45 protein-coding genes, 2 tRNA genes and 1 pseudogene (2 of these 48 cut by a window edge) are annotated in these 57,671 nt (G+C 43.3%); 23 read left to right on the top strand and 25 right to left on the bottom strand.

Going from position 1 to position 57,671, the window contains the following annotated elements:
- The 8 genes from FWE23_02405 to FWE23_02370 form a co-directional block, all read left to right on the top strand.
- A protein-coding gene (locus tag FWE23_02405) for an AAA family ATPase (GenBank protein ID MCL2844288.1) crosses the window boundary here: on the top strand, nt 1-664 show its 3' portion. 647 nt of this gene lie to the left of the window's left edge; only the last 664 of its 1,311 coding nucleotides appear in the window; its start codon lies off the left edge, out of view; the stop codon is at nt 662-664.
- A gap of 50 nt (nt 665-714) precedes the next feature.
- Nucleotides 715-1,833 (top strand): glutamate 5-kinase, encoded by a 1,119-nt coding sequence (proB, locus tag FWE23_02400; GenBank protein MCL2844287.1) that lies wholly within the window; start codon nt 715-717, stop codon nt 1,831-1,833.
- A gap of 14 nt (nt 1,834-1,847) precedes the next feature.
- Entirely contained in the window at nt 1,848-2,375 is a 528-nt protein-coding gene (locus FWE23_02395; GenBank protein ID MCL2844286.1) for a YqgE/AlgH family protein, read from the top strand.
- 76 nt (nt 2,376-2,451) lie between these two features.
- Nucleotides 2,452-4,443 carry a hypothetical protein gene (locus FWE23_02390; GenBank protein MCL2844285.1) on the top strand — a complete coding sequence of 664 codons (1,992 nt, stop codon included), beginning with the start codon at nt 2,452-2,454 and terminating at the stop codon, nt 4,441-4,443.
- Nucleotides 4,443-5,693 carry a hypothetical protein gene (locus tag FWE23_02385; protein MCL2844284.1) on the top strand — a complete coding sequence of 417 codons (1,251 nt, stop codon included), beginning with the start codon at nt 4,443-4,445 and terminating at the stop codon, nt 5,691-5,693. Before FWE23_02390 ends, FWE23_02385 begins: the two co-directional genes overlap by 1 nt.
- Nucleotides 5,694-5,719: 26 nt before the next feature.
- Nucleotides 5,720-6,100 carry a hypothetical protein gene (locus tag FWE23_02380; protein MCL2844283.1) on the top strand — a complete coding sequence of 127 codons (381 nt, stop codon included), beginning with the start codon at nt 5,720-5,722 and terminating at the stop codon, nt 6,098-6,100.
- Nucleotides 6,101-6,204: 104 nt separating this feature from the next.
- Nucleotides 6,205-6,813 carry a prepilin-type N-terminal cleavage/methylation domain-containing protein gene (locus FWE23_02375; GenBank protein MCL2844282.1) on the top strand — a complete coding sequence of 203 codons (609 nt, stop codon included), beginning with the start codon at nt 6,205-6,207 and terminating at the stop codon, nt 6,811-6,813.
- 20 nt (nt 6,814-6,833) lie between these two features.
- Nucleotides 6,834-7,817 carry a prepilin-type N-terminal cleavage/methylation domain-containing protein gene (locus FWE23_02370; protein MCL2844281.1) on the top strand — a complete coding sequence of 328 codons (984 nt, stop codon included), beginning with the start codon at nt 6,834-6,836 and terminating at the stop codon, nt 7,815-7,817.
- On the opposite strand, the gene thiC is transcribed toward FWE23_02370, so the two are convergent.
- The 9 genes from thiC to FWE23_02325 form a co-directional block, all read right to left on the bottom strand.
- Nucleotides 7,814-9,097 (bottom strand): phosphomethylpyrimidine synthase ThiC, encoded by a 1,284-nt coding sequence (gene thiC / locus FWE23_02365; GenBank protein MCL2844280.1) that lies wholly within the window; start codon nt 9,095-9,097, stop codon nt 7,814-7,816. The two genes, FWE23_02370 and thiC, sit on opposite strands and share 4 nt — an antisense overlap.
- Before the next feature lie 97 nt (nt 9,098-9,194).
- A complete protein-coding gene (locus FWE23_02360; protein ID MCL2844279.1) occupies nt 9,195-10,892 on the bottom strand; it encodes an ATP-binding protein in 1,698 nt (565 codons plus the stop codon).
- A 118-nt stretch (nt 10,893-11,010) separates the two neighbouring features.
- Nucleotides 11,011-11,673, bottom strand: coding sequence for a hypothetical protein (locus tag FWE23_02355; protein MCL2844278.1), 663 nt, complete (start codon nt 11,671-11,673; stop codon nt 11,011-11,013).
- Between the two features lie 143 nt (nt 11,674-11,816).
- Entirely contained in the window at nt 11,817-13,016 is a 1,200-nt protein-coding gene (locus FWE23_02350) for a reverse transcriptase domain-containing protein (protein MCL2844277.1), read from the bottom strand.
- Nucleotides 13,016-13,615, bottom strand: a complete 600-nt coding sequence (locus tag FWE23_02345) for an HRDC domain-containing protein (GenBank protein ID MCL2844276.1) — start codon at nt 13,613-13,615, stop codon at nt 13,016-13,018. Before FWE23_02345 ends, FWE23_02350 begins: the two co-directional genes overlap by 1 nt.
- 158 nt (nt 13,616-13,773) lie before the next feature.
- On the bottom strand, nt 13,774-16,110 hold the full coding sequence (locus FWE23_02340) for an InlB B-repeat-containing protein (GenBank protein MCL2844275.1): 2,337 nt from the start codon (nt 16,108-16,110) through the stop codon (nt 13,774-13,776).
- Nucleotides 16,111-16,124: 14 nt separating this feature from the next.
- The gene (locus tag FWE23_02335; protein MCL2844274.1) at nt 16,125-18,887 is read right to left on the bottom strand and encodes an InlB B-repeat-containing protein; all 2,763 of its coding nucleotides are present in this window, start codon (nt 18,885-18,887) and stop codon (nt 16,125-16,127) included.
- Between the two features lie 17 nt (nt 18,888-18,904).
- On the bottom strand, nt 18,905-19,363 hold the full coding sequence (locus FWE23_02330; protein MCL2844273.1) for a hypothetical protein: 459 nt from the start codon (nt 19,361-19,363) through the stop codon (nt 18,905-18,907).
- Nucleotides 19,364-19,374: 11 nt separating this feature from the next.
- Nucleotides 19,375-23,514, bottom strand: a complete 4,140-nt coding sequence (locus FWE23_02325; protein ID MCL2844272.1) for a hypothetical protein — start codon at nt 23,512-23,514, stop codon at nt 19,375-19,377.
- Between the two features lie 431 nt (nt 23,515-23,945).
- Between FWE23_02325 and FWE23_02320 the strand changes: the two genes are divergently transcribed.
- Nucleotides 23,946-24,326 (top strand): desulfoferrodoxin, encoded by a 381-nt coding sequence (locus tag FWE23_02320; GenBank protein MCL2844271.1) that lies wholly within the window; start codon nt 23,946-23,948, stop codon nt 24,324-24,326.
- A gap of 32 nt (nt 24,327-24,358) precedes the next feature.
- On the opposite strand, the gene adhE is transcribed toward FWE23_02320, so the two are convergent.
- The 5 genes from adhE to FWE23_02295 form a co-directional block, all read right to left on the bottom strand.
- On the bottom strand, nt 24,359-26,962 hold the full coding sequence (gene adhE, locus FWE23_02315; GenBank protein MCL2844270.1) for a bifunctional acetaldehyde-CoA/alcohol dehydrogenase: 2,604 nt from the start codon (nt 26,960-26,962) through the stop codon (nt 24,359-24,361).
- A 190-nt stretch (nt 26,963-27,152) separates the two neighbouring features.
- Nucleotides 27,153-27,989, bottom strand: coding sequence for a flagellin FliC (locus FWE23_02310; GenBank protein ID MCL2844269.1), 837 nt, complete (start codon nt 27,987-27,989; stop codon nt 27,153-27,155).
- 171 nt (nt 27,990-28,160) lie between these two features.
- Nucleotides 28,161-28,496, bottom strand: a complete 336-nt coding sequence (locus tag FWE23_02305) for a nucleotidyltransferase domain-containing protein (protein ID MCL2844268.1) — start codon at nt 28,494-28,496, stop codon at nt 28,161-28,163.
- 95 nt (nt 28,497-28,591) lie between these two features.
- On the bottom strand, nt 28,592-29,008 hold the full coding sequence (locus FWE23_02300) for a putative toxin-antitoxin system toxin component, PIN family (protein MCL2844267.1): 417 nt from the start codon (nt 29,006-29,008) through the stop codon (nt 28,592-28,594).
- Nucleotides 29,009-29,251 (bottom strand): ribbon-helix-helix domain-containing protein, encoded by a 243-nt coding sequence (locus FWE23_02295; GenBank protein ID MCL2844266.1) that lies wholly within the window; start codon nt 29,249-29,251, stop codon nt 29,009-29,011.
- 355 nt (nt 29,252-29,606) lie between these two features.
- Between FWE23_02295 and FWE23_02290 the strand changes: the two genes are divergently transcribed.
- Nucleotides 29,607-30,137: a nucleotide exchange factor GrpE gene (locus FWE23_02290; protein MCL2844265.1), complete on the top strand. Its 531-nt coding sequence runs from the start codon at nt 29,607-29,609 to the stop codon at nt 30,135-30,137.
- A 79-nt stretch (nt 30,138-30,216) separates the two neighbouring features.
- Complete coding sequence (gene dnaK, locus FWE23_02285; GenBank protein ID MCL2844264.1) at nt 30,217-32,196, top strand: molecular chaperone DnaK; 1,980 nt, start codon at nt 30,217-30,219, stop codon at nt 32,194-32,196.
- Between the two features lie 250 nt (nt 32,197-32,446).
- On the opposite strand, the gene FWE23_02280 is transcribed toward dnaK, so the two are convergent.
- From FWE23_02280 to FWE23_02260, 5 genes and pseudogenes are all read right to left on the bottom strand, one after another.
- Complete coding sequence (locus FWE23_02280) at nt 32,447-33,847, bottom strand: hypothetical protein (GenBank protein ID MCL2844263.1); 1,401 nt, start codon at nt 33,845-33,847, stop codon at nt 32,447-32,449.
- 14 nt (nt 33,848-33,861) lie between these two features.
- Nucleotides 33,862-34,875 (bottom strand): annotated as a pseudogene (gene pta / locus FWE23_02275) (phosphate acetyltransferase).
- A gap of 21 nt (nt 34,876-34,896) precedes the next feature.
- A complete protein-coding gene (locus tag FWE23_02270) occupies nt 34,897-35,121 on the bottom strand; it encodes a NifU family protein (protein MCL2844262.1) in 225 nt (74 codons plus the stop codon).
- A 205-nt stretch (nt 35,122-35,326) separates the two neighbouring features.
- Nucleotides 35,327-35,554 (bottom strand): hypothetical protein, encoded by a 228-nt coding sequence (locus FWE23_02265; GenBank protein MCL2844261.1) that lies wholly within the window; start codon nt 35,552-35,554, stop codon nt 35,327-35,329.
- A gap of 384 nt (nt 35,555-35,938) precedes the next feature.
- Nucleotides 35,939-38,230: a T9SS type A sorting domain-containing protein gene (locus FWE23_02260; GenBank protein ID MCL2844260.1), complete on the bottom strand. Its 2,292-nt coding sequence runs from the start codon at nt 38,228-38,230 to the stop codon at nt 35,939-35,941.
- A 143-nt stretch (nt 38,231-38,373) separates the two neighbouring features.
- On the opposite strand from FWE23_02260, the gene FWE23_02255 reads away from it, so the two are divergent.
- The gene (locus FWE23_02255) at nt 38,374-39,408 is read left to right on the top strand and encodes a hypothetical protein (protein ID MCL2844259.1); all 1,035 of its coding nucleotides are present in this window, start codon (nt 38,374-38,376) and stop codon (nt 39,406-39,408) included.
- Between the two features lie 36 nt (nt 39,409-39,444).
- On the opposite strand, the gene polA is transcribed toward FWE23_02255, so the two are convergent.
- Together polA and FWE23_02245 are read right to left on the bottom strand one after the other, a co-directional pair.
- Nucleotides 39,445-42,132 carry a DNA polymerase I gene (polA, locus tag FWE23_02250; GenBank protein MCL2844258.1) on the bottom strand — a complete coding sequence of 896 codons (2,688 nt, stop codon included), beginning with the start codon at nt 42,130-42,132 and terminating at the stop codon, nt 39,445-39,447.
- Entirely contained in the window at nt 42,129-43,085 is a 957-nt protein-coding gene (locus tag FWE23_02245) for an ACP S-malonyltransferase (protein ID MCL2844257.1), read from the bottom strand. Before FWE23_02245 ends, polA begins: the two co-directional genes overlap by 4 nt.
- Nucleotides 43,086-43,245: 160 nt before the next feature.
- On the opposite strand from FWE23_02245, the gene FWE23_02240 reads away from it, so the two are divergent.
- The 4 genes from FWE23_02240 to FWE23_02225 are packed head-to-tail and all read left to right on the top strand — an operon-like array spanning nt 43,246 to nt 47,295.
- Nucleotides 43,246-44,115: a uracil-DNA glycosylase gene (locus tag FWE23_02240; protein MCL2844256.1), complete on the top strand. Its 870-nt coding sequence runs from the start codon at nt 43,246-43,248 to the stop codon at nt 44,113-44,115.
- A complete protein-coding gene (gene dnaB / locus FWE23_02235) occupies nt 44,105-45,607 on the top strand; it encodes a replicative DNA helicase (GenBank protein ID MCL2844255.1) in 1,503 nt (500 codons plus the stop codon). Before FWE23_02240 ends, dnaB begins: the two co-directional genes overlap by 11 nt.
- Complete coding sequence (locus FWE23_02230) at nt 45,607-46,380, top strand: ABC transporter permease (protein ID MCL2844254.1); 774 nt, start codon at nt 45,607-45,609, stop codon at nt 46,378-46,380. Before dnaB ends, FWE23_02230 begins: the two co-directional genes overlap by 1 nt.
- 18 nt (nt 46,381-46,398) lie before the next feature.
- Nucleotides 46,399-47,295 carry an ABC transporter ATP-binding protein gene (locus FWE23_02225; GenBank protein MCL2844253.1) on the top strand — a complete coding sequence of 299 codons (897 nt, stop codon included), beginning with the start codon at nt 46,399-46,401 and terminating at the stop codon, nt 47,293-47,295.
- 48 nt (nt 47,296-47,343) lie between these two features.
- Here the strand turns inward: FWE23_02225 and FWE23_02220 are convergent, their stop codons facing one another.
- Nucleotides 47,344-47,808 (bottom strand): hypothetical protein, encoded by a 465-nt coding sequence (locus FWE23_02220; protein MCL2844252.1) that lies wholly within the window; start codon nt 47,806-47,808, stop codon nt 47,344-47,346.
- 101 nt (nt 47,809-47,909) lie between these two features.
- Here FWE23_02220 and FWE23_02215 point away from each other — a divergent pair.
- From FWE23_02215 to hydG, 3 genes are all read left to right on the top strand, one after another.
- Nucleotides 47,910-47,984 (top strand) — tRNA-Arg (locus FWE23_02215).
- Nucleotides 47,985-48,041: 57 nt separating this feature from the next.
- Complete coding sequence (locus tag FWE23_02210; protein MCL2844251.1) at nt 48,042-50,174, top strand: S1 RNA-binding domain-containing protein; 2,133 nt, start codon at nt 48,042-48,044, stop codon at nt 50,172-50,174.
- 9 nt (nt 50,175-50,183) lie between these two features.
- Nucleotides 50,184-51,683, top strand: a complete 1,500-nt coding sequence (gene hydG, locus FWE23_02205; protein ID MCL2844250.1) for a [FeFe] hydrogenase H-cluster radical SAM maturase HydG — start codon at nt 50,184-50,186, stop codon at nt 51,681-51,683.
- Nucleotides 51,684-51,724: 41 nt separating this feature from the next.
- Here hydG and FWE23_02200 read toward each other — a convergent pair whose 3' ends face one another.
- From FWE23_02200 to FWE23_02190, 3 genes are all read right to left on the bottom strand, one after another.
- The gene (locus tag FWE23_02200) at nt 51,725-52,939 is read right to left on the bottom strand and encodes a hypothetical protein (GenBank protein ID MCL2844249.1); all 1,215 of its coding nucleotides are present in this window, start codon (nt 52,937-52,939) and stop codon (nt 51,725-51,727) included.
- 1 nt (nt 52,940) lies between these two features.
- Nucleotides 52,941-54,608, bottom strand: a complete 1,668-nt coding sequence (locus FWE23_02195) for a tetratricopeptide repeat protein (protein MCL2844248.1) — start codon at nt 54,606-54,608, stop codon at nt 52,941-52,943.
- 189 nt (nt 54,609-54,797) lie between these two features.
- Nucleotides 54,798-55,349 carry an acyloxyacyl hydrolase gene (locus FWE23_02190; protein MCL2844247.1) on the bottom strand — a complete coding sequence of 184 codons (552 nt, stop codon included), beginning with the start codon at nt 55,347-55,349 and terminating at the stop codon, nt 54,798-54,800.
- Nucleotides 55,350-55,607: 258 nt separating this feature from the next.
- Between FWE23_02190 and FWE23_02185 the strand changes: the two genes are divergently transcribed.
- The 4 genes from FWE23_02185 to tig all read left to right on the top strand — a co-directional run.
- Nucleotides 55,608-56,627 carry a PDDEXK nuclease domain-containing protein gene (locus FWE23_02185; protein MCL2844246.1) on the top strand — a complete coding sequence of 340 codons (1,020 nt, stop codon included), beginning with the start codon at nt 55,608-55,610 and terminating at the stop codon, nt 56,625-56,627.
- Between the two features lie 18 nt (nt 56,628-56,645).
- Entirely contained in the window at nt 56,646-57,125 is a 480-nt protein-coding gene (gene coaD, locus FWE23_02180; GenBank protein MCL2844245.1) for a pantetheine-phosphate adenylyltransferase, read from the top strand.
- Between the two features lie 60 nt (nt 57,126-57,185).
- Nucleotides 57,186-57,267, top strand: a tRNA-Leu gene (locus FWE23_02175).
- Between the two features lie 45 nt (nt 57,268-57,312).
- On the top strand, nt 57,313-57,671 hold the 5' end (the start) of the coding sequence (tig, locus tag FWE23_02170; protein MCL2844244.1) for a trigger factor. Its footprint extends 916 nt past the window's final position; the window shows 359 of its 1,275 coding nt (coding positions 1-359); its start codon is at nt 57,313-57,315; the stop codon falls past the right edge of the window.

Raw genomic sequence — 57,671 nt, 5'->3', positions numbered from 1 at the left:
ACAAAAAATATTGGACAGCTATTTGGACGACATAGCAAAATACGCCTCTGCAAGTGAGCGTCCGAAAGCACGAAATTGTTATTTATCAATTCCAAAACAGTTGGCAAAAGAAAATAAGAAATTCCAGTTTTCGGTTGTAGAAAAAAAGGGAACTTCGAGAAAATACGAAAACACACTCGAATGGCTTCGAGACGCGGGGCTTATTAAATTCTGCACAAACGTATCGCTTCCGAAATTCCCTATAAACGCCTACGTCAGAGACGATTGGTATAAAATTTACTGCACGGACATAGGAATTTTAACTGCAATGTACGGCTTTGAAATGAAAAAAGCAGTTATAGAAAACACTCTTGCAGGACCCGTTAAAGGCGGTATTTACGAAAATCTTGTCGCAGATATGCTCTCAAAAAAGAAATTGGGACTTCATTATTACAAACCCGAAAATAACAGTCAAGAAATAGAGTTTTTACTGGTAAAAGAGAGCGACATAATTCCCGTGGAAGTAAAATCGGGGAATAATGCAACTGTTTCACTTAACGAATTTATAGAAAAATTTCAGCCCCCGTATGCCATAAAACTGATTTCGGGAAACATAGGAATTGCAGACAAGAAAATTTCCTACCCGCTATATATGACAATGTTTTTTGAGGAAAGGGTGGCATAGTTGTTGCCCATAACGTATTTTCTTCTCAAAACAACGGAGAAAATACACAAATGATAAACCGTAAAGAAATTAAAAAGCCAAAATTGGCGGTCATAAAAATCGGAAGCAAAATTCTTGCGCCACAAGACGGAAGCGGGCATATTGCACGCATTTCTGCAATCGTTAAAGCCGTGTCCGATTTGATTTCGGACGGAATTGACGTTATTTTAGTGAGTTCGGGAGCGGTGGCAAACGGACGTGCAGTGTTGAGACTAAAAGAAAAGCCCAAAAGCATTTCACTGAAGCAGGCGTGCGCGGGAGTGGGGCAAATCGAACTTATGAATTTATATCGCGCACAATTTGATAAATATTCTATGCCAATCGGACAAATTTTGCTTTCTTGGAGCGATTTTCGAGACAAAAAACGCTACCTTAACCTGCGAAACACGCTTTTTGCGATGCTTGAAAACGGCATTGTTCCAATAATTAACGAAAACGATTCGGTAAGCGTGGACGAAATAAAAATCGGCGACAATGACACTTTGGCGGCGCAAATTGCACTTCTTGCAGACGCCGATTTGTTTGTTGCTTTAAGCGACATAAACGGACTTTACACCGACAATCCCAAGAAAAATCCCGAAGCAAAACATATTCCCGTAATAGAAAAATTCGACGACGTTCTGCGTAAAGGCGCGAGTTCCGAGGGAACAGACGTGGGAACAGGCGGAATGGCGACAAAACTGCGCGCCGCAGAAATGGTGTGCAAAGCGGGAATTTTTGCAATTGTCGGCGACGGCTATAACAATGACCCTATAAGTGTAATAAACGAGCAAAAATTCGGGACGCTTTTTTATCCGCAGGGCGAAAAAATGAACTCGCGCGACCGATTTATTGCCTTTGCCGATGAAACCGAAGGAAAAATCTCGGTTGACGACGGAGCAAAGCGCGCACTTATCGCAGGAAAAAGTTTGCTTGCCGCAGGAATTTTGGCTGTAAGCGGAGAATTTGACGAAGGCGACGCGGTCGAAATCGAGAATGACGGTCGCGTATTTGCAAAGGGAATTGCAAGCTACTCAAGCGACGAAATTGAGAAAATCAAAGGAAAAAAGTCGGCTGAAATAGAAACACTTTGGGAATTTTATCACTGTGATTTTGTTATTCACAGCAACAATATGGTAATTTTACAGTAAAAAAGGAGGTAAATATGCGCATAAATACACAAGTGAAACAGGGCGATTTATTAGTCGCTTCCCCGGAAATGGATGACACATATTTTAAGAACACTATAATTTTAATTGCAGGAATAGACGAGCAAGCTGCCGCAGGTTTTATCTTAAATCGTCCGACAACAATGCCTGCAAGCGAACTTTTTGACGGTTTGGACGAATATTACAACAACTTGCGACGACGAATGTTTGTCGGCGGTCCGGTCGATGACAACACACTTCATCTTATCGCGCTCGGACACGAAGGCGGCAAAGAAATAGTCCCCGGGCTCAGAATGGGCGGACGTTGGGAAAGCGTAGAAGAAATGCTGTCCAGCGACGAATACGAAAACCGTATTTTTCTTGGATATTGCGGTTGGGGCGCAGAGCAACTCAGAAACGAAATCAGGAGCGGTTCGTGGCTTATTTTTCGGAGCAATTCTATGACAGACGTATTCAACGAAATAGATAACGGAAATATGCCGACAAGCCTCAGCGCCATAGCGATTTTAAATGAGTTTGCGTAAATTCAAGATTTTTTCGCAAGTTTATTTTGGCAAATAATATTTTCGTGGCGATTATTTATGTAAATTCGGAGAAAAAATGACAAAATCGGCAAATTGCTTTTTCTATATTTCGCTAATTTCGGCGCTATTACTGCTTTTTTCCTGCTCAACCGACGACACGAGCAGTTTGGGACGTTCCATCATAGAAAACAGGTCTCAAGACAGTCTACGAGCAGGAGAATTCAGAACGGATATGCTCAAAAGGGGTCGTTTCGGAAGTGTGGTGGACGCGTTTTCGGGAACGCATACTTACGACGACCATTTACGCAACAGAGGATTTTCGCCGTCAATGTGGGCAATCGGAAATTGGCAAAAAGATACGACGATACTCAGGCTCAGACATTTCAGCAACGTAGATTCTCTGAGAATAAGCCATTATTTGCAAAGGCTCGCAAGGGACACCAATATTGTAGAGCGTTCTATTCAGGCAGAACTTGTTTGGACAAATCTTACAGGACTTAATTCTTTCGATGACGCGAATGTCGAAATAGGCGTGATTTTCCCCGGAATTACCGGCGATACCACATCGCTGTTTTTCCCTGTTAACAATGTTCTCTCAAGACCGAAAAACACAAACGGGATTATTTCGTTAGACATTGATTCATACCTGCTTTACGAACGCGACTCAGTGCCGGCGACAGGAAAAATTGCCAGAGATTCGGCTTATATCACTCGTTTTAATGCAACTTTCACCGATTTTGTCGATACCATCAGAATTGATTCTGTTTACAGAAGAATTAACGGAATCTGGGAATATCAACGAAACGACCCCGAAAACAATACAGATACAACAAAACGCGCCGACCGCGACAGACGTATATACTTCACAAGCGACACCCTTGTCGGTTGGCGACATTTTGTCCCCGCAACGCTTTTTAACAGTGTTGATACAAGCGAGGCAAACGTTATTCGTCTTTCTCACGGCGATAGCTTACGAGTAATAATAAGAAGAGAATCCGATACTACTACCGAAGCAGGCGCCGTTTTTAACAATGTCAGAACTTGGGCGCAAAGCGGCGATACGCTGGTGTTTCAAAGAATTACCGACAGATTAATTTTTGAGTGGGCGGATACGGTTGTTTTTCGCAGTGCTTCGGGAGTACGTCCGACAGAATTAACCGAGGCTACTATGGAGACCGAACTAATCAGGTTTACTACGCGTTTTATGACTGCGATAGACAACGAACAACCGATAGGCAACAGAAAACCGATAGCGGACACGCTTGTACAAACAGGTAAAAAATACATAATCGGAGTTCACGAAACAAGAGTTTCTCGAAGCACCGACAGTACCAATTTCGGCGGTATGGATTTGTGGTATATGGTAAGAAACAGATTGCTCAGAGACACGCTTGATATGTACGTGCGAATAAACGAACGCAGTCGCGAGAGTGTTTTACATATTTCAAATCCGTTCCTAAGGGTTTCTTATATAACAGAAGGAGCAAGAGACAGCGCACGAACATTTGTAAACATTCCTTTCACCGAAATAAGCGTAATACCGAGAAGCGCAGATACTCTGCAAATCAGCACCCCCAAGCGCGACAGTATTCCTATTATCTCAGCCGCAATGCAGAGATTTGCGAAAATTGACTTGGATTTCAGTAAATTTTTCGACACAATAACCGACCAACGGTTTTTACACATCGGACTTGCGGATTTGCATTTACCCATAGACAGAGCAGGAACAGATTTCCCTGTTCAATACGGCGATTCCATTCCGATAAACGCGATAATTACCGAAGAGGAACTCACACCCGAGAAGATTTTTGCACTCTCGTCGAACGATAAACGACTGAGAAGAGTAAGCGTTGGGCGCGTTCATCGTGATTCTAATATGCTTAATATCCCAATTATTGAGACAATCAGTGATTTTGTGCGATACCACGAGATTTACAATAAACCTGCGCCGCAAAACGCATTCCTGTATTTGTGGCTTGACGGGCACAGAATGGGAAGAGTATTATTTGATAAAAGCAGACCCGTAAATTTCACTTATATTTTGCAAACAAGAAGGGATGGTGAATAATGAAAAAGATTATTGCAATATTATTGTTTTTGGTATCGGTTTCGTTTGCGCAATCGCTTTTGAGCCTTCGTTATCCTACGGGAACACAATTCCCGCTGACAACAACCGCCGCGCGAATGGGCGGAACAGGGGCGGGTCTCAGCGAGCCGTATATGATTTCTTCGCTCAACCCTGCAAACCTCGGCACAATAAGACAATCGGTATATAGTTTATCAATAAATTCCGACCGAAGACGTATTTTTGAGGGCGACGAGTCTGTATTACTAAGTTCGTTTTCGCCGTCGTTTATAGGTTTTGCGTTTCCTATGGGAAATGCGGGAACTTTTGCGGCAAGCTTCAAACAAAGCGGCGCAAATCGCTTTTCTTTTCAGGGCGATACGTTGACGTGGAGAAACGAGACAAATTCAAACGATACGATTCTGATGTTTCAGAAATTCGACAACCATATTGCGCTTTCCAACTGGGAATTGGGCTGGGGAAGGGAATTCTTCAGACGGGTTTCCGTGGGGCTCTCATATCAATTCGGGCAGTACAAAAACCATTTTGTGCGAAGCGATGTTATGCTCAGAACAGGCGTACAATCGGGACTTGACTCAATATATTACAATCAGGCAAGCTCGTCTGTCAGCGGTGGATTTTTGCTTCGTATAAGACAATTAGGCTTCGGCGTAAGCGCTGTATATCCTTTTATAGGCGACCTTCGCTCGCAAGAAAGCGTGAGAAGATTAGAGCAAAACCAACACGGCGAATTCAATGTGCTTGCTAATCCCATAAAATTAGACACAACATACCGACTTCAACTTCCGCCGTCGGGAATTATCGGAACATCTTGGACGTTTAACCAGAGATTGAAAACGGCATTAGATTTTTCGTTGGCTTTGTGGGATGCCTATTATTGGACAGACGCGCCAAACCTCATATTTGATGACGGCGAACTTCAAAACGCATTTGGTGTAAGTGCGGGGGTAGAATTTATTCCGCAACCAAATTTGCTTTCGGCGCGCTATTTTCAGAAGGTGCATTACAGCGGAGGACTTGCTTTCCGCCAACTTCCGATTGACGGCGACTGGGAAGGTTCGGTGTCCGTGGGCTTAGGACTGCCGCTCGGTGGTATGGGTATGCTTGATGTATCCGTCGAAACGGGAACACGCAGAAGCAGAACGGAGAGCGACATTAAAGAAAACTTCGTTCGCTTGAACTTCGGAATGAGCGGCGGACGTGCTTGGAGACCAAGCGGAACTCAATTTTAATAAACCTTAAAAAGCGTAGGTTAAATATGAGAAAATATCTTTTAGTTTTTCTGATTTCATCAACACTTGCCATATTAACGCCGTTTGCATTTTGGCTTTTGGCGCGTATTAAAGATATGGGGAGTTTTATCGACTACCTTACTAAAACGGGTTTCAGCGATTATCTTGTTATGTCGGGCGCTTCGTTTTTTGTAATAGGAATGATAATCTCGCTTGCCGCAACCTCGCGCTGGCACTACTACCGCCATCTGAGAAGCAAATTCAAGGGCGAAATTCAAGACGATACCGAATTTGAGGCAAAAGAAAAAAAGCGAAAAGTGCAGATGTGGTACGGAATTATGATAACTATTTCTGGCATAATAGTTTTTGCATTAAGCGGATATTTGGCGCTGAGAACAGTTATTTAATCGGAAAATTTCACAAAATTTATGAATTTAGGGCGATTTTTACATTTTCGCATTGACAAATCATTTATATTTGCAGTAGATATGTAATATAGAGGAGGAAAGTTATGCATTCCAATGTCAAAAAAAACAACGGCGGTTTCACACTCGTCGAATTGATGATAGTAATAACAATAATTATGATTTTATCGACGACAGTAACCCTCAGCATAAGCAACTTCGTCCTCGAAAGAAGAGGCGAAGTCCAAGTCGTCGCGTTTTACAACCAACTGAAAACAATGAGAACATTCGCTCAAAGAGACGATGCAATGTATGTTCTCAGATTTACTAATAATGCCGCCGCAGCAGGCACTCCGATGCCTTTCACTATTACCAGACACAGACCGTCGCCGACAGTACCGCCAATACCAGAGGCGGTAGATGGAGTAGCTGTGCCGAATTTATTCTCAGACCAAGCAGTTGTGTCAGGCGCATTAAGAGCAAGTGCACTTACCACTGCAACACTTACCACCCCGAACGGAAACATTGTTGCTGTCACTGCTTGGGCGGAAGGTATAGTTTTTCAAAATGACGAAATCGGAACAATAGGTCAAGGGGCGGTCTTTCTGAGAAACCCTAATATAAATGACATAAATTATGTAATAGTTCGTCCCGCGCGGATAAACGAAATTCAATTATGGCGACAAAGAGGCGGTGGCGCTTGGACACAATTGTAAAACCAACGAAAGGACGTATTATGAAAAATAACAGCGGTGCCACGCTTGTGGAACTTATGGTATATATGGTTGTCGGGCTTATTGTAATAACCGCGGCATTTCAATCAATCGCCCGCGGAACAAGAGGCTATCAGCACGGAAGACAAGTTTCGAGAGTGCAAGGCGATGCCCGTACAGGCGTTGCGGTAATAGCAAGAGACATCGCCACAATGGGTTTTAAGACGCATTTTATAACTGTCAACAACGCTCCACCAGTTGCAACAATAAGTGATTTCGGTTATACAGATGTAAATGAAATAGTAGGTGCTGCCAGAATTGTACCGTTAACAGCAGCGGATAGCCAAAGCCAAGCAGCGTTTTTCTTTCACCCAAACCAAAGATTAACACTGCCAATCCCTGACACTCTTCCGCTAATTCCTCCTATGGCTGCAAGTCCCAACAATGTGGGTGATATGCTTGAATTTTTCAGAATAAGAGTAGATAATACAGGAGAACTACAAACAAGAGAACGAGTTATTTATTTTCTTGACGAAACGAGCAACGAAATTGTTCGTGCGTTATTTACTTGGACGCCAACAACACCTTTAGTTGGCATACTCCCTGGCAATTGGATTCGCACAGACGAAACAGTTATCGTATCAAACGCGGTAGCTCTTAAATTTCGCTTAGGCAGAAGAGGCATTTTTGACCAAACAAGTCCTGCTTGGAATGCCGCACAGGATAATTGGATATCCTCTAATCCTCCTATTCCACCTACAACTCGACGAGACCAAGTCCGCCACGTTGAAGTGTCAATTCTTGTAAGAGCAGAAACATCAAGCAACGCGCCGCACGGAGTAGGTCAATATATGGCGGGAGATACTCCCATATTGGTTAATAATACGACTGACGCGGCAGGCGAATTCAGAAATCATATTCATCGTTTGTATCGACAAACTGTAGAAGTCCCGAGCAACGCAAGACCGTCATTAGCTAATACTGAAAGACCGCCGAGAGCGCTTTAATCTTCTATCTTACTCGACCTCTTCATTGCGCAGAATTCGCCGCACATTGAGCAGGCGTCGCTACTTTCTCCGCTGAGTTTCATCGACTCGCGATAACGGCGCGCCTTTTCGGGGTCAACGCTTAATTCATAAACCTTTTCCCAATCAAGCGATTTTTTTGCTTTTGAAATAGCGTTGTCTCTTGCAACGGCTTCGGGGCGACCTTTTGCCAAATCGGCGGCGTGCCCTGCGATTACAGAAGCAATTACTCCCTCTTTTACGTCTTCAAGCGACGGCAAACGCAAATGTTCGGCAGGTGTGAGATAGCACAAGAAATCCACGCCCGCAAGCCCTGCAAGCGCGCCGCCAATCGCTCCTGCGATGTGGTCATAGCCGAGCGAAATGTCGGTGACAAGAGGTCCTAAAACATAAAAAGGCGCGTTTCTGCAAAGTCGTTTTTGGATTTGAATATTGGTAATCACTTGATTTAACGGAACGTGTCCCGGTCCCTCGACAAAAACGCCTACGCCTTTTTCGCGCGCTCTGTCCACAAGTTCGCCCAAAATCGACAGTTCTTCGATTTGCACTCTGTCGGTTGCGTCGGCTGTTGCTCCAGGGCGAAATGCGTCGCCGAGCGAAATTGCAACGTCGTATTCTTTCAGTATGTCGAGCAGGCGGTCGTATTGTTCGTAAAGCGGGCTTTCTTTTTTGTTGTAGTGTATCCATTCCATAATTATTGTACCGCCGCGCGAGGTTGCACCTGCAAGACGTTTGACTTCGTGAAATCTGCTTACTGTTTGTTTATTTACGCCGCAGTGTATGGTCAAGAAATCCACGCCCTGTTTGCAGTGGTCTTCGATACACTCAAACATATCGTCGGCGGTTAAGTCCAAAACACTCTTTTTGGCGGTTGTCGCACGGAACACCATTTCGTAAAGCGGCACCGTTCCAACGGCGACAGGACATTCGTCCATAAGTTTAAGGCGGATTGCTTCCAAATCGCCCGCGGTCGATAAATCCATAATGGCGTGCGCTCCGTATTGAACGGAAACGCGCATTTTTTCGAGTTCGCTTTCAATATCCACCTGCGACGACGACGTCCCGATGTTTGAATTAACCTTGATTTTTGTCCCCTCGCCCAAAACAAGCGGTTTTATGTTTCGCAGTTTATTTTTGACGATAACAATAGTTCCGTCCGCGACTTTTTTTCGCATTGTCTCAACATCAACGCCTTCCATTTCGGCGCACATTTTTAATTCGTCGGAAATTATTCCTTGCCTTGCTTGTTCTATTCTTGTCATTCTGTCCTCTGTATCTTTTTGTGTTTTTATTAAATTCAAGGTGAAATATACTAAATTCCCAAGCTCGGTGGCGAAAGAAAAGCGTTTTGTTGCGGCATTATAACTCCTTTGCCTCGTAATCGCCTTTTCCTTGAAAAACAATAGCGACAAATTTAAGATTGCTCCTGTTTGCAAAGCGCGGGTCTTTTTTATATTTTTCTATTTGCTTTGCGGCGTCGGAAAACTTCTTGTCTTTTTCGCTTTTGGAGGCGCCTGTTTTTACGTATTTCAATTCAAAAACGTACTCAAATTTAATATCGGCGACAGAGTGGTGTTTTTGGAAATAAATGTCGGAATAACCGCCGATATTTTCGTTTTCGGAAATCGGATGATATAAACCGCTGTCAGCTACAGTTGCAAGCATCATAGATTTGATATATTTTTCATCAAAACTCGTAAGGTCTCTGTTTGAAAGGAGTTTTAAGCGGTGTTCTGTGAAGAAGTCCAAAAACGATTTGAAATCACATCTATACGCCATATCTCTGATTGTTTGAATAAGTTCTGTTTTGTTTACAGCTCCCTTTTCTATTGCCTGAGCATAAAAAATCACGTATTCCCAATAGAGTGTTTTTATCGAATAATTTGGAATTTTCAGGTATGTTTGCCCCTCTACAACTTTGTCGATTGTCAGCATTCCCAAATAAAACAACAGAGAGACAAAATATTCTTCATTTTCAAGCTGGTTTTGCGAGAAACTTGAAATGACATTGCCAAAAATTCCGCCGTCCCGTATTATCTGAAGCAATTTTTCCCGATTTCTTTCACTTCCCGCAAGGCGTTCCAAGCGCCCTGAATCTGTTTTCAAATTTGTATCGACAATTTCTTTGGGCGACCTTCCCGATATTTTAATTTGGTTAAAGAAAAACAAAACCATTTGAGAATTATACACTTTATTCTCGCCGTCTTCATCAAACAAGTAGCCGTTATAATAGGTCTCCATATCGACTTCTATTAAATTCCTGTCGATATTTGTTTCGTCTATTATCCACTCGACTTCTTCTCGCGTGAAACCAAACATTTCGTTGTATTTGGCAAACAAACTTAAATTTGCCGCAATATTAAATCCGCTTGTTAAGTCTGTTGCCATCATTGGGCTTATACCTGTGGCAAACATTCGTTTAACGACAGATTTTGTTCCTGCTTTTAACAATTCATAAAAAGCGCGAACAACGCCGCTTTCTTTTTCCGTCTCTTTTTTATACGCCTCGCCCATCGCTATAAGATTATTGGCAAAACTGTCGTATTCGTCTATTATAACAAAAAGTCCGACATTGGCAACGGTTGTCGCTCTGTAAATAAGGTCTATTGCTCCAAGTCCGAGAGTTTTTGCGTCAAGAGCGTCTAATGAAGTTTGGGAAACAGACAAAATATCTTTATATCTGTCAAAAAATAACGCCGCAACTTCCTGCACTCTATCCAAAAATGATTTTCTGAAAATCTCGTGTGTTCTTACGTCTAATCCCGAAAAGTCAAATTGAATAACCGCGTATTTTCCCTGTTCTGGCGTCGAATTCTTGCCAATGTAAAGATTTCCGAACAGGGTTTCAAATTTATCTTTTTTGTTTATATCGTAATAATTTTCCAATACGGACAAAAACAAACTTTTTCCGAACCTGCGCGGACGGACAAAGAATTGGTAGCGACCATTTTCGTTTTCCAAATATTCAATGAAACGGGTTTTATCGACGTAGGCATAGCCGTCTTCTATCAAATCAGCGAAATTAGATATACCATACGGTAATTTTTTGAAAGACATAAACCCCTCCCGCTTTAATCCTTATTATATATTATAAGGAAAATACTATTTGCCACAGGTAGAATGCGCCGATACTTTCAAAAACGTATGCCCGTTGTTTGAAAAAAAAGACAATTTCTTATCGCCTCTTCCCCAAAAAAACACCGAAGCCGAGATTTAATGAAAATTGCCTTATGGTGAACGGGTAGCGGTCTATTTCTTTTCTCGGCTTGTCGCCATAGCGACCGTCGTAGAAGAAATATTCTACAAATTGCGACTTCTGCCGGCTGTATCCCACGCCGAAATCAAGCAAAAATCTGTTGCGGGTAAAAGATATTCCAAGTGTCGGCTCAAAGAAAAAACCGCCTTCAAAATAATAATCGGTGGAAAATATTCTTTCTTTCATAGGGGCTAAAGAATTTCCGAGTTTTACGGCACCGAATATTTGCAAAAAATCGCCGTATATCGGAAATTGTCCGCGGATTTCGCCGAAAATCGGGATGTAAAACATTTCTGCGGAAAAATTATGCGCTCCCCAAGCGGAGTAAAAAGCGTGCAATTCGCTTACGCTTGTCCCGCTTCCAACGCCGAGAGATAAATACTCGTTTATATTTTTGCGAAAAACAAGAAGAACGCGTCCGCCTTTTACATTTTCGTCAAAATCGTAGAAACCGTGTTCTCTGCCGTCAAGGATTATCTTTCCTGTTAAATACGAGATTTGGGACGACAGTGAAAAGCCTTTATTTGCGGAAACGAAAGGCGCAAACAATAAAATCAATGATAAAATTATACGCGTGTGCATATTTTCCCTTTCTTTTTTTTACGACATATATAAAAGCCCACTCGGCTTTCGAGAAAACCTACTGACCGAGTGTGCTGTCGGCAAAAATGCCTTTCTGTTCAACCGTGGCTGAGCGGAGCCGAAGCCGCGGTTTGGATATTTGCCTATTCATATTGTCTTGTCTGCTTTATGCAAAGACACTTTGAGTTGAAGGCTACGCGAAACCCGTTGTTGTTCCACCTGTTCGACGGATTGTCGTTGTTGCGGATGGCAACACGGCAATTAGACGCATTGTTGTTCCAACTGCCGCCGCGTATTACGCGATTCGAGCCCATCGGCATATATCCTTGTTCGTTTACCATTGCAGGGCGTATGCAATACGCCCCTACGATTTTTCGTCTGAAACTTAAAGAATCGGCGAATTGGGCAAACGCAAACAGGGGTCTTGTGTGCGCGGAGAATTCTTCTTGCGACCACTCACCGTTCTTTAAATTCGATATATAAGTTTTACATTTTCTCACAAATCTTTTTTTACTCGTTTTATTAAGGCGAACGAAATTCGGAAATAAAACATAGCCCAAAAACGATAATCCGCATTTATTCGCGTTCAAAACTATAGGTTTTTGCGGCAGACTAAGTTCGTCGGTCAAAAAATCTCTGAATTTTTTTGCATTTTTCAAAAGTTCTGTTTTGTCGTTGCCCCACAAAACCATATCGTCCATATAACGAACATATCCTTTTATGCGCAGTGTTTGTTTTGCAAATCTGTCGGCAAATGCCAAATAAAAATTTGCGAAATATTGCGATACCAGATTGCCTATCGGAAGCCCGCGGTTTTCGCTTGCAGAATAGCCGACAATAATTTTTCTAAAAATTTCCAATAAACCACCGTCCTTAAAAAGACGTTTTAATTTATCCGATAAAATATTATGCGGAATGTTGTCAAAGTATTTTCGGCAGTCCATTTTGCAGAAATATTTGTATTTTCGGGTATAATCTTTTGCCCGCTCCAAAGCCGCGTATTGCCCTTTGCCGATACGTGTGGCAAAACTGTCTTCTATCTGAAATTTTTCAAAATACGGATGGCAAATATTCATTATGGCGTGATGCAAAACCCGCTCGGGAAAACTTGCCGCGCAGATTGTTCGCTCTTTCGGGTCGTAAACCTTAAAATAATTGTAATGTCCTATATCTAAATTTCCTAATAATATTTCTTTTTGTAATTTTTTTATATTTTCGTCAAAGTTTTTCCTGAAAGCAATAACGTCGCGCGAATGCTCTTTGCCTTTGCGCGATTTGTAAAATGCAAGGTGCAAATTATCGATGTCGGCGATTTGTTCGATTAAAAAACCTGCGCGTTTCATTAAAACAACTCCTGTTGGGTAGTTTGTAGGGGCGGGGTCTGCCCGCCCAAATTGTCGTCTGTTTGCGCTTTTGGGCGGGCAGACCCCGCCCCTACGTTGTTTATCTCGTTATTCTCGGGCAAAAGATTTTTTGCCCCTACATTATCAGCCGCGTATTTTTCAACTAAAATTTTGCCGTATTTTGTTGCGCGTTTTTCGCCTATTCCGTTTATTTTGGAAATATTTTGCTCGTTTCTTTCGGGCAGGCGAATTATTTCGGCGAGTTCGGCGTCGGTAAATACGTTGTAGGGCAAAATTCCCTCTTCTTTGGAGATTGCCATACGGGCTTCCTTAAACTGTAAAAACATTTGGTATTCCTGCTCCGACAAAATTTCCTTATAATTCGGTTTGGGTTTTCCCGAAAAACTTTGCTGAGCGGGCAAATATTTTTTTGTGGCGTCGATAATGTAGCGAACGCAAAAACTCCAATAACCGCCTTTGGCATTGTCGTAAAATTTCTGCTCTACTTCCAATATTTTATGGTTGCCTAAAAACTTATTCAAATCTTCTTGCAACGTCCCGTCGTCTGTCGCGGGAATTGTAAATACTTTAACTTGCATTTTTTCTCCTTAAAAATTTTTCCGCCCTAAAGGGCGGAGAGTGTTTCGTGCTTTTCCTTTGCCCGCTTACGCTTGTCAAATTCCCTATACACGAAACACATTTTTCTTTCTCTCTTTCTTTTTTTTAACTCAAAGTGTCTTTGCTTGTGCAGACAAAATCAATCTGAATTGAAGGCTACGCGAAACCCGATGCTGCTCCACCCGCGCGACGGATCGTCGCCGTTGCGGAAGGCAACACGGCAAAAAGACGCATTGCCGTTCCAACTGCCGCCGCGTATACCGCGACTCGAGCCCGTTTCAGGTCCCATAGGGTCAACCACGGAAGCCGAAGTCATACTGCCCCACCAATCGTTTGTCCACTCCCAAACATTGCCACTCATATCGTAAATTCCCAATTCGTTGGGTAATTTTTGTCCGACTGCTTGAGTACGACCACCATTACAACAACATACTCCAAACCAACCAACCTCGCTCAAATTGTTGCTACCGCTGTAAATAAATCCTTGGCTCAAATTACCGCCTCTTGCCGCAAATTCCCATTCCGCTTCGGTCGGTAAACGTCCGCCGACACGCTCTAAAAAACCGTCGGCGGCATTTATATCGTTCCAACTTACTTGCTCTACAGGATTATTCGCAGTAGATACAGGGGCTACATTTGTAGCAAGACCGCCTCTGAAAAAAGATGGATTTGTCCCCATTACTGCAAAATATTGTGCTTGCGTTATAGGATATTTGCCTATCCAAAAACCTTGTGTTAAGCTCACTTCACGCGATACCGAATTACCAAAATCCGTGCCGCCTTGTGTGAAAGTGCCCGCTCCGACAAATATTACTTCGATGCCGTTTATAACGCTGTCCACGCCGTCGGACAATTCCCATCTTGCCCAAATCATTGTGTTTTCGGTTATGGGGGTGTCAAAATCAAATACTTCGCCGCCTGTTTGAGAAGTGTACCAATCATCGAAAAGCCATTTACCTCGCGTGGGGTTTGTTGCGGGTCTTGTCGCCGTTGCGCCGTTCGCAACAGACTGATTATTAGTGTTTGAATTACCAACTCCGCGGTTAAGATTAAAATTTACTATGGGGTTTACTATCCATCTCGCCCAAATTGTTGTATTTTCGGCTATGGAACTGCTGAAATCAAACACATCGCCGCCCGTTTGAGAGGTGTACCAATTATCGAAAGTAAAGCCGTTTCTCGTCGGATTTGTCTCGGGGCGAACTATCGACTGTTCGGGTGCGACCATCCGATTTACAATACTCGTATTACCATCGCCGCCATTTAAGTTAAAACTCACGATAGGGTTTACTATCGGTATCCATCTCGCCCAAATCATTGTGTTTTCGGTTATAGGGGCGACAAAATCAAATACATCGCCGCCTGTTTGAGAAGTGTACCAATCATCGAAAGTAAAACCGTTTCTCGTCGGGTTTGTCTCGGGGCGAACTATCGACTGAGCAGGGGCAACCATCTGATTTACAATGCTCGGATTACCTGCACCGCCGTTAAAATTGAATATCACGGTATTCATTGGCGTCCATCTCGCCCAAATCGTAATATTCTCGGTTATGGAACTGCCGAAATCAAACACAATGCCGTCCGTTTGAGCGGTGTACCAACCATCAAAAACAAAACCGCCTCGCGTTGGATTTGTATCGGGACGAGCCGCCTGTTGAGCGGAAATAATCGACTGATTGCCGATACTCTCATTGCCTTCGCCACCGTTTAGTTCAAAACTTACCGTATATTTCGGTATCCAGCGAGCAAAAAGAGTTATGTCGGCAGGTAAAACAAACGGAGAGTTTATCCTCATACCGCCGCTCGCCGAACTAAACCAGCCGTCAAAGGCAAAGCCGTCTTTCGTCGGAATCGGCAAATCTATGGAAGTTTCGATATTCTCTGTCCGCGAACTCGGCTCCACAATGCCGCCGTCTGCGTCAAATATTACGCTGACCTGCCGTATCCATCTCGCCCAAATTGTTGTATCAGCCGTTATCGGAGTAGCGAAATCAAAAACATCTCCGCCTGTTTGCAAGCTGAACCAATCGACAAAAGCAAAGCCCGTCTGCGTTGGATTTATTTCAGGGCGAACTGCAAAATCTCCTTCCAAAACCGTCTGATTTTGGGTGCTGAAATTACCGACGCCGCCGACCAAATTAAAAATTACGATGTAATTTGGTATCCAACGAGCAAAAAGCGTGGTGTTATCCGTCGGCAAGAACGGCGAATTTACTCTCGTGCCGTCTTGCGCCAAAGTAAACCAGCCGTCAAAAGCAAAGCCATCTTTCGTCGGAGTAGGCAAAAGAATACTGCTGTCTGCTTCTATTCGTATCGAAGCAAGATTATCCCCGCCTTGCACGTCAAAACTTACGGTATGCCAAACTTGTTTATCTTCTTCATCGGAAGAACAGCCGCCCGCAAAAAACAAACAGGCGGCAAAAAACAGTATGATGGCGAAAAATTTTTCGCCCCTACATTTTTGTATCAATTTCATATTTTCTCTCCTTTTCATCTTCTTACCCCCAATCTTGCGGAATATCGGTATGTTCGACCGCTGATACCCGTCGTTTCGGCGATGATTATGTATGTCCCGTTGGCGACGAATCTGCCGTTGGGGTTGGTTAAATTCCAGACTACGGCATTTTGTAGGGGCGGGGTCTGCCCGCCCAAATCGCCGTTCGTTCTGTTTTCAGGGCGGGCAAACCCCGCCCCTACATCGTTCGCCGTCCATACAACATTCCCCAAATTATCGAAAATTCGCACATTCGCTATCGCGGGTTCGGGGGTGATTATCGAAAATCTTGCGAAATCGGAGACGATTGCGTTTTCGAGCAATATTCCGTATCTTGTATCGATGTTGTTTCTTTCGCGAATAAAGCTTGAGTTTACCGTCCATTTCGCCCAGAATTCCATTTCTCCGTAATTGCCTGCAGGAATTTCGGTTATAGGTTCTCCCAACGCTCGTTCGTTGTCAAACCAGCCGCCGAAAGAGAAACCGAAAGGCAGCAGATTTGCGGCATCGGGAAGAATAAACGCGTTTTTTTCGTCAAAGGGATAGACGCCGTTTTCAAAAATTCCCAGCGTATCATTTAATATTATCGGATAATAAGCGGACGTCCATCTTGCGAAAAGTTTTTTATCGCCGAAATTACCTGTTTTTAAGGTTTTGCCGTCTTCGCACAACCCATCACTGCCGAACCAACCTGCAAATACGCTGTGCGGTCGCTGTGGTATCGGCAGGTTTATGTCCGACGATTCTATGGTAAACGTCATATCTTCCAAAGCATTACCGCCGTTTGTTTCAAAAACGAGCGTGTATTCTATGGGAATCCATCGAGCGTAAATATTTCTTTCGCCCGTAATATTGCCGATATGAGCGCCCAATATATCCACCGCAGTGTAGTAAGTCCGAATATCCCAAACGCTCGACACTCTTTGTATGTTTTCCAACGGTTCTTCCTCAAATTCCGCATTGTCAAACCACCCGCCGAATTCGTAGCCGTCCGCCGAAAGCGCGGGAACAGAAATATTCGAGATTGAATACTGCCAACGCAAAGCATTGATACCCTCAAACAAACTTTGCTCTAAATTCGGCAATAAATCAGGTAATACGCTAAATGCTTTTTCAATCAAAGTTTCGCGGGTTTCTCTGTCAACAACCTCCGCAGTATAGACATTTATATCCGTAGAATCAATAACAATCAGAGCCGAATTATTGCCCATTTCAGCTCTAAGCTCAACAGAAATATTCAGCCGTGAGAAAGGAAGTCCTCTTTCGTCGCGCAGTTGTTCCTCGGGTAAATTAAGATGGAAATTCAACGGAAATTCTATAGGTTCCCAAATAGCCACCAATTCAGCATTACCGACAAGAGCAATATCTATTTTAGTAAATTCCGTTGTTATCGTGTCTCTTTGCTCATTGTCGAAACCTCGACGCAAAACCCGCTCCCAGCCGACAAACTTGTGCCCCTCTCTGGCTTCGGCAGGCGGAGACAGCAAAATTCCCTCGCATTCAACGGTAAAAATTTCGGGATTACCTTCGGGAACGGGAATAAAACTGCGGAGGTCGTGTGAGTTATTTATATTCAAATTTCGCAAACCGGAGTAATATGTAATATCAAACCACCTCGCAACAGGTTTTGCAAAAAGCGAAGTATCGCGAGAAAGCGGTTCCTCGTGATCCCACCTTTTGCCGTTGATGTCGTGCCAGAAATACTCATAAGCATTTGCAGGAAATTCCGATAAAACGGCACCTTTGTCAGTTCTGTTTTCAGCGGTTTCTCTCAAAACGCTTCTTATTATAAATTCGCCGTTTGCGTCATAAAAACGGGTAAAATAGTTTCTGTTGGTATTTACAAATCCCGCGTGTCTGAATTCCTGCACAAGATGTTCGGGAACGTAATAATTGATGTTGTTTTGCCAACTTGGGCAAATCGAACCTAGAACATCACACACAGACAGAAGGCAACGAAAAATCTGCGGCATCTCGGTTATTTCGGGCATAAATACTCTGACACTTCTGTTCAGACGTATTGTATTAAGTCCAACTACTGCAAACTCATCAATATCAAACGCGCGCTCGTCGATTTTTTCTATATCTTTGCCGATAATTATGCTGTCCGCGTGTATGTTTCTAAATGCACCCGCCTTAATGTGTCGGACGGCGGGCAATTCAATTTTACCAAAACCTTGCACACCTCGAAACGCGTCTATTCCTATTACCTCTGCGTATTTAAGACCGTCGTATCTTCGTAAGCGCGGAAGGTTAAGAAACGCCGAATCCGGTACTTCTGTTAACCTGTCGGGATTTACTATTTCCTTGAACTCCACAACTTCCAAATTAGCCAAACCCGCACCCAAAGCAGTTCTCGCAAAAGCCCTTACAGGTAAACGGTGAAGATGGCTCGGTAAAATAATATGCCGCAAATTCGGCGCTTTGTTCTGAAAACTAAATATATGCGTAATGTCGTTATGTTGAAACCCGAAAGAACTGTGGTTAAAATCCGACATATCGATATATACGGCATTACGAAATTGCAAGGTATCAAAAAATTCCCAATCTTGGCAGGGTGGGCAAGGACCCATATTACAACCGTGAGGAAAAAATTGTCCCCAACGTCCTGTCAGCCTTAAAGAATCCTGCGTGTTCAAGAGATGCGCGTGGTTTCTCCAATTTCCTATGAGAGGTTCATTTATTGTCAGAATGACCGCCGAAGCATTTTTCGACAATAAAATTAAGAAAATCGAGCAGAGAAGTACAAAAGATTTCATAAATTACCCCCGTTCCTTTATCTTCTTGCCGTAAGGCGCGGAATAGCAAATCCGAGCTCAGCTGAAAGCCATTCGCTGTCAACCATAGTCAGAGTGTAAGGCTCTGCATCTTCATCGATAGTATAACGACTTTCTCCCACAACCGACGAAACGTGTTGCGATGTCGCCCAAAATCTGAATTCCATCGGAGAAAGCGGGTGTTCGTCAGGCTCGGCGTTTTTAAAAGCGCGCAATACGCCTCTTCCGTCGGGGTGAAAATTAAGTATTACATACAAATTGTATATTTCGCCCGTATCGGGGTCAATATAACTGAAAATCATTACTTCCCAAGTATGCTGAGTAAGCAAAAGATGGGAATAATCGGTTTTGTCGCCCTCTTCGTCGTCGCTACACGCCATAAACAGCAAACACGCCAAAACGGCAATTCCCGCCGTCAATATTTTTACCAAACTGCCTTTGCGATTTTTTTTCGCCATAATATCCTCCTTTATCTTATTTTTCTTTTTCCTGCTGTTAATCTCAGACCTGCGCTTCTTCCGTTAATAGCCGCAACCGCCTCCCCTATTACAAGATAAGTGCCACTGCCTATTATTCTTCCGTTGGGGTTTCTCATATCCCAGAACACGCTTCTGTGTTCGTTTCGTCTGACCACTACATTAGTGTCGAGAAGTTTATTTCCGACAACATCAAAAACTTTAATATTAACGTCGGCGTCGTCGGTGCAAAGCACTATAAATTCCATAAACGGCTCGTATTTCACAGGGTTTCTTGCAAGGAACAATTCAAAAATAAAGTGCTGACGAACAACAATTTCTATATCCGCGACTACGCTGTAATAATTTACGATATCGCTCGGCACAAAGCGCCCCGGGTGAAGCCGCACCCCCTCGTCTCCCACAAGAGTAGAGCCGTCTGCGACCCAAGTCCAGCCGATAGGTAAATCGAACATCGACAAACTGTCGCCGACATAAGCGTAAAACCGAGGAACGACAAATTCGGGTCTTGCTTGAGCTATTTCCCACGCAATATTCGCCGCGGCGGTTTGTCCGTTCGCCCAAATATAATTGGAGTTCAAAGTCGCAGTCGCCATATAACGTCCTGCGTTAATCTCCATATTGTTTTGAAGCGTAAAACCCAATCCGCCGTTCACTCCGATTTTTATTGCTCCGTCATAAACAAGCCCTGTGTTTGCGAGCGGTATATCTATCGGGGCTCTGAGTACTTCGATTTGCGCCGTAAGCGTTAAGGCGTTGTGGTTTCGAGCCGCGGGAATTACAGCCGTTATAGTATATACGCCCGCATTTAAGACAGGTGAAGTCGGCATAACGTTGCTGTAAATCGTCCCCGTGGCGTGCGATGTCCAAGTTATTACGGCGCGCGAGGCGTCATTGGTAAGGCTTGTTATAATGGGCATTTTTTGTTCTTCGCCGTAAGTCCAGCCCTCCGCAAAAATGCCGCCTATTCCCTCGAGCATAGTATTCGGGCATAATATTTGGAAAACGTTTGTCGCTCTAAATTCGTAATACTCCTCGTTTTCGGGAAATATTGCCGTTATTCTGTAAACGCCCATAAGAGTAGGTTGCACACTGCTCTCAGAGTAAACGGTTCCCGAAATTCCGACATACAAGAACGCAACTCCCTCAATTCCGTGTGTCGGCGAAGACACTACGGGTACAGACGCAGTCATTCCCTCTATCCAGTCGTCCAAATGCACCGTTCCCAAGCCTTGACCTTTGGGCGCGGGAAGTATTTCCCAGTCTATATCGAACGGGTCGGTTTTTCCGTCTATCCAAATATAATTGGTGCACAAAGTAGCCGTTGCCGTGTAAGTACCAACGTTGATTGCCGTGTGATTTGTAAGCGTAAAACCAACCCCGTCGTCCACCCCGATTTTTTGCGTGCCGTCAAAAACAAGCGGAGCGTTCGCCTCAGGATAGGCAATGGGGGCTCTTAATATTTCCCAGTTAATACGTCTTATGGTTTCAAAATTGTTATCGTTCCAACGGAAATTCTGCGGGTCGTCGAGTATTGCAACCGCCGTATAAGTTCCCGCGTTAGTCCCCGTGTTGTTAAAAAGCGTAAAGCCTGCTCCTTCATTTACGCCGATTTGCACTTCGCCGTTATAGACAAGCGGAGCGTTTACAGTAGGCAAATTAACCGTCGCCTGCAATATATTCCAAGTAATGCTTACCAGTCCCCCGCTTGCCGCATAATCGGGAATTTCTATTTCATCTAATCCATAAGACGACCTTAATAATGCGGTGGGAGAAGCAAATCTGTCTAAGGTGGTAATATGTCCGTTGCGCAACACCAATCTCTGTGCCGCATTATAGCGCAATGCGCCTGTATGAAGCAGATAATCCACAGTATCCGTCCAAGTTTCAAAGGGATTCCAACGTTCAAAAAGCGGATTGTTAAGGTTAAGCACTGCGGTATAACGTCCGACATTTATTCCCGTACTGTCTTCCGAAACGGTATATTCGTCATTGCTTACTACGGCTGTAATAAGTTCTCCCGTATATACCTTGTCTTCAATAACAGGCGGATGCACATTTCGCCAAATCGTAAAGGTATTTGTAATTTCCGTTGCGGGAAAATCATAACTACTTGAAGACAACGGAGGAAAACGCGCTATTACCATATAAGTTCCCGCCTCTCGCGGTATAACAGGGCTCGGTCCGTATTGCGTAGCGCCGATTCCTTCAAATAGAATTGTATGTTCGAGCCCGCTTGTAAACGGCTGAATATTAGCTCCCGAACCATTGGGAAATTCTGCTTTAGTTGTTATAATTCGGTTTCCTAATCGGTCATTGAGCTCAAAGCCCCGCCAAGAATTCTGGGCGCGCTGATATTCAACAGGCTCTCCTTCGTATCTGTCGCTGACTAAAATCTCGGCAGGAAGATTTCCCGCGGCGCGAACAACCCTTATCGGAATATTTACCCTCTGCGATTCGGCGCTTGTTCTGTTTCCTATGTATCGGACTTGCACACTTGCCGTATAAGTTCCTACATTTAGTCCCATTCTTATCGGTCGGATAGTAAAAGGAATGCTTGCATTCGCTCCAATAACCGCCGAAGCCAAAGGCGGGGCTATAATTTCAAACACGCTTTCTATTCTGTTTCCTCTGTTATCGTACTCGTAAACAACTATACCGTTAAAATTAACTATGCAGTTTGACGATGTCATATTGCTCCAGTCGATAATAACGGGAATTTCGCTGTTATTTCTAAAAGTTATCGGAAGCGCATTAGGTAAACTTGTATATCCGAATACTAAGTCGGCAAACGTCGGTATTTCAATTTCAATATTTATCGGTCTTCTGTCAAAAACAGGAAACCCATCGTTTAGCACCGCCTCAGGTCCGTCCAACCTCCATCTCCACGCACCGTTTATGGCGATAGAAGCCAAATTCAGCGAAACGTCCAAAGGGTTCGGCGGATTAAACGGGTCGGGCGGAATATGAGTACCGAACTGAAAGCTTCTCATTTGCGCGTTAGTCAAAGGTCTAACCCTCGGATCCGCCCCCGCAGGCGACATAAAAGCCGCCCCCAAAGTAGGATTTCGCTCCGCGTTGTATGCGTTGTTGACGGATTCGGGTGTTAAAAAAAGCATTGGGTTAAGATTTGATTCCATCTCATCATCATAACGTGTCCAAGTTGTCGCCGCACCTAAAAAGCCGCCTCTTCTTTGCATAAAGTCATCGCTTACAACGCTTCCTGCCGCATAAGTGTTTTGAATTGTAAGCAGTCTGTTAAATTCGCTATCTACGTAATAAGTTCCTATAAGTCCGCCGACATTTCTACCCCCAACTACTTCTGCGTTTACATAACTGTTTCTTATGACTACCAAGTTGCTTGCCCAACCGATTAAACCGCCTATGCTGATAGGGAGAGAATTTCCATAGACATAGCATCTGCCTCCGACAAATCCGTTTGCACCGACGTTTATTACTTGTAAATTGCTGCCTCCCATACCAACAAGTAAGCCCGCATCGGTTCCAATCACTCTTCCTCTAACTTGAATATTTTGCAAAAGAATACCATACGCGCCGCCTGTAAGCATTGCAAGGTTTCTGTCCCCTATAACAAATCCGCCCAAAACATTCAAATCTTGAATAAAATTGCCGCGAACCTGCCCAAACAAACCACCCTGCCAACGCTGTCTTATTTGCATCTGCTGAACACAAAACAGACCGCTGACAGTAGCCCCGTTTCCATTAAAATTGCCGTGGAAAGAAAAAACGTCATAGCCGACGAAGATGCCGTCGTGGTAGAAAGGAGAGGAAAGATTTATTCCCGAACCTATCGGAGTCCATCGGCGAAGTCCTTGGGTGTTTTCGTCCCAGTTTCTCCAACCGCCTGCAAAGTTTGTGTCATTAAGCACAATATTCGCCATCAGATTTATTGTTCTGCCGCTAAAACTGTTAACCCCCGTATTAACCAAGTCCGCAAGCCCTGCAAGCTGAGCCGCCGTGGTAATGTTATACTCACGAGCGGTTGGATTTGCGTGATACCAACTGACATCAACCGTACCGTTCCAAAAACTTGTCGGCAAAGTCTGCGCGCAGATTGCTAATGCCGCCGACAAAATTAACGTTAATACTTTCGGCGCAAGATTTTTTTTCATCTCGAACTCTCCTTTAATTTATTTAATGAAATTGCTTTTGATTTTTCGATTGTATAAACAGAAACGCCACATATATGTAATATATGTGTTTTATGTAAGTAATAATTTGAGTGAGTACTAAGAGAGAGAGAGAGAGAGAGAGAGAGAGAGTAATTTCGACCTCTCACCGTTGTCAAGTGTTTTTAGATTTTTTCTCGTTTTTTGCAACTTTTGTATCATTTTTTCCCACTGCTCTGTTATGTTAAAATAATAGCAATAGCAAATATAATATTTGGCAGATGAGAAAAGATGTGTGATTCAAACAAATATCCAAATACCGGCTTAACTTCGCACTTTTTTTCACACACACACAATAAAAATACATTTTTTTATGTGGCATATATTATTTTGTTTATATGTATCCTAAAAAATAACGAAAGGAGTTATGGAAAATGGAAAAGCAGAATTTTTATATTTGCAAACATTGCGGTAATATTGCCGTATTGGTTATCAGTTCGGGTGTACCCCTTGTATGTTGCGGCGAAAAAATGAGCGTGATTACCCCAAACACAACAGACGCAAGCCAAGAAAAACACGTGCCTGTCGCAATCAAAGAAGGAGACAAATTAGTCGTAAAAGTAGGCGAAGTCCCGCACCCGATGGAAGAAAAACACTTTATTCAATTTATCTATGTTCAAACCAAAAACGGCGGACAGAAGAAAAATTTGTCGCCGTCGGATGAGCCGACAGCAACGTTTTCTTTCGTCAATGACGAGCCGATTGCAGTTTACGAATATTGCAATCTTCACGGTCTTTGGGTTAAAGAAATATAAAAAAAAGGGGCAAAGAAATTTGCCCCTTTTTTTTATATTTCCTCGCCGTAATATGCTTTTCTGTAAATTTCCTTTAAGTCTTCCACTAACGGATAACGCGGGTTTGCGGTAGTACATTGATCGGAGAAAGCGCGCTCGGCAAGTTCGGGAACTTTTGCAAAAAATTCTTTTTCGTCTATGCCGCAATCTTTTATGCTCATCGGAATATTTAATTGCTTCATTAAATTTTGCACCGCTTTAATAAGCGCTTTCACTTGTTCTTCGCAGTTTTTTCCGCCCAAATTAAGATGTCTTGCAATTTCGGCGTAGCATTTATCCGCCTTATATTCGCCGTATTTGGGGAATATCGGCATTTTTTCGGGCTTTTGCGAATTGTAGGCAATAACGTAAGGCAAAAGCAGTGCGTTTGCGCGCCCGTGCGGAATATGAAACTCTCCGCCCAATTTGTGCGCCAAAGAATGATTTATACCCAAAAACGCATTTGTAAACGCCATACCCGCAATGGCGGAAGCGTTGTGCATTTTTTCACGCGCAAGTTCGTCGGTCTGGTCGGCAAAACTTTTCGGCAAATACTCAAATACCAAATCTATCGCCTTAACTGCAAGTGCGTTTGTGTAGTCCGAAGCCAAAATTGAGACGTACGCCTCAACCGCGTGGGTCAGAACGTCCATTCCCGTGTCGGCAACTATGTGTTTCGGTACACTATCCACAAACTGCGGGTCGATAATCGCAACGTCGGGAGTAAGTTCGTAGTCTGCCAAAGGATATTTTATGTTATTCTTTTTGTCGGTAATAACGGAGAACGCAGTAATTTCCGAGCCTGTTCCCGAAGTCGTGGGAACTGCAACAAATTGCGCCTTTGTTCCCAAATTCGGGAAATGGCACGCCCGTTTACGAATATCCAAAAACTTTAAGCGCAAGCCCTCAAAATCGGTTTCGGGGTGTTCGTAAAAAAGCCACATTCCTTTTGCCGCGTCAATGGGAGAACCGCCGCCCAGCGCAATAATAACGTCGGGCTGAAAAGCGTTCATTGCCGCAACACCGCGCATAATTGTGTCGGTGCAAGGGTCGGGTTCAACGTCAGAAAATATTTCGTAGCGCACACCGTCGTTGCGTTTTTGCAGGTAGTAAAGCGCCTTATCGACAAAGCCGAGTTTAAGAATACCGGGGTCGCACACGATAAACGCGCGTTTAATGTTCGGCATTTTTTCCAAATATTGTATTGAGCCCCTCTCAAAATAAATACGGGGAGGAATTTTAAACCATTGCATATTTGTTCTCCTTTTTGCTACGCGCTTTTTGTTAATAAGATTTACCGCCGAAACGTTTGAAGTCGTGGAATTGCGACCGTAAGACCCGCAACCCAAGGTAAGAGACGGCGTATTTGTATTGTAAATATCGCCGATTGCCCCATGCGAAGACGGCGAATTCAGAATTACGCGCCCGACCTGCATTTCCAAACCGAAACGCTTGCACAAATCCTCGTCGTCGCTGTGAATTACGGCGGAATGTCCCATACCCGACAATGCCAAAACGCGTTTTGCGTAATCGAAACCCTCTTTTTCGTCTTTCACTATAAAATACGCCAAAACAGGCATAAGCGTTTCAAAAGAAAGCGGATATTTCGGCGACGGCTCGGAAAGTTTCGCTATCAAAATTTTGGTTTTCGGCGGAACTTTTATTCCTGCCTGCGCCGCTATCCAATCGGCAGGCTGTCCGACGCAAACGGAATTTACCGAGTGTTTTTCCTTAATATATACAAAATTCGTAAGTTTTTCGGTTTCCGAATCGCTCAAAAAGTAGCAATTATGCTCTTTCATATATTTTTCAAACGCGCCCGAAATCTCGTTATCGACAATAACCGACTGCTCGCTCGCGCAAATCATTCCGTTGTCGAAAGTTTTGGAAATCATAAGGTCGGTGCAAGCGCGATTTAAGTTTGCTTTTTTGTTTATGTAGCAGGGAACGTTCCCCGGACCAACGCCGAGCGCGGGTTTTCCTGCCGAGTATGCGGCTCTCACCATTCCGCCGCCGCCCGTTGCAAGTATGAGCGACACTCCCGAATGGTTCATAAGCGCGTTTGTCGCCTCCAAAGACGGCGTTTCCACCCACTGAATACAGTGTTCGGGAGCGCCTGCCGCGATTGCCGCCTCGTAAACTATCCGCGCCGACTCAGCCGAACACTTTTGCGCGCTCGGATGAAATGCAAATATCACGGGATTGCGGGTTTTAACGCATATAAGCGACTTAAAAAGCGTAGTGGAAGTTGGGTTTGTCACAGGCGTTATCCCCGCGACAATTCCGACGGGCTCGGCGATTTCGATATAGCCTTCAGCTTCGTTTTCGGCGATTATTCCAACCGTTTTTTTATTTTTTATGTCGTGCCAGATATACTCGGTGGCAAAAATATTTTTTATAACTTTGTCTTCCAAAATCCCGCGTTTTGTCTCTTCTATCGCGAGTTTTGCCAAATTAAAATGTTGGTCGAGCCCTGCCAATGTCATTTTGTGGACAATCGCGTCAATCTGCTCTTGCGTCATTTCCATAAATTTTTGCAATGATTTTTCTGCATTTGCAACCAAGCGATTTATCTCTTGTTGCTCCAAGTCAGCCGCTTGGTTTTCATTCTGAGCCATAAACTGAGTACTCCGAAAAAAATTTTAATAATGTTAATTGCAAAATAATAAATGTAGCCGCATATAATATAATAATTAACGGCATTTTAGCCAATATCCGAAAAACGATTGCAAAAGCCCGCTGTTTTCAATAAAAAAGGCGACGAAAAACATTCGCCGCCTTTAACATTTGCCTTTTATTAAGCAACAATTACCTAATCAATCCCAAAATATTATCCGAACTTATCCGATTGAAAACCGAAAAAGTGCTGCTCGCCGCTTGGTTCAAAACCTGTTTGCGCAATAATTCGGCAATTCCCAGAGCCATATCTTGGTCGCGAATTAAAGATTGCGCCGCCGCGGTATTTACTGTTGCAGTTTGCAGGTTGTTTACGGTGTGTTCAAAGCGGTTTGTTGTCGCGCCGATATTTGAACGTTGCTCACCGAGCGATTGCAACGAACCGTCAATAGACGAAAGCGCCGCAGTAGCGCCTGCCGCCGTGCTTATGTCCGCAGTCCCAACTCCCAAACTCGTCGCAGAAATATCTATATGCGGAGTAGTTATACCGTCGTTTGCAGTAGCATTGGGACCAACTTGAATACGCGCATTTCCATCACCCAAACCTTCACCGTTGGTAAGATTTTGTCCGTTGAAATTTGTCGCCTGAGCAACTCTGTCTATTTCTTGGCTAAGTTGCTGAAACTCTCTGTTTAATGACTGACGCTGACTATCGTTAAGCGTTGCATTGCTCGCCTGAATAGCAAGCTCACGCTGACGTTGCAACATATTAGAAGTTTCGTTTGCGGCGCCGTCGGCGATATTCAAAGCGGATATACCGTCGTGCGTATTTCGCGAAGCCATCTTAAAGCCACGCACCTGCGAAAGCAAACCTTCCGAAATCGCAAGCCCCGCCGCGTCATCGCTCGCGCGATTTATACGCTGTCCCGTCGCCAACCTTTCGATTGTATTGCGCAACTGTCTGTTAGTTTGCTCCATAGAGCCCGTAACCATCAGTTGCTTAATTGCTAAGTTATTCCCTACTATCATAAACCACCTCCTTGAAACAAGGTCTATCTTCCCCTATCGTGTTTATCGGCATATTTACAGAAAACTTTAGGGGTGTTTTTATTTTTTCTTGTTTTTACTGCAATTTTCCAACATTTTTCAGATATTCATTTATTTTATCCAAAAAATATTTTGCATTTTCTATTTTTATCTTCATCCATTATACAGCACTTTCCCGTCTTTTGCTACATTTCTGTAAAAATTTGAGTCTCCCAACTTGGCAGAAAAGAAATTATTACTATCCAACATAAGCGAAACATAAATATCATTTTTAAGCCCGACGTTATTTGAAATATTGTGCACCCTCGGACGATACTTCGGTATATTTTCGCGTTCAATATCCGCCAAAACAATAATGTCGATGTCTGATGTCGCGTCATAATCGCCTCTGGCATAAGAACCATAGAGGATAACTTTTTTCAGTTTCTCCCCAAAAACGTCCTTTACTCCCGAAATGACTTCGCTCATAACCTTTTCTTTTACATCCATAATAAACCTCTTGTTTTGCAATGCTCCAAAATAGAAAAATAATATTTGTTTTGTGGCAATGTGGTAAGTTTCGTGATTTTTGTGGTAAAAAAATACTAAAACATAAACTTTTTATTTACTTCTTCCATATAATCTTTTACTGTTATTATTTTCAAACCTCGATATTCTTTCAATACCAACAAATCATTGTCGCCTGTAATCAGATAATTTGCGCCGCTTGTTATTCCGCATTCGATTTTGTCATCATCGTCCTTGTCTCTGCATATTCCCTTTATTTTTCCTGCAATAAAAACTTTTCTCCCAAGGTTTTCTAATGAACAAGCATATCTTTCAATAACATCGGGTGCCGTTTTGAATTTTGGTCTGGACATAACATCAAATAACTCGTTAATTATTTCGTTTGATATGTATAAAGTGTCTATCCCTTCAACAATTCTGTTTATTATTATTTGCGGATTTCCACCCCAATAAAATGCCGAAACGAAAACATTTGTGTCTAAAACTAATTTCATTTACACTCTACATCTTTTGGACTTTTTTATTTCGCCCATAACATCGGCTTCGGAAATTTCCAAGGTCGCGCCGATTTGTTTTCCGATTTTGAATAACCTGCCAAACTCATTTTTACGACTGATATACAGTCTCACCGCTTCTCTGATAAGCTCCGACCTTGTTCTCGCTTCATCGCTGGCGATTTGGTCTATTTGAAATAAAAAATCATTCTTAAAAGATATGTTTACAACGGAAGCAGGCATAAAACCCTCCTAAAATTTACATTTGTAATTACTGATAAAATAATATTTGGGCGAAGGTCGCCATCCTTTTTTTTTCATTTTTGCAAAAAAAGCGTTAATTAAAGATAATATGTTATCCGAACACTGTTTTAACCAGTGATTAAATCAGCGATTAAATCAGTGCTTATTTTTTTTAGAATACAATTTTGTAAGCGACAAAAGCGTTTTCTTTGTCGCAAAACGAAACACCGCAAATTTTCACATTCTTGCAAAAACGCCGATTTTGTTTCATTATGAAACACATTTTGACTTGGCACGGCTTTTGCAAAAGGGTAATCGAAAACGAAAACGCAGAACTCAGAAACGGGAGGAAAGATTGAGCAAAAAGCAGGCAAAAGCAGAAGAGCATATTGAAAATGCGCAAGAGGCGGAATTTGAGGTTAAAGGCAAAGACGAAGAGTTTGCTCTTATGGCTGAAGAACTCGTCGTGCAAAAGGATAAGTATGTTCGCTTAATGGCGGAATTCGACAACTTTAAGAAGCGCACGGCTGCGGAATATTTAAAAATGGTAGAACAGGCAAACAAAGGTCTTATGAACGACCTTATTGACGTAAGCGAAGTGTTCCAAAAAGCGCTTGACCCGAATATCCCGCAGGACGGAGCGGCGTTTAAGGACGGAATTGGTCTTTTGTATGCAAAATACAGCGAAATTCTGGCAAAACACGGCTTGGAAAGTTTCGGTGAAGTAGGCGACGAATTCGACCCCTCGCTTCACGATGCGATGATGAAACAGCCCAGCGATACGATTGACGCAGGAAAAATTTCGGTGATTTTTCAGCGGGGCTACAAACTAAAGAGCAATATAATTCGCCACGCAAAAGTGGTGGTTAGCGACGGAAAACAGTAAAATTAACAAATAAATGTAGTGGCAAAATCCATAAAACTTGCCGACTACAAAACAAACTTTTAAGGAAAAGGAGCAGATTATGGGAAAAATTATCGGAATTGACTTGGGAACGACAAACTCGTGTGTTGCGGTTATGGAAGGCGGAAAGCCCGTTATTATCGCAAACGCGGAAGGCGTAAGAACAACGCCGTCGGTTGTGGCGTTCGCAAAAGACGGACAAAAACTTATCGGAGACATAGCTCGCAGACAAGCGGTTACCAACCCCGAAAACACGATTTATTCGATTAAAAGATTTATGGGACGTCGCCACAACGAGGTAGAATCCGAAGAAAAACTTGTGCCATACAAAATTGTAGGCGGCGCGAGCGACTTGGTAAAGGTAGAGGCAAACGGTCAGCAATTTACACCGCCCGAAGTTTCGGCGATGATTTTGCAAAACCTCAAAGCAAGTGCGGAAGCGTATTTGGGAACAACCGTTAACGAGGCGGTTATCACAGTTCCTGCGTATTTTAACGACGCGCAACGTCAAGCAACAAAAGACGCGGGAAAAATCGCAGGTCTTGACGTAAAAAGAATTGTGAACGAGCCGACAGCGGCAAGCTTGGCTTACGGACTCGACAAAAAGAAAAACGAAACAATCGCGGTTTACGACCTCGGCGGCGGAACTTTCGATATTTCGATTTTGGAAATCGGCGACGGCGTTTTTGAAGTAAAATCGACAAACGGCGACACGCATTTGGGCGGCGACGATTTCGACCAAGTGCTTATCGACTACATCGCAGACGAATTCAAGAAAACGAGCGGTATCGATTTAAGAAACGACAAAATGGCTTTGCAACGCCTTAAAGAAGCGGCGGAAAAGGCGAAAAAAGACCTTTCTGCGGCGACGACGACCCCTGTAAACCTTCCGTTTATTACGGCAGACGCAAGCGGTCCGAAGCACTTGGATTTGACAATAACTCGCGCAAAATTTGAGCAATTAACCGAAAAACTTGTCGAAAGAAGCATTGAGCCCTGCAAAAAAGCAATTAAAGACGCAGGAGTTTCAGTTGATGACATCGACGAAGTTATTTTGGTGGGCGGTTCTACACGTATTCCGAGAGTTCAGGAAAAAGTGAAAGAATTCTTCAAAAAAGAGCTCAACCGTTCAATCAACCCCGACGAAGTTGTGGCGCTCGGCGCGGCAATTCAGGGTGCGATTATCGGCGGCGACGACAGTGTAAAAGACGTTCTTTTGCTCGATGTTACTCCGCTTTCTCTCGGAATTGAGACATTGGGCGGCGTAATGACAAAATTGATTGAGCGCAACACGACTATCCCGAGCAAAAAGAGCCAAGTGTTCTCGACGGCGGCGGATAATCAGCCTGCGGTATCGATTATGGTTTACCAAGGCGAGCGCGAAATGGCACAGCACAACCGCTTGCTCGGAAAGTTCGATTTGAGCGACATTCCGCCTGCACCGCGCGGCGTTCCGCAGATTGAAGTGACATTCGACATCGACTCAAACGGTATTCTGAACGTTTCAGCGAAAGACAAAGGAACGGGCAAAGAGCAGAAGATTAAAATCGAAAGCTCGAGCGGACTGAGCGATACGGACATCGAAAAAATGGTGAAAGACGCAGAAGTAAACGCGGCGGCAGACAAAAAACTGAGAGAAAAAGTCGAAATTAAAAACCAAGGCGAACAGGTGCTTTTCGGCGCAGAAAAAGCGATTAACGAAGTTGGCGAAAAACTTCCCGCAGACGCAAAACAGCCTATAGAAGAAGCTATCGGAAACCTCAAAGCCGCGCTCGAAAGCGACGACAGCGACAAAATTAAAGAAGCAACCGACAAACTTTCTACCGCAATGAGCGCGTTTTATCAGGCGGCGCAAGCGGCAGGTGCGGCGGCAGGAGCAGAGGGCGGCGCGGAAGGCGCGGGAACAACAGATAATTCAGGCGCAGAAAACGCCGACTTTGAAGTTGTTGACGATGAGGCGACAGGTGAAACAAAATCGGCAGGCGACAACGCAGACGCGACCGAAGCTGATTTTGAAGTTGTAGATGACGACGCAAAATAAAAAAAAGGAGGGGTTTGTGCATATTATTAAACCTTTGGTAATCTTTGGATGTATGTTGGCGATTTCTGTATTTGTGTATTTTGTGGGGAAAACCCAATACATAAAAGGCAGTAAAGTGCAGTAATAAAACCAAAAAAGAAAAACGGCGGACAAAAAGTTCGCCGTTTTTCTTGTAGGGGCGTATTGCATACGCCCATTTGTTTGGGTGGTCATTTGTAGTTTTTGGGCGTATGCAATACGCCCCTACAAATCACCGCCGAAATACGTTTCGCGCGCCGCGCCTGACAACACTTCTGCCCATTCTGATTTGCGGATTTTCTATGTTTCCGCTGATAGCGCAGTAAAACAGTCCGCCTGTTTCGCTCATTTCGAGAGAATTTCGCACAAGACGCGTAAGCGTCGGAATAAACTCCCGACTGAATTCTCCGTTAAAATTTTTATATAATCTTCCGTCAAGTCTAAACCAACCGACAGACCTGAAATTCATTATATCGCCGCCTGTTCCCGTCATTTCCGAGAAATTAAACCGACCGTCCGAAAAGGTAAATTCGCCTGCAACCCGCTCAAAGCGCATAGGACAAATGTCAAGCGAAAATCTTCTGACCAAATGCACTCTTTGCAACGGTAATCGAGAGGCAACAACTCGGTTTGCCCAAAAATTTCCGCTTAAATTTACCGCCTCAAATTTAGCGGCTTTGCTATGTGCGATTTCGACTTCAAAGCCCGCTCTGCCCGAAACATTACCCGAAAAAACCGAGTTTTGCCAAAATTGCCCGACATCAATTCGCTCTCCCCTTGCGTTGCCGCCTAAAACGCTGAAATCGTCGAGAGACAAGGAGGCTTGTGCGCTAAAATTTCCGCCGAAAACTTCGCCACTAACATCAAAAAATTCGAGTTTATTGCCGTCGCTTCTCAGTTTAATGTTTATATTTTGCACTTCGGCAATATTCGGCATACTTGCTTTGGCAACTTCTGCGCTCCCGCTGAACGACCTGCGTTTTCTCTGCAAATTTGCCGACACTCCCTCTGCCGAAACGCCTGCTTTGCCTCTTTCCGTAAAACGAACGGATGCGTTTTGTAGTCTTTTTTCGTTAATCAAACCTAATTCTGCCAGTGCGACAAACGCTTCACCGATAAGTTCGACAGGTTTGTCGTAAATTTCCATAAAAATGTCGCGGGAGGGTTGTTCTTCGTTATTTTTTTGCCCTAAAATCTTAAGTCCCAAACGAATTACGTTGCCGCGAATATCTACACGAGATACTTCGACGACATAATGCTCGCGCGCGTTTCGGCGTTTGTAAACGTAAACATTTTCGACGCGCACCGTCCCGCCCAAAACGCTGACGGACACTTTTTCTACGGAAACGCTGTCTGCTCCCGCTTCTTTAAGAATATTTTCGACAATACCGTTAAACGACTTGAAAGTGAAAGGAATAAATCCCGCTGAAACAACTAAAAAAAAGAAAAGCGCGACAAGCAAAAGAAACAGTTTTTTATATCTGTAAAAATTGCTTGTCCGCAACAAATTATGCAGTGATTTCAATCGCGATTTTATCTTCGGCGTTATCCAAAAATAAAAAGAAGTCGCCAAAGAAACCAACCGCGAATACAAGAAAATCAGCCGCTCTTTGACAACTTCTATTTTTTTCATAAGTCCCTGAAAAATTACAGCGCCTGACAAACAGTTATTGCCGCAACGCCGAAAATATCGTCCGCCGTGCAACCGCGTGAAAGGTCGTTTACGGGTTTTGCAAGTCCCTGCAAAATAGGTCCGTAAGCGTCCGCGCCTGCAAGACGTTGGGTGATTTTGTAGCAGATATTTCCTGCGTTCAGGTCGGGGAAAATTAAAATATTCGCATCACCTGCAATTGCGCTGTTCGGCGATTTGCTTTTTGCAACGCTCGGAACAAGCGCCGAGTCTGCCTGCAATTCGCCGTCAACGATAATGTCGAGATTTTCCGCGGCGACTTTCTCTTTTGTTAGAGCGGTCGCCTTAATTATTTTGTCGAGCATTTCGTGTTTTGCACTGCCGAAAGTCGAAAACGCCAAAAACGCAATTTTCGGGGTTTTGCCGATAAGCGCGCGATACGTCTGCGCCGTCGCCATTGCAATATCCACCAATTCTTCGGCGTTGGGATTTGGATTTACTCCGCAGTCGGCGTAAAGCAAAACGCTGTCGCCCGCGGGGGTCGGAGTCTTTAAGTCCATAACAAAGCACGAACTTCCGATTTTTATCCCCTTTGCCGTTCCCAAAACCTGAAAAGAAGCCCGAAGCATATCCGGGGTTCAGGCGATACTTCCTGCGACAAGTCCGTCCACGACGCCTTTTTTTGTCATCATATTTGCGAAATACAATCTGTCCGACATCACCTTTTTTGCGTCATATTCGCTTATCGGTTTGCCTTTTGCCGCGCGCGCTTCGCAATATTCTTTAACGAAGTCCGCCAACATTTCGCTTTTTGCAGGGTCGATTGTTTTGAATTTTAAAGACGAAATTCCTGCTTCAGCGCAAGATTTTTTAATTTCTTCGTCCGTTCCCAAGACATACACTTCTTTTGCAACGCCTTTTGCCAAAATTTCTTCGGCGGCTTTTACTACACGCTGGTCTTGTCCTTCGGGTAAAACCAATTTTTTGTTTGCCGCGCGCGCTTTTTCTACTAACTGCTCAATTATTGCCATAAAACAACCCCTTCGTGTTAATTAAACTGCTACAACTCCCGTTATTTCGGGCACAACTTCTCTGATTGCCGCTTCTACTACGTTTTTAAGCGTCATTTTTGCGCCTTGGCAACCACCGCAACGTCCCTGAAGCTGAACGCTTACAATCCCGTTAAGATAAGATACAAATTGCACATCGCCGCCGTGAGACTGCAAATGCAAAGCCGCTCTCTCAATCGCTTCCTTAATTTTTTCTACATCTGTCATCCTAAAAAACTCCTTACTTTTGTTTTTAGTTAAAAAAAGCGAGAGTGAAGAACTCTCCCCCGCCTACTATATTGTTAAACGGGCTTTAAACCTGTCCACCGTTCAAATATCCCTCTACGCTCCAACTGTTCGCCAATGAGGATAAAAGCCGCTAAAACCGCACCAAACACCATAAAAGGTATTCCGAATGTTTGTAATGCCTCCATTATTTACCACCTTTTGAAAAAATTGTTCCTAATAACAAAAACACTGCCATAAAAATAAAGCCGAGTTTTGTATCCCACTCGTCCGACAATACCATCGCCGCAAGAAACACAAGCACGCTGTTAAAAAACAAACTGCTGTAATCGCTACGCCTTGCCTCTAAGTATTGCCAAGCACGTAATACGCAACGACCTGTAAATTGTATGAGCCATAAAAAAAATGCTTTCATAATATCTCGCTTTCTATTACAGAATAAAATACGTTCCGCCGACATCGATTATCATAAAAACAATAACTTACCCTAAAAAAACAAGTTCGGTCTTGCGTAGAGATTTGGAGAAAAGGTATTTTAACTAAGGAGGTAAATAATGGAAACAATGTTAATTATGGGTGGCGGCGCGGCGGCAGTTGGCTTGTTTGGAGCTATTTGCGTTTGGATTGGCGATAACCGCGAAAAACGGTGCGAGAAAACCGCTTAATTTAACAAACATTCAAATTAGGCAGGAGCTTTCGCTCTTGCTTCTTTCAACAATCGATAAACGAAAAGAAACATTAAATATAAAAAAACGGACTGCGCAAATGCGCAATCCGTTAAAAGTTGCTGTTCGCCCTCTTATCTGTAATTCATATTGTCGCAATGAAGTTCGCTGACAGGCGGAACAGGCAAGCCCAATATTCGCGAAAACTCTCTGAAATGGTCAATTCTGTTTCGCACTCTATAGTCGCACATTGAACTATTAGCAGGACATCCCGGAAGAGTGCCAGTGTTGCCCGCTCTCCACGCTCCTGCACACTCTAAACCGCCGTTGATAGTCGCGATAGTCCAGCCAAATCTGCTTACGGGAGTTCCGTCGGGACGCGCTCTGCCTTGGTCTATGTCTCTTTGCGTTGCCTGAAAATCCGAACGGTATAATTGATGAGGAGCGTGCCTAAGTCCCTGCGGGGTCATCCAAAACCAAATCGCGCTTGCAAAAGCCATTGCGCCTGCTTCCATACCTTCTCGTCTATAAGTCAGAAGCAGTTCGGGATTATCTAATAAAATATTTTGGTCTGCAAAGAAAAACATACTAAACTGTCCATAATTTACAGGGTGAGTTAATTGAAGCGGTCCTCTGCCGTGATATGATGCCGTCGGAACTCTCGTTGATGCGGGAAAAGTTGGTCCACGACCAGGGATATTTGGTCCCAGGAATTCAGTCCGATAACCAGCGGAAGTTGCGTGATAGTCTATTTCCTCAAGCTCAAATAAGCCCCAGAGATAATTACCAATACCTCTTTCAGCACCGCCTGTTTCTTGCGCAACGTTAGCAAAAAATGCCGCAAGTTCTGTTCTTCTGTCGTTAAAAGAACCTGCGTTTACAAAATCAGAATAATCAAGTATTCCCAAATCAGCTGTTTGATTGAAATTAGGACTGGTTCTATCATCGTGATAAAAATCGAATGCTATCGTTTGTATCGTTCTTGTTTCTTGTGTCCTTCTGTTTGTCCACGTAAGTCGATACCCAGCTTCAGGTATCGTACCATCGTGTCTGCGCGCATATTCCTTGCGAACATAAACTTCGCCCATTAAGGAAATCGCCGCAAGAAATGCATCGTAAGAATAAAAATCATAGTTGCCGTCTTTAGGGTGAGGTGGTGTGCTTGGATTATCAATGCAAGCTCTGGTTGCCTGCATACCTACGTGATGAGTGCAAAATCCACGTCCGAAACCAAAACGAAAAGGAAACATATTCTCATATTCTTGTTTGGTGAATATATCCGCAAGTTGCGCGCCCAAAAGTGATACAAAAACGCGTTCGCTCACTTCGCCGCTTCTTGCCGAAACTTGCACTACCGTGTCGGTAATTTGGCTTCGATGTTCGCCGCGATGTCTGAAGCGAAAAGTAAACGCCGCCTGCGACCGCGCCTGCCTGCATATTTCCGCCCTATCCGACCTCGTAGCGGGCGTTTCACCTGTATTGAATACCCCCCCCCCCGACAACTGTACGGACACGCGTAAATCGCCGCCGTTATGAATAAATCTTTGTGTGAAATTCGCGCCGTTAGCACCTCTTGCATTCAGAAAATACACGCCTGCGGCGATGTTTGAAGCGTTAATATTTGCTTGATTTACCTCTCCCAATCTTTGGCTCGAAATCACTCTCCCGTTTACCGACACAATACGAACTTCACTGTTTCTGAAATCATTTGACGAAAGAGCTAACGAATGCTGTCCGTGCCGCGAAACAAAACGAGCGGGCGCCGCATTTCTTCTTGTCTGATTTTGTCCGATTGATACAGTGCCGCCAAGCGAAATAGCCAAAGTATCCAATGTTCTGCGAGGAATTTGAATTGTTGCTGTGGGAACGCCGTTATGAGAAATTTCAAGTTCTACATCTACAAGCGAAAAAACGGGAATAAACACACTGTCGGCAGGGAGTGTCCCGAACGGAAGATTTATTGACATAGCGCCAAATTCCAATTCGTCAATACGAGCTTCCCGCCAGCTTGCTTCCCACGTGTTGGCTGGCGACTGTCCCGGAACGCTTGTCTGAGGCACCCAGCCGGCAACGGTGCTTATCCAATTTCTACCGTTATGCGATACCCTGTGAAATACAGCTCCGCTATATGCCCGATTTTCCCAAGGCGAGAATGGAATAACTATCTGATTTAAAGTCATTGTTCCGTTAAAATCATTAAATCTTGAATTTTGCGACACCGCCGAAACCTGCAAATTGGTTTGCAAACTTACTCCCGCAAGAGTAATATTCTGCGCCACCCCGCCGACTGTGTTTACCGTAATGGGAGCAGAGCCGCCCGTAATATTAACCCGCGCATTAACGTTTGTTATAAGCGGAAAAGTCAGTGCAAAAGCAAACTGCACCAAGACAGCCAATAGTATTAAAAATTTGAAGTTTAATCGCATAGAAATTCCTCCCTGCTTTTTTATTTTTTGTTTCGTAATTCCTCCCCTAAATTTACTCCATTTTTCGCAATTTTGCTTGTTTTTCTGCAATAGCCCCCTAACAAAATATTATTTTCGAACCAAAACCAACAACGGAGCATAAAATGAAAGCAAAAATAAAAATATCGGCGGTAGTCGCAACGGCAACAATTTTCTTAACTGCAATTTCTGCATTCGCTCGGGAATTTTTACCGATAGCCTCCATTCACGAGGGCGGCTCAATAGCAAATGCAACTTTTTTTAACGCAGGTGCGGCGCTTCCGGCTACTCCGAGTTCTATGTCGCTGAACCCTGCGCTTCCTGCCGCTTGGCATTTTTTCACACACAACAGGATGTCGGCTTTCGGGATTTATCACCGCGAGCGAAACGACGATTTTTTTAACGCGGGCGGCGGAGGGTCGCTTGCCTTGGGGATGGGGCAATATTTCGGCGTAGAATACAATTTAAGAAGAATTAACGACGATAACGGCGACATTGTTAATCGCGCAACTTTCGCTTACGGAATGCTCATAGACCAAACCGACGACGACGCGCTTTTTTGGGGCGTAAACGTCTCGTATTTCAATTCTCGGAAAACGGTACTCCGCCCTGCTTTGCAAGAAACCGACGAATACAGAGAAGTCTTTGTAAGAGACAATATTTTCGCCGCCGACCTCGGTTTTTATCAGGCTGGAAGCGGCGAAGGGCTTTCGTGGGCTATTGTTTTGGAAAACATTTTCGGATATTGGCACAACGATTTCGGCGGCGACATATCGAGCGGTGTTCTCAGTAAAAGGTACAATTCGTTTTTGCTCGGCACCTGTTTGTCCGCTCCCATTACACACAACGTTCTTTTACTTGTTCCGCTCGACGTGCGTTTTTGGGGATTTATGAACAAACCCTTGCGAAGAAGCACAAATTTAAGGTATCGCACGGAAGTCCACAGCGGCTTGGAGTTGCAAATAGGCGGAATGCTCGCAGGTCGTCTCGGCTGGGCTTGGATACCCGAACAATACACCACCGACGAACACGGACAACTGAATTTCAGCGGCTGGGATAACCGCTTCAACGGCGGCTTCGGCGTAAATTGGCATATATTCGGCGTGGATATGCTTTTTGCAAGAAATACTTGGGGTATCGGAGTTTCGATGTTTCTATAACGGGCAACGGTCGCCTCCCGTTTTACTGCACTTCGCTTAATGAGCCTCTGCCCAATTTTTCGCAACACCTATATCGACTTCCAAAGGCACAAGCAATTTTGCGGCTGACGACATTTCTTCCTGCAATATTTTTTTTGCGAGTTCCACCTCATTTTCGGGAACTTCCGCGACAATTTCGTCGTGAACTTGCAAAAGCATTTTCATAGACGAATTTTCTTTCTTTATGCGCTTATGAATATTCACCATAGCGACCTTTACAATATCGGCGGCGCTCCCCTGAACAGGCGCGTTTGTCGCTACCCGCTCAGCGTTTGCCTGTTGCATTCTGTTTTCGGAATTTATTTCGGAAAGCGGCATTTTTCGTCCGAAAAGCGTTTTTGTAAATTCGTTTTGTCTCGCAGTCGCCTTAAATTTTTCTATGCAATTTTTTACCGTCGGAAACTGCGCAAAATATGTCTCTATAAACTTTTTCGCCTCGTAAAAACTTATTCCCAAGTTTTCCGCAAGCGAGTGAGCGCCCATTCCGTACATTAAACCGAAATTTATTGTTTTCGCCATTCGACGCATATTGTCATCGACCTCGTCCGGCGATACATCAAAGCACTTTGCCGCCGTTTGTTTGTGAATGTCAATGCCGTTTTTGAACGCAGAAATAAGTGTTTCGTCCTCCGAAAAATGCGCCAAAAGCCGAAGTTCTATCTGCGAATAATCGGCAGAAAGCAACACTTTTCCCTCCCCCGCTACAAATCCCTGACGAATTACTCTGCCGTCGGCTGTGCGTATGGGAATATTCTGCAAATTAGGGTCGCTCGACGAAAGTCTTCCCGTCGATGTTCCCGTTTGGTTGAACGAGGTGTGCAAACGCCCCGACACATAATTTAATTTTGCGGGAAGAGCCACAATATAAGTCGAAAGAAGTTTCTGCTTTTCGCGGTACTCCAAAAGTTTCGGCACAATCGGGTGATGGTTTTTTATTTTATCCAATACTTCCGCGTCGGTCGAAAATCCTGTCTGCGTTTTTTTTACGGGCGGAATACCTAATTTCACAAACAAAATATCGGCGAGTTGCCTCGGAGAATTTAAGTTAAACTTCTCATCGGCAAGCGAGTATATCTCTTCGGTAATTACAGCCAAGTCTTTACTGTATTTATTTTCGAGGGTGGCAAAGAGTTTTTTGTCGAGCATTATTCCCTCGTATTCCATATCCGCCAAAACCAGCGATACGGGCATTTCTATGGTTTCAAAAAGCGTTTTTGCCTCGGCGTCGAAGCTGTCTTCCAACACTTTTTTTAGTTTCAGCGGCAAAATTACATCCTCGGCGACGTATTCCAAAACGCTCTCTATGTCGCTTTCGGCAAAAGAGACTTTTTTTCGCCCTTTTCCTATAATTTCCGAAATAGAAATCGACGAAAGCCCCAAATAATTAAGCGCCAACGCCTCCAAATTAAATTTTTGCGTGGAGTTCAAAATATACGCGGCAAGCATAGTGTCAAATGAAATTCCCGCCAAAAAAATACCGTAATTTCGCAAAATTTGGCTGTCGTATTTTAAGTTTTGTCCGATTTTTTTTATGTTTCCGTTTTCGAGTATAGGCTTAATTTTTTGCACTGCTTTATCGACGGAGTAGTTTTTCGCCATAAGATTAGAATGTCCCAGCGGAATATAAAACGCCTCGTCTTCGGCAACCGCAAACGAAATTCCGACGATTGCCGCCGAGCGGGTTTCTAAAGATGTCGTTTCGGTGTCGAGCGAAACAAAGCCCGATTTTTCTATTAAATTCAAGAGTTCGTCTAATTTTTCGTCGGTATCGATTACTTGCGCCTTTACATTATTCATAACAGCCTCTTCGGCTTTTTCGACATCAGGCAGTTTTATTGTCCGCAAAAAATGCTCAAATTCCAATTCTTTGAAGATTTCTTTTACTTTTTCAGCATTAACTTGTTTTCGTTCGAATGATTTTTCGCTCAATTCAATCGGCACAGTTGCCAGTTCGGTGAGTTTGAACGATAATTCGAGCGCTTCACGGTCTTTATTTATCAATTCCGCATATTTTTCGCTTCCTGCCGACATCGGATTTTCGAGCAGATTTTTTACTGAGCCTGCCGCCTCTATTATTTTCAGCGCGCCTTTCGTACCTATTCCCGCAACTCCGGGAATATTGTCGGCGGCGTCTCCCATAAGCGCAAGCAAATCGTGGATTTTGTCGGGTGATACGCCAAATTTTTCGACAACCTGCTCCGTGGATATTTCGATAAACTTTGAATTTTTGTCGGGAGAAAGCATACTGATATTATCGTTCACAAGTTGCATCAAATCCTTGTCGCCCGAAACTATTTTTGCGCAATAAGTGTTTTTGTCGGCATATTTTGCGATGGTGTTTATTAAGTCGTCCGCCTCAAATCCCTCCATTGCAAAAAGCGGAAAGCCCAACGCGTTTACAATATCTGCAATTATTGGAATTTGGCTTCTCAGTTCGTCGGGCATCGGTTTTCGGTGCGCTTTGTATTCCGAGTAAATCTGATTTCTGAACGATTTTCCTTTTGGATCCATAACAACCACAAGCGACGCGTCGGGATACATTGCCTCCAGCTTAAAAATGTATGCAAGAAAGCCGAAAATCGCCGAAGTTGTCTGATTTTTTTTTGTTATAAGCGGCTTTGAAATCAGCGCGTAATGGGAGCGATAAATTAACGCGTGCCCGTCAATGATTATGATGTTTTTCATAAGCCGCTCATTTTCTCTTTTGCGATTTTTATGTCGTCAATACCAGATACCGACAAATGAAAATCAGCAAATTTTATTATTTTGTTTGCGCGCATAAGACCACCCAAAACCTTGGCAGGACCAACTTCGAGCATTGCTGAAAACTCCATATTTTTTATATATTCGCAAGACTCCCGCCAACGCACGGGTTCTATAAATTTGTTTGTGATTTGTTTGCAGATTTCGTCGCTTGTACTTTCTTCTTTTGCTGTTGTGTTCATAATAAATTTGCATTTCGGCGGCTTAATTTCTTCGCCTTTCACCCAGTCCGCAAACACATCTTTGGCGTGTTGAATAAAAGGCGTATGCCAAGGACCGACAACTGCAATTCGCTTGGTTTTTACGTGCATTTCTTCGGTAGCGTATTTTTCAAATTTTTCCAAGCCGTCTATTTTTCCGCTGACTACCGCCTGCGTTGGAGCGTTGTCGTTTGCAACAAAAACGCAATTCCCCACTCCCGCCTCATCAATCATTTTTTGACACACAACGCTGTCCGCAAGAAGCACGGCTGTCATTGTGCCGCCGCCGCAGATTTGTGAACTTTCGTCCATAAGAATGCCGCGAAAAGCCGAAAACTCAACCGTTTTTTGAGGGGAAAGCGAACCGATAACGCCCAATGCCGTAATTTCGCCGAGCGAATGTCCCATTACAACCGTGGGAACAATGCCTTCATTTTCCAAGAGTTTTGCGTAAGACAGCGAAATCGCCGAAATTGCAGGTTGCAAGATTTTCGCTTGATTAAAGCGCGCCTCGTCGTCGCCGAAAATTACGCTTGACAGGTCTGCCTTTACGGTATCCGAGCCGACTTCGAGCAATTCCTTAAAAAATTTATTGCCGCTGTCCCAAAGGTCTTTTCCCATTCCCAAGAAATGGCTCCCTTGCCCCGGAAGTTGAAACAATAATTCTTTCGCCATTAAAATCCTCCCCAATTTGCGAGTATTTCTTTTGAAATTATAATAATCTCCCTTGTTTTTGTAGTAAAATAATATTTGCGCGACGGTCGCCTCCCTTTTTTGTTTGCGCAAATAATATTTTCAATAAAATTATGGAAAAAACAGGAGAAATGCGCTCTTTATGACTAAACATTCACTTGTGGAAAAATATTTTAAGGGACAAACAGAGCTTGGTATTCCAAACCATTTGGTTTTGAATGAGAGTTTCGATTGGCTTAATACAAAGGCGGTCAGTCAAAAAGCGACCGTTGCGGTTGCCCCCAAAGTGAAAATCGAGGAAAAAACTGCAGTGAAAAAAGAAATACTGCAACCCGTTTCAGCGCATACCGAAGAAAAAATCACATACAAACCGCAAGAAGAAAGTTTTGAGCCATCCCTAAAAGCGGCGGAGCAAATAGCGCTTTATCAATCCGATAATCGCCGCGACTTATTGGTAGAACTCTACAACAAGCACAAAAATTGCGCCGCTTGCTCGCTTTGTAAAACGCGGAAAAAATTTGTTTTCGGAGCAGGAACAGCCTACACCGACGTTTTAGTTATAGGAGAAGCCCCCGGAGAGCAGGAAGACATCGAAGGAAAACCATTTGTGGGTGCGGCTGGGCAACTGCTTACAAAAATGCTTGCGGCAATCAATCTTGAACGCGACAAAATTTTTATTGCAAATATTCTTAAATGCCGACCACCGGGAAATCGCAAGCCGAACAGCTCCGAAATCGCTACTTGTTTCGGAATTTTGCGCAAACAAATCGAAATAATAAGTCCCAAGGCGATTTTGCTTTTGGGAGGCACGGCGGCAAATGCTATTTTGCAGACAATCAGCGAAAAATCGGTGGGCTCAATGCGCGGAATTGTGCATTACTACGAAGGCATTCCCGTAATCGTATCGTATCACCCGTCCGCGCTTCTTCGCGACGCCTCTTGGAAAAAACCCGCGTGGGACGATTTGCAGAAATTTGAGCGCCTTTTAAAGGAGATTAGAAATGTCGGATAACAAAAAAGAATACGAATACAAAGAAAAAAAGGCGAAAAGCGCAAGTTTGCTCGACGACGTGCGCGTTAAACCGCAAAGCATAGAACTCGAAAAATGTATTCTTGCCTCGGCGCTCCTCGACGAAGACGTTCACGAAGACGTAATCAGCGACATAAAAGATATGTATTTCTTCGACAAACGCAACGAAATAATCTTCAGAGCATTGCGCAAAATGGAAGAAGAACACAAGCCGCTCGACCATAATCTGCTAATAGAACAACTGAAAAGTATGGGACAATACGAACAAGCGGGCGGCGAAGCGTATCTGTCCGAACTCCTGACAACAACGGGAACAGGCACCAACGTAAAGCATTACATAAAAGAAATAAAAGACAAATGGCTCTTGCGCACGCTCATAAAAACTTCGGGAACAATATTAGACGAAAGTTATGAGACGGGCGCCGACGCCGAAGAAATGCTTGCCAAGGCGGAGCAAAGAATTTTTGACATAGCCAAAGGCGAAAGCGAAAAAAATGCCCCCGTTTTGCTGAAAACCATAATGCCCGAAATTTTTAAGGGTATAGAGCGCAATATGAAAAGCGACGGCGTCACAGGACTTCACACGGGTTTTCAGGAATTAGACGAAACTATGACGGGACTTCACCCCGGCGAACTCATTGTTATCGGAGCAAGACCGAGTATGGGTAAAACGGCGCTGGGACTTTCGATGGCTTTGGAAATGGCAAAAGTTAAAGATGTTAAGCCGATTGTGATATTCTCCATAGAAATGCCCGCAGACCAAGTTGTTCACAGATTTTTGTCGGCGGAGTCGAGCGTTAATTTGCGCAATATTCGCGGAGGATTAAGCGCCGAAGAACTGACATCGGTAATAAGCGCAGGAAAAATAATAAACGAACTTCCGATTTACATTTGCGACGGCAGTGTTTCAGTCACCGATATAGCCGCAAAAAGCAGGCGCATTGCCAAAGAACACGGCGGTTTGGGATGCATTATTATTGATTATCTGCAGTTAATAACCTCTCACACCGAAAACAAATCCTACAACCGCGAGCAAGAAGTATCGCAAGTTTCCAAGGCGCTGAAACACCTGTCCAAAGAACTGAAAGCGCCCATTGTTGCGCTCGCTCAGGTCAGCCGCGAAGTCGAAAAAGCACAGTCGCGCACGTCAAAAAGCGACGGAACAAAAGGAACAAACAAGCCGCGCCTCTCGGATTTGCGGGAATCGGGAGCAATCGAACAAGACGCCGACGCAGTGCTTTTTATTCACCGCGACAGTTATTATTTTGAAAAAGTAAAAGAAGAAGATATGGACGACGACCAAAAAAGGATATTCAAAAATATAAAAAACAAGGCGGAAATCATTGTAGCTAAGCAAAGAAACGGACCTACAGGCACGGTAGTAATCGGATATTTGCCCGAGTTTGCAAAATTCTGCGAGCCTCTGTCGGGAGGACACACGGACGAACACGAAGATTACGAAGGAGGGTTTTAATGCTAAAAACCGCAACAATCGGCTTTATGGACGGAATTTTTTCGTTTTTCGGCGCAATAGCCAGTTTCGGCAGGCTAACTTGGGAAGTATTTTCACGTTTCCCGCTGATTTTTCAAAACTTCGACCTGACAACAAAGCAAATGCGAATTATCGGAATTGGCTCTATCCCGCTCGTTTTGGTAACGGGCGCATTCGTCGGAATGGAGACGATAAAACAAGCAAATTATCAAATGCAGGGGCTTGTCCCTATGCGATATTTGGGCTATGCGGTAAGTAAGGCGTTAATCACCGAACTCGCCCCCGTAATAACGAGTTTTGTAGTATCGTCCAGAATTTCCACCGCGATTGCCGCCGAAATCGGAAGTATGCGCACCACCGAGCAATTAGACGCTATGTATTGCCTTTCGCTCGACCATATTCGCTACATAATTTTGCCAAAAGTTGTCGCCGCCGCCGTAATGTTGCCCGTTTTGGTAATATTTTCAAAGTTGGTCGGATTTTTTGCTTCGATATTTATTGCCTACCTTTTTATAGACGTTACAATGTTTACTTACCTCGAAGGGCTTCGCCTCTTTTTCTATGCGCCAGATATGCTTATAGGCACTTTCAAAACTGCCATATTCGGAGCGATTATTGCGCTTTCGGGCTCTTTTTTCGGTTTGGAATGCGTTAAGGGAGCGGAAGGAATAGGCGGAGCGACAACCAAAGCGGTTATGCTTTCGGCAGTATTGATTTTGATGTTTAACTTTGTTGTGGCAATGATTTTTCTTTAACAGAAAGGGCAAATCGAAATGAAAACAAAAGAACCTGTTTTAAGAGTACAGCATTTGGTTAAGAATTTTGGACCCAAGCGCGTGCTTAAAGGTGTCAGCTTTGAAGTGCAGGCAGGCGAAGTCGTCTGTATTATCGGACAATCGGGACACGGAAAAAGCGTGCTTATGAAAAACATAATGGGACTTATGCACCCCGACGGCGGGCAAATTCTGTTTAACGGCGACGTAATTGCCTCACCCACCACTCCCTCGTCAAAATACGACGAAGTTCGACAAAAATTCGGGCTTTTGTTTCAGGGCGCGGCGCTCTTCGACTCTATGACAATAGAGGACAATATCTCCTTTGCCCTGCGCGAAAGAACTACTTTATCCGACGAAGAAATCCGCAAAAAAGTCGAAAAAAGCATTTCGGTTGTAGGCTTAAATAACGTTTTACATCTTATGCCCGCCGACCTTTCGGGCGGTATGCGAAGCCGCGCGGCGCTTGCCAGAGCTATTGTTATGGAGCCCGAAATTATGCTTTACGACGAGCCGACTTCCGCACTTGACCCCATTATGACCGACGTGGTAAACGACCTGATTTTAGATATGCGGGCGCGCTTAAATATGACATCAATAATCATAACGCACGATATTTCGTCGGCGTATAAAATCGCAGACAAAATCGTTATGATTTACGAGGGAAACATAGTCTTCGACGGCACCCCCGGTGAAATTCGTTCGTCCAAAGACCCATACGTGCAAAAATTTATCCGCGGAAACAGAAAAGCCGACTACGCGTTCAAAGAAGGCGACGACAAAAACAACGGACACGTCGATGTCGAGGCATTGCAAAAAGCAATAAGAAACAGAAAGTTCGGTAGTATAAAATCGCTGAATGTAGCGCCGAAAACAAAATTTACGGAAGCTGTTTAATAAAAAAAGGGCGATTTTACAACCGCCCTTTTCTTTGAAACCTTTACCTTACTTATGCCCGTCAGTATCAAAAGAATACCGTGTTAAACTTGAAGTGCGCGTAAAAAGCAGGCGTTTGTCAAGCGGAAGTTCGTTTTTTTGGCAAACCGACTCATCAAAATAAATGGGCATATCCTCGACTATTGAAATTGCCACAATATCGGCAAAAAACAGCTCTATACAACGCGTTTTCCCTTCTGTTTCCAAGTACATTTCGCCCGAACCGGGTCTTTGATGCTTAGCGATAACCAATTTTTGAACTTTCCCGCCTATCTGCGATATGAGCTCGCTTATCCCGAAATACGGGTCAATCCCTCGAGCGCGCTGTTCTAAGAGGGTTCTCAGGTCAAAACCTATGGGCTCGGGAATTACCACGCTTAACTTTCCGCCGTCTGCGACATTGCTGAAAATAAGCATAGATTCAGCGTCCTCGCCGTCCCATTTTACCGCTTCCAAATACATTTTGAATATCATAAAACTTACGCCTTTCAATAAAAATTAAGAAAATGACGGCAAAATATACCTTCACCACGCATAAAAATAATATATTACCCGATGTTAGCGCCGTTTTTTCTGCATTCGTAGCTCAGTTGGATTAGAGCGTTGGTCTCCGAAGCCGAAGGTCGCAGGTTCGAACCCTGTCGGATGCATATTGTTTGGTATATTAAGATAATTATAGAAAACATAAAAGTAATAGTGGAGGTTTCGTGCAATTTTTTGCCAGAATAGTCGAAGACAAATGGGGAATTTCTCTTAACGCGGCGCTATCTATCTGTTCCCGATACGAAAGAGGAGATTCAATATATTTTTTGTCGGAATATTTGCCGATATTAGCGGAGTGCAGAATTGACGTAATCGCCGAAATCTATGCCTTTTTGGATTTGCAAAAAGAACTTGAACCTTTGCGTGAACAAGCAAGAAAAACGCTGAAATCAGCAAACATTTACGACGAAGACAAAGAAGAAGATATTTCTTTAAGCATTTCCAAAATCGAAATCGACGACATAGTTTCCGCCTACAAAATAAACTCGCAATCCAAAGGACGCGCAGCAATAGCAAACGGACTTTTGCCCCTTGCCGACTTGTTTGAAGGCGATTTTACGGGCGACATAAACGCCGAGGCTAAAAAATACGCAGACAAATCCAAGGGCTTGGAAAGCGCAGACGACGTAATTGACGGCGTTGTTGCAATATTGACCGACCGCATCGCTTTCGACGCCAACGCAAGATATTTGGTAAGAGCCTTAACTGCAAACGACGGAAATTTTGAAATAACAAGCAAGAAAAAAAGTGCAAAATACGATAAATTCAGCGGACATCACAATTTTTCGGCGATTTCGGACGAAGATTTGCTGTTCTTGCAAAATTCCGACGAGAATAAAGACATAAAACTTTCGGTTGTAGCGCCTGTTTTATATGGTTTGGAACTCTTAAAGCACCATTTTTTGCACTTTCCCGACGCGTCTTCCGCAAACATTGTAAACAGAGCGATTGTGGACGCGTGGAACAAATATTTGGCGCCAATGGCGCAAAACGCAATAAAAGACGATTTGCTTAATGCGGCAAGTGAAAGAGTTTCTCGCACACTTTCCACTCAAATCAGAGAAGCGTTAGAGCAAAAAAACAAAACAGTAAGCAAAAACGTTTTAATAATTTCGCAAGACAGCACGGAAGCAATAAATATAATAGTTGCGAATTACGCAGGCGAATGCTTTCGCGTTTCACAAGAAGACGTGCGCAATTACGGAAAACCGTTTAATTCGTCTAAAATAAAAACCGTTTTTGAACAGTGGCGGGCAAGTGAATTTATTCTTGTGGAAAATCCCGAACACGCTCAATTTATGAACGATGTAATTTCGATTACGGCAAACTCTTTCCAACAAAAACCGACAATCAGAAAAATCGAAGCAAACAAAAAGCCCTCGCCGCTTCTTAAGAACGAATTTGTAAAAAAACAGGTTAAAGATTTTGACAAAAATATCCAGAACGCATATACAGCGGCAATTAAATTGCTTGCTCCCGCGGCAATTATTTACGAGCCGCAAATTTTGGAGACACTGGCGCAATCCCCCGTAGTAAATTACATTAACGATGAAAAAATGCGGAAAATCGTCGATAGAAATTTAACCGTTTTACAACTCCAAAACGGCATAGAAATCGGAGAAAAAAACGACTATTTACTACTTTCTCTCGGCGCCGACGAAAAAGCTGTCGAAAACCTGCGAAAAGCGAAAAATTCGGGAGCGATAAAATGCAAACTTGATTTGGAAAATTGCGGAATTAGCGATGTTCTTTTTGTGAACATAAGCGGATTTGTCATTTTTCCGAGGTCAGGCGCAATTTTGGAAAAAACGCTTGTACACCCGCTGATGTTTGACTTGCCGCAAGCAGTAGCCGCCTCTCTTAACGCCTCGCTCGAAGATATAATTCTCAATGAAAAACTAATTGCCGAATATGAAAGCGAAAATCCGACCGAGGATTATTTTGTCCGCGAAAAACTTGCAAAACAATTAAAAATAGGCGCAAAATACGTGTCTATACCGAGCGGAAATCACCATCAAAGGACGTCTTGGAGAGATATTCCGATTGGTTCAACCGCAAACGGTCGCATACGAAACATAACGGATTTCGGAATTTTTATCGATATAAACGCAACAACCGACGGATTAGTTCATATTTCGGAAGTGCCGCAACATTTATTGCCAGACTTGCAAGTAGGCGACAAAATTCCTGTTAAAATCCTTGACGTGGACAGCAAAAAGCGAAGAATTGCTCTTACGATGAAACTGCAAACAGCAAAAGTCGGCGATTTGTTATCATATTTCAGCGAAAATGCGTAGGAGCTTTTTATGAAAACCGATATGAAAACTTGGGTGCAAAACCGAATTGTGCAAGAGCAAATCAACAAATACCTGAATAAAGACGGAAGCGATTTTATTGACGAAAATTTAATTGCAAACGCGCTCAAAAACCAAGCAAATCCCGATAAAAATTACATTCGCGAAATCATAGAAAAATCCAAGTCGCTCGAGACGCTTTTACCCGAAGAGACCGCCGCGCTCTTAAACGTAGAAGACAAAGATTTGATTGCCGAAATGGAAAAAGCGGCATTAGAAATAAAACTAAAAGTTTACGACAACCGAATAGTCACTTTTGCGCCGCTTTATCTGTCGAGCAAATGCGTAAACGGATGCGAATACTGCTCTTTCAGAGCGCAAAACTGTCAAAGCGTGCGTCGTGTTCTTACAATGCCCGAAGTTGAGCGGGAAATAAAAACGCTCGCAGGCGAAATCGGACACAAACGCTTAATTGTCGTTTACGGAGAACACCCCGAAAGCGATGTAAACTACATTGCCGAAAGCGTAAAAACAATTTACGGCGCAAAATACAAAACAAAAAAAGGATTAGGGCAAATTCGCCGCGTAAACATAAACGCCGCGCCTATGAGTATAGAGGAATTGAAAATCCTTAAAGATGTCGGAATAGGCACATACCAGGTTTTTCAGGAGACGTATCATAGAAAAACATACGAAAAACTGCACCCGTCAAACACCATAAAAGGCAATTATCATTGGCGATTATACAGTATGCATCGCGCTTTTGAAGCAGGCATAGACGACGTAGGAATAGGCTCGTTGTACGGACTTTCGGACTGGAAATTCGAGGTTATGGCAACTCTTCTGCACGCCCGCGAACTCGAAGCAAAATTCGGCGTAGGTCCGCACACAATTTCGTTCCCACGCCTCGAAGCCGCCAACAACGCTCCCGGAATTGACGCAACAAAAAGCACTCATTTGACGGACGAGCAATTCAAAAAGGTAGTTTTGTGCATTCGCCTTTCCGTTCCCTACACAGGAATGATTTTGACCGCCCGCGAAAACCAAAAAATCCGCGACGCAGTTATTCCGCTCGGCATTACGCAGACCGACGCAAGCAGCAAAATCGGTCTCGGCGCATACAGCGAAAGCATAGACGCAAGCAAACAAGAAGCAGTTCGCCAGCAATTTATTTTAGGCGACACCCGCTCCTTGGACGAAGTTGTCCGCTCTCTTGCAAAACAAGACTTTATCACGTCGTTTTGCACGGCTGGTTATCGCTGCGGAAGAACGGGGCAAAAAATTTTAGACGCGCTAAAAAGCGGACACGAGGGTCAATTCTGCAAATTAAACGCAATTATAACCTACCGCGAATGGCTCGACGACTTCGCCTCCCCCGAAACAGTCGCTTTGGCAGAGCCGATAATTCAAAAAGAAATTGCAGAAGTAAAGGTTAAAAATCCGAAGATGTACGACGCGCTGATAAATTATTACGAAAAAACCAAAGACGGAGCGAGGGATTTGTATTTTTAGAGGCAGTTGCCACTTTTCTTGTTGCATAATGCAAGGTAAAATTAAAATTCTACCCTCAAAAACCCCGACAAGCCAGAAAGCAATATCGTTTTTACTAAATCTCTTCTGCCGATTTTATCGCTGATGTTCCGATCGTCGCTACTGCCGTCTCCCATATATTTTGCTATGCCGAAAGGAACGCCTATAATATTTCTTAATCCGAAGTTTATGTTTACTCTGTCTCTTATGTTTAGATTTGGACTTTTCAAGTAATACAAAACAAACGGAAATCCAGTGTTATTCAAGTTTTGCGTTAGAACTTCCCGCCCCTCTCTGCCGCCGAAAAATCTTTTGTACAAGTAATGAGCGTCCGCGTTAAAATCACCGCTGAAAATATTTGCCGCTCCGACTACAAAGTGATGTTGTAAGATTTTTCGCTGTAATTCAAACGAGAAAGCAGTCCAAACAACAAACGCGTTTACAGTTCCGTCTATATTAAAAAACATATACGGGAACAAAAAATACTGCTGATTTGCAGGACTTAACGAGCCGCTTGCCGAAAGATTTACGTAATTTGCACCTAATATTCCGTTTAATTTTAACAATCGTTGCGGCAAAAACAAATGCCTATAATTTATGCCGAAAACATAATTTTCTGAATTAAAAAGCGGCATTTCGTTGTTATTTACAATGTTAAGGGCAAAATTTTGGTGTGAAACGCCGATTTTATGTCGCTCTCTAAACTCCGCCGACAAGCCGAAATGCAAAAGATAAGGAACATCGGGCTTCCCAAAAAAATAGTGAAAATCCCCGTCCTCAAATCTTCCACGCGCAAACAAAAAAGACGGAGTAAATCTAATGTCTCTGATATTCAAGCCCAATTTTGAGCCAAGATAAAAACCGCGCGCTCCGTAATTTGTGATTAGTCTTTGACTTCCTCGATGTGAAAACGGAATTTCGATTTCGGATTGGCTTAAAAAGCCCGCTGAAATTTGCGGCGAAATATTGCCGAAGTCGAATTTTGCGGAGTAGCCGAAACGGATAATGTCAGTAGAAAACCAAGGCAAATCCGAGCTGATTTTAAGAAAATTTAATTCGTTTGAAAAATTCTTGTGATTGTTGTAATTTATGCCGCCATCCCAAAAGGACATTTTGTCGTCTCGCCAATAAAATAGAATTCCGCTTTGAGTAGATATTTCAAAATTTTGGGCGAAACAGAGTTTTACTAAAAGCAAAACTCCAATCCACCCAAAAATCAGTTTTTTCGGAAGTGTCATTTTATCTTATGTTGTGATACTTCTCAAAAAGCACCCTTGCAAGCGACGGCGGAAACATCGGGAGTATCTCGTCTTCTATATCAAAATCGGGGAGATAAACCATAATGTCGCGTATCGTTCGACTTCTGAATTTAAGACCTATGTCTCTGCCTGCGTTGTTTAGTACACTCTCATAGTTCTGACGTGTAAGTTGCACGCCGCTATCCCGACAGAAAAACATAGGTATTCTGTTGTTTTCGGTATAAAACAGGTTATGCAGACGGAAATATCCTTCTTGGAAAAACAGCCCCATATCCACGCCGAAAAGAACATCCGACCTCGAAGTTGAAGAAGTTGGCCACCTGCCTGTTGTCGGGTCTTCGGGAACATAAAATCTTCCGCCGTTTTGAATTCTCGAAATCAAAATATCCAAACCTTCGTTTATTGTCCGATAAGCGTCTGTAATTGCCGTCGGATATAAATTGTTTCCCAAAATCGCCGTGTATGACGCTTGAAGCCCTCTGATTGACCGCACAAAAGTTTCTCTTGCGGCTGCCATTTTGCCCGGTCTTGCTTCTAAAAAGTTATTAACAAACGGCAAATCGTTGTGGTTCATTGCCTGAAGTCGTCCGTGCCAATAATTTTCATTGCTCTGCCAAGAGTGCCTGAATACGCTGAGGTTGGTGTTCCAATCATAAGCCGCTACCCACTGCAAACTTGCTTTTATGCCAAGCATCGTAGAAACAATTGCGTTTATTTCCGCCCAGCCGACTAAATCGTACTCGGTAATCGGGGTAAACTCATCTAAATGCAACGCCTGAATAAAGTCCCTGCTGAGAGTTATTCTTTCGGTTTTTCTGTTTTCCAATCTCACAATTCTGTTTTGAGCGTTTTGGAAATTCTGACCGAAAACCGCATCTATAAGTTCGTCTAAAACGTTATTGAAGCCGTGCCTGTTATTCTCGACAAGATTTGCAAATAAAAGCAAAGTCCAAGTATTGAAAGTATGCACATTGTTTGCACCAAGCGTTTCATCAAACCAAGAATTGTTTCCCCGCAACCAACTCGGAACATTCAGTCCCGGCATTTTGTTCGTTCCGTATCTCGGCGTTTCGGAAACAAGGACATAATGACAGTTCCATCCGTCGCATTCCTGTAAATAATATCCCGGTCTATCAATTCCGATATACCACGATTGACCAACTGCCCATTCGCCGTACCAAGAAGCCCATCTTCCGTTGACTTCGATGCTGTAATCCATCCAATTTTGTTGATAATTTCTCATCCAATCGGTGCTGAACAACGCGTTGAGCTGATTAGGATAATCGACAAAACCAAAGCTATTTCTGAATAAATTCACGACTTGCGGAGAAACGCTTATTCTTGCAATTTGCGCCATAGTCGAATAAATAATCGCTCTCGGGTCGTCGGGATTTGCGCGAAACGCGTTTTCGAAATGTTGCACGGCTTCGTCATACCGCCCGCTTCGCAGAGCGCTGTTGCCCGATGTAAGATTTTCTTCTAAGGTTCCACCGCCTCCGCCTCCTCCACCGCCGCCTCCTCCGCCGCCACCGCCACTGCCGCCGCCGCCAATGTCTGAGCAGGAAATAAACAAACCGACAGCTATCAATAAAAGCAGTCGAACAAAAACACGAAACATCCTGTGTGTGTTATCAAGATTTTCAGACATAATAAATGCCTCCTTTTCAATTAAATTAAACACCGTGTATCTATTAACAAACAACAAAGTCCGAAACTTATTGTTAATTATTTTCAGTAAAAATACGTTATGCTACAGACAATTTGCAAATACTAAATACCACATTTAGAGTTTTTTTGCGACTCAACTGCAAATTTACATCATTGCTCAATTTTTCTGTTAAAGAGTGCCGAAATTCCAAACGGCGCTTAAACCTATAAAGTCGTAGCCGCTACTTGTTTCCGTTAAAGTGCCGTTGGAAAAATGTCTTATAAAAAATTCCAATCTTAACTCGTCTATAACCTGAAAGCCCAAAGCGACCTTTTGGCCGAAAGTAAACAGCGAACTTATTCTGTCGGTTTTTTCGGATTTTATGTATGCTCCGATGCCTAAACTGAGATACATCCGCCAAAGTTGAGGCGTAAAGAAATCTTGCGACAAACCGGCTATCCAATTATTGTAGCGAGAAAATTCTCCCGCGCCTCTGTGCATTATAAATTCCGCGTTTCGCCTTACGGGCAATCTAAAAAAATGATACGGCTGACTGTAAGTAATTCCTACGCTGTATAATCTTTCAAATCTTAAATCTTTGTGGTCGCGTATGCCTTGCCCTAAAACTAAAGCCAACTGTTGCTTTTTTTCTTCAAAAGCAGGATTTTCAAACGGAAATTCGGCAAAAACCGCGCCAAAAAACAAGAAAACGATACAAATAAAACTTTTTTTTCCAAACATTCTCAAAACTCCACAATTTTCAATTAAATTAAATACCGTGTATCTATTAACAAACAACAAAGTCCGAAACTCATTGTTAATTATTTTCAGTAAAAATATATTTTTTTCAACAATTTACGCAATGATTTTCGGAAAAAACAATATATTTTTACCCTTATTTTCAGAGACGTATAGAGTTGTCCGCCTTTTTTATTTTGGCAAATATTATTTTCGGAGTGAAAAGATAAAAGCGAAATTGCGTTTTAAGGAGAAATGTAAATGGACTTGATTAACTTCGAGAAAAATCTGTTTGATGAAATTTCGCTAATGATTGAGCATAGTCGCCGTACCGTATCCTTGCAGGTAAATGCGTCTGTTATTCTAACTTTTTGGCAAATCGGAAAACGTGTAAATGAAATCATACTTCAAGACAAACGCGCCGAATACGGAAAGCAAATCGTAGCAGCGTTATCTACGCAACTGAAAGAGAAATATGGGAAAAATTTTGAAGCAAGAAATTTGCGGAGAATGATTCAGTTTGCCGAATTATTTGAAGATATTGCAATTGTGTCGACGCTGTCTACACAATTGAGTTGGTCGCATTTTGTAGAACTTTTGCCCCTAAAAACAAACGAAGCGCGGCTCTATTATGCCAAAGATTGCGCAGAACGACAACTTGGAATACGTGAACTTCGAGATATGATTTCACGTAAAGCGTTTGAAAGAAAAGAAATTGCCAATAACCAATTCGGCAATTCTGACAACAAAATACCACTTGATACATTCAAAGACCCTTATCTTTTTGATTATATGGGGCTAAGTGATGAATATCTTGAAGCGGATTTGGAAGCGGCAGTGTTGCGAGAACTTGAAAAATTTATACTTGAGTTTGGAAAGGGGTTTACGTTTGTCGCTCGCCAGAAAAGAATGATAATAGACAACAAGGACTTTCATTTAGACCTTCTTTTTTATAATCGAAACCTTAGGCGTTTAGTGGCGGTTGAACTTAAACAAGGAAATTTTGAAGCCGAATTTAAGGGGCAAATGGAGTTGTATCTGAAATGGCTTAATCGTTATGAGCGAAAAGTTGGAGAAGAAGAACCAATCGGACTGATACTTTGCGCAGAAGGCAGTCGCGAACAAATAGAACTTCTTGAGATGGATAAGGCAGGTATAATGGTATCGCAATATTGGACAAATTTACCGCCAAAAGTCGAATTTGAACAAAAAATACATAAAATATTAGCCGAAACTCGTGAAAGAATGAAACGGCGGCAAATACTTTTGGAAAACAACTAAAAAAAAGGAAGAAAATTTATGGGTATCGGTTTATATCCGGGGACGTTTGACCCTATAACGCTTGGACACGCGGATATTGTTGCTCGAGCGCAGAGGATTTTTACGAAAATTTATGTGGTAATTGCAGATAATCCTAACAAAAAATGTATGTTTTCGGCGGACGAGCGGGTTGAGTTTGCAAAGGATTGCCTTAAAGATTACGAAAATGTCGAGGTGATAAAGCACTACGGACTTGTTATAGACGCGGTTGCGCAAACGGGCGCTTCGACGATTATAAGAGGGCTTCGCACGCTTTCGGATTTTGATTACGAGTTCCAGATGACATTTACGAACAGGCAGCTTAACGACAAAATCGACACTATTTTCCTTATGACCTCGGCGCGCTACACAAATTTGAGTTCGTCGCTTGTGAAAGACTTGTCGAAATACGGCGGAAACGTCGAAAAATATGTTTCACCGATGGTGGCGGCGGCATTAAAAAGCAAGTGTTCGCAATAAAAAATGATTGCCCCTTGTGTGTGGGCGCGGTAAAAATGTATTTTCCGTCTTGAAATTTTAGCGAGTATGGTGGAATCGGCAGACACGGCGGTCTTAGAAGCCGCTACCGAGAGGTGTGGGGGTTCAACTCCCTCTACTCGCATTTAAAAAGACTTTAACAATAAAATAAATAGGGAGTTTTTGGAAAATGAGCACAAAAGTAGAATCGGTGAATGAATGGAAAAAACGGATTTTAGTGGAAATCCCAAAAGAAGAAGTGCAGGCGGAATTCGATAAAATTTTGAAAGACGTTGCAAAAAAAGTCGATATTCAGGGCTTCCGAAAAGGCAAAGTTCCCGAAAAAGTTGTGATTTCAAGATACGGCGAAGGTATGATTATGGAAGCGACCGAAAAACTTATTTCGCGCTCTTTCCATAAAGCGTGTATGGACAATCAATTAAATCCCGCGGGCGACCCTGTTTTTGAAGATACGAAAATCAATCCCAAGGAAATTGACGCGATTTCTTTTGCGGCGGTTATAGAAATTGACCCCGAAATAAAAATTGA

The sequence above is a fragment of the Chitinivibrionia bacterium genome, from assembly GCA_009779925.1.
GTDB lineage: Bacteria > Fibrobacterota > Chitinivibrionia > Chitinivibrionales > Chitinivibrionaceae > WRFX01.
Note: the sequence above shows the minus strand (reverse complement) of the source record. Positions and strands in the feature narration are given on the sequence as shown.

Excerpts from the sequence above, each read along its gene's own strand:
- FWE23_02200 (MCL2844249.1), bottom strand. The coding sequence starts at position 52,939 with ATGACACTTCCGAAAAAACTGATTTTTGGGTGGATTGGAGTTTTGCTT.
- FWE23_02380 (MCL2844283.1), top strand. The coding sequence starts at position 5,720 with ATGAGAAAATATCTTTTAGTTTTTCTGATTTCATCAACACTTGCCATA.
- FWE23_02230 (MCL2844254.1), top strand. The coding sequence starts at position 45,607 with ATGCTAAAAACCGCAACAATCGGCTTTATGGACGGAATTTTTTCGTTT.
- FWE23_02195 (MCL2844248.1), bottom strand. The coding sequence starts at position 54,608 with ATGTCTGAAAATCTTGATAACACACACAGGATGTTTCGTGTTTTTGTT.
- FWE23_02185 (MCL2844246.1), top strand. The coding sequence starts at position 55,608 with ATGGACTTGATTAACTTCGAGAAAAATCTGTTTGATGAAATTTCGCTA.
- FWE23_02395 (MCL2844286.1), top strand. The coding sequence starts at position 1,848 with ATGCGCATAAATACACAAGTGAAACAGGGCGATTTATTAGTCGCTTCC.
- FWE23_02190 (MCL2844247.1), bottom strand. The coding sequence starts at position 55,349 with ATGTTTGGAAAAAAAAGTTTTATTTGTATCGTTTTCTTGTTTTTTGGC.
- FWE23_02335 (MCL2844274.1), bottom strand. The coding sequence starts at position 18,887 with ATGAAATCTTTTGTACTTCTCTGCTCGATTTTCTTAATTTTATTGTCG.
- FWE23_02300 (MCL2844267.1), bottom strand. The coding sequence starts at position 29,008 with ATGAAATTAGTTTTAGACACAAATGTTTTCGTTTCGGCATTTTATTGG.
- FWE23_02220 (MCL2844252.1), bottom strand. The coding sequence starts at position 47,808 with ATGATATTCAAAATGTATTTGGAAGCGGTAAAATGGGACGGCGAGGAC.
- FWE23_02345 (MCL2844276.1), bottom strand. The coding sequence starts at position 13,615 with ATGCAAGTTAAAGTATTTACAATTCCCGCGACAGACGACGGGACGTTG.
- FWE23_02320 (MCL2844271.1), top strand. The coding sequence starts at position 23,946 with ATGGAAAAGCAGAATTTTTATATTTGCAAACATTGCGGTAATATTGCC.
- FWE23_02245 (MCL2844257.1), bottom strand. The coding sequence starts at position 43,085 with ATGGCGAAAGAATTATTGTTTCAACTTCCGGGGCAAGGGAGCCATTTC.
- FWE23_02225 (MCL2844253.1), top strand. The coding sequence starts at position 46,399 with ATGAAAACAAAAGAACCTGTTTTAAGAGTACAGCATTTGGTTAAGAAT.
- FWE23_02305 (MCL2844268.1), bottom strand. The coding sequence starts at position 28,496 with ATGGATGTAAAAGAAAAGGTTATGAGCGAAGTCATTTCGGGAGTAAAG.
- FWE23_02295 (MCL2844266.1), bottom strand. The coding sequence starts at position 29,251 with ATGCCTGCTTCCGTTGTAAACATATCTTTTAAGAATGATTTTTTATTT.
- FWE23_02270 (MCL2844262.1), bottom strand. The coding sequence starts at position 35,121 with ATGACAGATGTAGAAAAAATTAAGGAAGCGATTGAGAGAGCGGCTTTG.
- FWE23_02280 (MCL2844263.1), bottom strand. The coding sequence starts at position 33,847 with ATGAAAAAAATAGAAGTTGTCAAAGAGCGGCTGATTTTCTTGTATTCG.
- polA (MCL2844258.1), bottom strand. The coding sequence starts at position 42,132 with ATGAAAAACATCATAATCATTGACGGGCACGCGTTAATTTATCGCTCC.
- FWE23_02325 (MCL2844272.1), bottom strand. The coding sequence starts at position 23,514 with ATGAAAAAAAATCTTGCGCCGAAAGTATTAACGTTAATTTTGTCGGCG.
- FWE23_02260 (MCL2844260.1), bottom strand. The coding sequence starts at position 38,230 with ATGCGATTAAACTTCAAATTTTTAATACTATTGGCTGTCTTGGTGCAG.
- FWE23_02355 (MCL2844278.1), bottom strand. The coding sequence starts at position 11,673 with ATGCACACGCGTATAATTTTATCATTGATTTTATTGTTTGCGCCTTTC.
- FWE23_02265 (MCL2844261.1), bottom strand. The coding sequence starts at position 35,554 with ATGAAAGCATTTTTTTTATGGCTCATACAATTTACAGGTCGTTGCGTA.
- coaD (MCL2844245.1), top strand. The coding sequence starts at position 56,646 with ATGGGTATCGGTTTATATCCGGGGACGTTTGACCCTATAACGCTTGGA.
- adhE (MCL2844270.1), bottom strand. The coding sequence starts at position 26,962 with ATGGCTCAGAATGAAAACCAAGCGGCTGACTTGGAGCAACAAGAGATA.
- hydG (MCL2844250.1), top strand. The coding sequence starts at position 50,184 with ATGAAAACCGATATGAAAACTTGGGTGCAAAACCGAATTGTGCAAGAG.
- FWE23_02390 (MCL2844285.1), top strand. The coding sequence starts at position 2,452 with ATGACAAAATCGGCAAATTGCTTTTTCTATATTTCGCTAATTTCGGCG.
- FWE23_02240 (MCL2844256.1), top strand. The coding sequence starts at position 43,246 with ATGACTAAACATTCACTTGTGGAAAAATATTTTAAGGGACAAACAGAG.
- FWE23_02385 (MCL2844284.1), top strand. The coding sequence starts at position 4,443 with ATGAAAAAGATTATTGCAATATTATTGTTTTTGGTATCGGTTTCGTTT.
- dnaB (MCL2844255.1), top strand. The coding sequence starts at position 44,105 with ATGTCGGATAACAAAAAAGAATACGAATACAAAGAAAAAAAGGCGAAA.
- FWE23_02310 (MCL2844269.1), bottom strand. The coding sequence starts at position 27,989 with ATGATAGTAGGGAATAACTTAGCAATTAAGCAACTGATGGTTACGGGC.
- thiC (MCL2844280.1), bottom strand. The coding sequence starts at position 9,097 with ATGACAAGAATAGAACAAGCAAGGCAAGGAATAATTTCCGACGAATTA.
- FWE23_02330 (MCL2844273.1), bottom strand. The coding sequence starts at position 19,363 with ATGGCGAAAAAAAATCGCAAAGGCAGTTTGGTAAAAATATTGACGGCG.
- FWE23_02370 (MCL2844281.1), top strand. The coding sequence starts at position 6,834 with ATGAAAAATAACAGCGGTGCCACGCTTGTGGAACTTATGGTATATATG.
- FWE23_02350 (MCL2844277.1), bottom strand. The coding sequence starts at position 13,016 with ATGAAACGCGCAGGTTTTTTAATCGAACAAATCGCCGACATCGATAAT.
- FWE23_02375 (MCL2844282.1), top strand. The coding sequence starts at position 6,205 with ATGCATTCCAATGTCAAAAAAAACAACGGCGGTTTCACACTCGTCGAA.
- FWE23_02255 (MCL2844259.1), top strand. The coding sequence starts at position 38,374 with ATGAAAGCAAAAATAAAAATATCGGCGGTAGTCGCAACGGCAACAATT.
- FWE23_02340 (MCL2844275.1), bottom strand. The coding sequence starts at position 16,110 with ATGAAATTGATACAAAAATGTAGGGGCGAAAAATTTTTCGCCATCATA.
- proB (MCL2844287.1), top strand. The coding sequence starts at position 715 with ATGATAAACCGTAAAGAAATTAAAAAGCCAAAATTGGCGGTCATAAAA.
- dnaK (MCL2844264.1), top strand. The coding sequence starts at position 30,217 with ATGGGAAAAATTATCGGAATTGACTTGGGAACGACAAACTCGTGTGTT.
- FWE23_02360 (MCL2844279.1), bottom strand. The coding sequence starts at position 10,892 with ATGTCTTTCAAAAAATTACCGTATGGTATATCTAATTTCGCTGATTTG.